Genomic DNA, 57671 nt, shown 5'->3' with positions numbered 1-57671 from the left:
CTCCATTGAGTCCGAATCTCCGAGGAAAAAATGGACTTTCTTCAAAGGGCGATCGCTGGATGCGCCTAGGCCTAGTCCGGTATTTGCTCCACCTGTGCCCGGTGTATGGCATTTGGTGGGAAACCAAGATTCGAACATGGGTGAAGTACTGGCCAACGTGTTGGTGCGATTTGTCCCGCTAATCGCGTCAGGCAAGCTCTCCCTAATAGTTGATCCGACAATTCATTGTTTGCCGGCGTCCTTATTGCTCCTGCCCAATGTCAGTACGTCAGCCCCTACACCAGCAGCGGAGGCAAGCCCTTGGCAACAGAAGGAGACGGAACTTAGAACGATTTATCTGACCTCTACGCCCACCAATTCGTTGCCAGAGACTCTCATATTTAGTCTTTGCCCTTCACTCCCGGAAACGGCGGAACATTGGATCGTATTGGATTCCGAATCCGCCCTTTTTCCTGATCAGCGGTTTGTCCTCCAGAAATTACACCGTTTGAGTTTGATGCGTTTTGATCGAACCATCCAACAGTTCTTGGACTTAGTGCCTTCGATAGATCGCCCGAAACAGCGAGCCTTACCACAGTCAGCTCACCGAATGAGTGTCTCCATCGGTGTCAACGACTCCGGGGATGAGGTATCACTTGATCTAGATGATGACGGACCACATATGTTGATCTGTGGCACCACGGGATCCGGGAAATCGGAAGCGCTTCGTCGCATAGTTGCTGACCTTGCGTACCAATTTTCGCCACAGCAATTAGCCCTTGCCCTCGTTGATTTCAAGGGCGGCGCTGGCCTATCCGTCTTTGAGTCTCTTCCTCACGTTCAGCTTTTCGCCAGTGACTTAGACGAATCCATTGCTCAGCGAATCCTCGAGCAACTTGAGTACGAGGTACGCCGACGAGAAGAAATACTAGCTAACACCGGATGCAGCGATCTTCACGAGTATCAGAAGTGTGATTCGGCACCATTCCCTTTGCCTCGACTCGTCATTATTGTTGACGAGTTTCGAGTCTTCATCGATTCCCTTCCGACTGCTGGACAAAGGATCGATCGTTTGGCTGCCGTAGGGCGAGCGTTAGGAATCCATTTAATCCTCAGCACGCAGCGTCCGGCGGGCGCGCTAACGGGCCAAACTCGCGCCAACATTAATGCCGTCATCGCATTGCGCGTGAACGATCCCAGTGAATCGGTCGAACTTGTCGGATCCACAGCTGCAACGGTGCTAAACCAACCAGGTCTAGCGATTATCAAAAGTGCTTCTAGGCCCACAGAGAAAGTTCAATTTCATCTCGCGGTTGAGCCAGGTCTCGAAGGTGCGGTCTATGAGCGAAATCGGAAGAACATGACTCTGACCAAGTTCAGTACCTTCGATTCTCCCGCAGGGGTCGACAGGTCGGATCCCCTGAAGGATCTATCAAAATCTTTAGGATCGCGTTGGAATTCCGCGCTTCAATGCACGTCGAGTTTTGCACCACCGCTTCCGCATGCCACGGAAGAAATTACAGTTCCAACAATTTGGCCAGGAATGAATGATGGTTCCATCTATTGCGGCGTTCGGGATAACCTCTCCGGCGGCACGCTGGAACCTTTGATCATAAATACCGTGCGGAGGCGGTCTCTGCTAATTTGTGGATTGCCAGAGGCCGGCGCCCGGATGACCCTAAACTTCTTAGCATCGCTGCCCCGAAAAATTTTGTGTTTCGGGCCATCCCCAGTGTCCGAACCAGACCAACATTCAAACCTGAAGGTTGTCACTGGAGAAGACACGTATGCCTTTTTGGATGCTTTGGATTTCTTAGAATCTCTGCCACGAGACCGCGGTCTAATTGTCATGGTTCATTCGTTGGCTCAGCTTCAATCGGTCTTACACCCGCAACATTTTCAACGGTTTGATGAAGCCCTGGGTTCGTTATTACGTTTGGGTGGAACTGAGATCCCATTCATTGTTTGCGCCGTCGACCGTGATCAGAACTGCCTTAAGTCCACGGGCTTATTCACCACGCAATGGTATTTTCCGCTCAATGCCACCGAGTCCCTAAAAATGATCTGGCCCAAATTACCATCATGCTCTGCCTTGATGGGCCGAGGAGTAGTCGTGAATTCAGATCATCCACCTCAGGTTTTCCAATTGGCTCCGGCCCAAGCAAAGGAAAGCGGCAACCGCAGCTGGAACAGCAGATCTTCTACCCTCTCTGAGAACGACTTCGCAGCAGAGAAAGAATCCGAACTTCTGGGGTACAGTCCATTTACTTGGCGGTCCGTTGCACGTCCGCGACAGTCTCGGTTCATCATGATTTGCCCCGACCCCAAGGATCGACTCTCGATCTCACGGTGCCTAGCCGAACGGTGGAATGCAGTTCATAGGTACGGTGTTGAAGAATTACTTGCTTCGCTCGACGACTTCGATGTGGCTCCTGGGGCATGCCCAAGCTTGATTTGTATTTATTTGGACAGCAGCGCCGATACGCGTCTTGCACCAGCTCTTGAAAGGCTTCGGGCGTTAAATATTCAGTCCGTCGTGTTTACCCCAGCGTCAGTCAGACTGGGCTACGAGCTCGGTCTTTCAGCTGCTGGAATCGATGACAGAGAAATTGCAGTCGTTGAGTCTGAACACTCACAAGATATGCAGCCGATGCAGTGGCCAGCATTGCACCGAGAATCAGAAGAGAGACATACTCCCTATTGGCGAGCCGTCATCTCACGCTCCGGCCAGCCAAGGATGATCCTCATTCCGAGAGGATCTCTTGTTGAAGCCGACTAACTTGCTGGCCGGTCTCCGAGGAACGCCGTGGTTTTTGGAGCGAATAGTAGAACCACGCTCACCCCGGCAATCGCGATAGCTGCGAAGGCACCAACCTTCACCATCGCAATATTGGAGCTTAGAAAAGAAACAGCCAGGATAATTTGGAACAACTGCCACACGATGATCGGGGCCCTGGTAAATGCCTTGCCCTTGAAGAAATTCACCGCTACGGATCCTTGCCAAACAGCTGCCACAAGGCACAGCCCCAGCATGAAGATTTGCCCGCCTACGTTGACTACGCCGTCGTTCGAAAGGTTACTTAGGTAGCTAATGGCATATCCCAATACGGCTAGCGCTTCAAGCATTACTAATGTTGCAACGATGACTACGCTGATAGGACGGGGCATATTACTTTGTTGGGGACTCACGAAAACAATCTTCGTTGACGTCTGGCCGGAACTCAAACTGTCACAAATGCACGAACTGTAGCGAATACCACATCAATGGGCACTAGCGGAATTGAATGCCAAATGCCATGTGAGAAAGCACTCAGGCATTCAGCAACATTTCGCTATCATGACTCTTGTTTACTTCCTCGTAACATGAAAACCTTATGTGGTCGGTTAAACGAGGTACCTAATTGGTCCTCACCGAAGATCAGAAGAACCAATCAGTAACCGTTGGGTAATCGGAAGTTAATTTCATTCCTAGTTGGTAGTTGCCTTGCCGTTACCTGATGTTGGATCTTCAGACCCCCTCTCAGATTTCAAGGAGCATCAATAAGCATGGATTGGCGTAGCCGCGCGGCGTGTCTGGAAAAGGATCCCGAACTGTTTTTCCCCGTGGGAAATACTGGTCCGGCCCTATTGCAGATCGAAGAGGCCAAGAGCGTTTGCCGTCGATGCGAAGTAACTGAGACTTGCTTGCAGTGGGCCATTGAGTCCGGCCAAGATGCAGGCGTATGGGGCGGTATGAGCGAAGATGAGCGTCGCGCTTTAAAGCGTCGCGCTGCACGTGCTCGTCGCGCTTCATAAGTATGCGCTCGAGGTAATTCTCGCAACCCGAGACGTCAAACGAAATCCGCCAGAGGTCAACACCACTGGCGGATTTCGACTTTAACCGGCATTTTTCCAGCTCGGCTAGGTAGATTAAAAGTAGTATTCATGTTCGAAAGGATCTGTTAGTGACTTTGGCCTACGTCGCGCGCACAATTCAGGCAGGTGCAGACGGTAAATGAGCTCAGCCCTGACAGACCCACATCTAGGCAAGACGCTCGATGGCCGATACCGGCTCGACCATCTTCTAGCACTTGGCGGAATGTCCCGCATCTACCGCAGCATGGACAAACGATTGCATCGGGCCGTCGTAGTAAAGATCCTGAACGACAATTTCGCTAGCGAACCCACGGTGCGCGAACGCTTTGAATCGGAAGCCGTCATCGCTGCGAATATTACCCATCCAAACGTCGTCTCTATTCGCGATCATAACGTCAGCGACAACCTTGTTTACTTGGTCATGGAGTATGTCCGCGGACGAAACCTCGACCAGGTGATCGCTGAACGTGGGAAATTCACTCCCCGACAAATGCTCAGCGTGCTGGAGCAAATTTGTCGTGGCCTCAGCGCTGCTCATAGCGAAGGCATCATTCACCGGGACATGAAACCAGCCAACGTCCTGGTCGCGGACAGCGGGGAAATTAAGCTCACCGACTTCGGTCTGGCTCGGGCTGCCAGTGCACACACCCAGTCAGCAACGTTGTTGGCCACGCTGTCCCACGTGTCACCGGAACTTGTCTCAGGTGCGGCAGCTGATTCTCGTAGCGATATCTACGCGGTGGGAATCATGATTTATCAGATGCTCACCGGTGCCTTGCCCTATGCTGAGACGAATCCGGCTGCCATGATGAAGCACCATCTGGATTCGCCCATGCCCTTACCTTCACAGGCCGTGGCTGGTCTCGCAGAAGACTTAGATGAGCTGGTTCGCTGGTGTACCGAAAAGGACCCTGAAAAGCGCCCTCAGGACGCCTCTCTCCTGCTGGCAGAAGTTCGCCAGATCCATTCAACCCTCACCGAGGAACAGCTGGATCTTGGTATCGAAACTTTGGGGACGGTCGCAGATCTCATCCCCAAAACCTTCACCCAAATGCCGACCACCTTGCAACAACGGCTCGATGCCATGCAACGCGATCGCGAGCTTGAACGAGAGCAGCAATGGCTCGCGCTCAATTCCACCTCTGGTGAAGGTGACTATGAGGTCGACGAAGCAGACGTCAGCGAATCACCTACTACTGTCATCGCCGCCGACGATGCAACGGAGGTTCTCAACCTACGTGATACTCAGGCGACCATGGCCTTACCGCGAGACACTAACGCGTCTGGTCCAGCGATGTTGAATGCGACAACTGCATATTCACGCGACGATCTGGCCCCTCACGAGCCGGAAGCCAACGATAATACACTTTCTGCGCGTGATTCGAAGAGAGCTCAAAAGCAGGCTAACAAGCGTTGGCGTAAGGAAGCGCAAATTCCGACGCACCGCTTGCGCAAGCCACGCACGGGGACCCAAAAACTTGTCATCACCTTGATGTGGGTTTTGATCGTGGCTTTGGTCGCCTCGGCTGGCTGGTTCTTTGGTCGCGGGCCCGGAACGATCGTACGTATTCCTTCGCTCAATGGCATGCTCCAAGAACGAGCGATCTCGCAAATGGATAGCCAGGGCGTCCCGGTTCGTATTAGCAGTGTCTACGATGACGAAGTCGCAGTCGGCAGGGTGGTTGACTCCCGGCCTAGTTCAGGTGCGAACATCATGAAATTTCAGGGTGTCGAGCTGACGGTTTCACAGGGACCTGAACTCTTCGATGTCCCCCAGACCGCTGGTATGAAGGTGGAAAGCGCCAAAAAGTCACTGGCTAAGGCCGGCTTTGAAAACGTCAGCACAACCGAGGAGTACTCCTCATCGGTCGATAGTGGTTCCGTAATTGGTACTAGTCCTGAGGCTGGGAAGCAGATCCCGAAGAAGAACACCGTCAAGCTCACCGTCTCCAAAGGTCATGCACCTGTACAGGTTCCCTCCGTCATCGGATTAAGCCAAGAGGAGGCTGATGCGAAGCTTCGTGAGGCTGGATTGTCGTTGAAGCTGGGTACTGAAATTCATTCCTCGCAGATAGAGCAGGGACTGGTCGCTGCACAAGATCCAGCCGATGGTACCGCCGAATTCGGAAGTGCCGTCGAAGTCAGCCTCTCTTCGGGACCTGAATATGTGCAGATCCCCTCCGTTGTGGGGCTCAGCGTTCAAGACGCAACCGAAGAATTGGAAGCTGCTGGGTTCCAGGTGAAACTCCACAGCGTCTTTGGAGGGGCGAACGAGAGCGTGCGGTTGCAATCACCACTGAATCAGCAGGCTATTTACGGTAGCGACATTTCCATCTACGCTTTCTAGCTAGCATGACAAAGGCTCGATTCCCTTGCGGGAATCGAGCCTTAGTTTTTTGGGTTTAGCGCTTGCGGCTACGGCTCTGCAGAGCCGATGAAACCAAGAACGCCATCTCCAAGGACTGGCGGTGGTTCAGTCGTGGGTCGCAGACCGACTCGTAGAGCGAGTCGAAGTCTTCCTCACGGATTGGATCGGCGCCACCCAAGCATTCGGCGACGTCGTCGCCGGTCATCTCGACATGCAGGCCGCCTGGGAAGGTGCCCAGGGAATCGTGAACCTCGAAGAAGCCACGAACTTCGTCCATCACTGCGTCGAAGTTGCGGGTCTTGTAACCGTTCTGGCTGGTCACGGTGTTGCCGTGCATTGGATCGGTAACCCACAGGACCTGTGCACCGGAAGCGGTCACCTTTTCGACGAGGTTTGGTAGCTTCTCACGAATGTTCTTCGCACCCATACGGGTGATGAAGGTCAGTCGGCCTGGCTCGCGGTTCGGGTCAAGCTTTTCGATCAGGCGAAGCGCGTCATCGGCTTCCGTGGTCGGGCCAAGCTTCACACCAATAGGGTTACGCACACGCGAGAGGAAATCGATGTGTGCGTGATCCAGCTGGCGGGTACGTTCGCCGATCCACAAGAAGTGGCCGCTGGTGTCATAAGGCAACCCGGTCCGCGAGTCGGTGCGGGTCAGCGCACGCTCGTAGTCCAACAGCAATGCCTCGTGCGAGGCGAAGAACTCGGTGCGCTTGAGCGCTTCGAAGTCCGCGCCGCAGGCATCCATGAAGCGAATGGCTGAGTCAATTTCGCCGGCCAGCTGCTCGTAAGCAGAGTGGGCTGGGTTGGCCATGAATCCGCTGTTCCACGAGTGCACGCTACGCAGGTCGGCGAAGCCACCCTGGGTGAATGCACGGATCAGGTTCAACGTAGCCGAAGAGGTGTTGTAGGCCTGAACCATTCGCTTCGGGTCGTGGGCGCGCGATTCCTCGGTGAATTCGTAGCCGTTGACGATGTCGCCGCGGAATGCCGGCAGTGTAACGCCATCTCGGGTCTCATCATTGGAAGAACGTGGCTTGGCGAATTGGCCAGCCATGCGGCCCATCTTGATGACCGGCATCGAGGAGCCGTAGGTCAGCACGACGGCCATCTGCAAAATGGTGCGTACGCGTGCGGAAATCTTGTCCGCGGTTGCATCAGCAAAGGTCTCGGCACAATCGCCACCCTGCAGGAGGAAAGCGCGACCCTGGGCAGCCTCGGCGAGGCGTTCACGCAGGATGTCTACTTCGCCAGCAAAAACCAGTGGCGGACGCGAACCCAATTCGTTAATGGAAGACTGATAGTCCTTGTGCTCGCGCCACGTTGGCTGCTGGGCAATAGGCAATTCACGCCACAAATCTAGTTGCGGATCAGTGGCCGGGCCGGCTACAGAGGAGCCTGGCAATGGGGTTCGGTTTACTTCGCTCACCTTGATGATTCTACTTCGCGCATCAGCAAAGCACAGCGACGAATGTAACAACGGCGCGTAACACTGTGAGCTCGGCTCTATTTCTGCGCTTTACGTGGCGCGTAAATATCAACGTAGCTCTGCCCCGAGAGCACATTGATAGCTTGGCGAATCTCATCAGCGCAGGCTCGCAGGGCCTGCGGATCGTCATGTTTTCCTGCCAGATGCTCAAAACTCAAGGGCTTGCCGATCTTGATCTGGATTTTGCCTGGACGTGGCAAGCTCTGTCCGATGGGCTGAAGCTTGTCGGTGCCGATCATGGCCACAGGAATCACCGGCGCCCCGGACTCCAAGGCAAGTTTTGCCACTCCGAGTTTGGCCCGGTACAGCCGACCGTCAGGCGAACGAGTTCCTTCGGGGTAGATCCCGAGAATTTTCCCCTCATCCAACGCCTTTTTAGCACTGGCTAGAGACGCGGCAGACTTTTGCCCGCCGGAACGATCCATCGGCAACTGGTTAATGTTGCGGAAGAACCACGCGGTAATCCGCCCCTTGAGTCCTCTCCCATTAAAATAGTCGTCCTTGGCGAGGAAAATGACCGGGCGTTCCAGCATTGCGGGCAAAAACACGGAGTCTGAGACCGAGAGATGGTTTGAGGCCAAGATTCCCGCTCCTGACTGAGGAACATTACTTATGCCTTGCAGATCTACGCGAATGAAGATTTTCATCAGCGGCCGAACAGCAAATCGCTTCAGGAAGTCGTACAGCACGGCGGTATAGTTCCTTTTCCTCGAGGAGCGGCGTTGCAATGGGACGTGGAATGATCTCAGTATTCATGACACTGTCCGCACCCTTCAATTGTGCACTACGCTCGATGGTGTACGTAGAAAATTGGAGTGGTCACCATGAAAAATGATGTAGCGAATAACTTTGAGCAGCAGCCACAATCTGGTTCGGCAGTTTTGCTGATCCACGGTTTCACCGGATCGCCGACCGCGATGGAGCCTTGGGCCAACTATTTGCGCAAGGCTGGCTTCGCAACGGCCGTGCCACAGTTGCCAGGCCATGGAACCAAATGGCAGGACATGATCCCGGTCAGCTACAGCGAATGGCTTCAGGCCACCGAGCAGGCCTTCGACGAGTTGGCTGCCAAGCACGAGTCCGTAGCTGTTGCAGGGCTCTCAATGGGTGGCGCACTGGCCCTTCACCTAGCGACACGGCGCAACGTTTCGGCAGTATCCTTGGTCAACCCTGGGTTGATCGTTGATTCTCCCCTGGCACCGTTCACACCCTGGCTCAAGCATGTAGTGCGCAGCATCTCGCCGATCAGTAATGACATTGCTAAACGTGGAATGGACGAGGGAGCGTATCCGCGTACCCCGATCGCCGCAGTGGCTCAGCTGCATGCGCTGTTTGCTCAGGCTCGCGCCCGCTTAGAACTCGTGACGGCCCCGGTTCAGCTCTTTAGATCCACCGTGGACAATATCGTTTCCGATGCTTCGGTGCGTGCGTTAGTCGATGGTCTCAAGCCAGGGACGCTCGCGGAGCATCACATGCTCTTGCACTCAAAACATGTTGCCACGCTAGATTACGATGCCGAGAAAATTTTCCATGAGTCCGCCCGCTTCTTCTCCGGTGCGGCGCATACTGCCCCTAGCGCTTCGGGTAGTAGTCGATGAATTCTCCCGATGCTACTCCCCCGGCAAGCGAAGATCCGCGCTGGGATGACCTCGTGAAAAACTTTCAACAACTCGACGCACAGGCGCCTCGTGAACCGAGCGCTCAAGAACGCGCCGACCAGCTCAAAAAGCTATTTAACACCGGTCCCGGTGCCGTGAGTGGACCGCGCGATTATGTGCCAGAAGAGTCCGACGAGCCCTTTGTTCCAGATGAGCCAGCAGCACTGGGTTCTGGCGATCCGAAACTCTATCTGGCATGGACTGCGGCAGCTGGTGGCCCTATCGGGCTCTTGCTGTGCGTGTTGTTCTTCCGTTCGGCGCCCGCGTTTGTCGTCATTGGTTTGGCCTTGGCGACCATCGCCGGGATCGCGTACTTGGTGAAACGTCTTCCTACCCAGCGCGATCCGGGAGATGATGGGGCTCAGGTCTGAAGTGAACTTGGAGCGTCAAGATCTGTAGGTTACTGTAAAGTAATATAATGTGATGCGGGTTACCCGACATTGCAATTGGGGTCACACATAGTTCAGGAGATGAATAACAGATGCGCGAATACAGCTCGCCAATTCGCATCCATACGCCTCAGCAGTCAAATATCACCGACCTGTTGTTACGCCACGCTAATTCGGCCGCGAATCCTGCCCTGTTCGCAAAACCTGGCCCCGATTCCACCTGGCAGGATGTCACGGCATCCCAATTCACCGCAGATGCAAAAGCCATCGCCAAGGGATTCATTGCCAACGGCATCAACCCCGGTGAGCGCATCGCACTGATGGCAAAAACCCGTTACGAGTGGTCCTTGGTGGACTTCGCCATCTGGTTCGCCGGATGCGTCACGGTGCCTATCTACGAAACCTCCTCCCCCAGCCAAGTCGCCTGGATCGTCGCGGATTCAGAGGTCAAGGCGGTCGTTCTAGAATCGGCAACCCACGAAGGTGTGGTGCGTCGCGCGGCTCATCAAGAACAACTAGACTCCCTTGATCACATTTGGCAGATCGAAGGTGGCCTTGAGCAGCTGGCTGAAGACGGCAAAAAGATCGACGACGATCAGCTCGAAGCCCGCCGCTCAGCGGTGACGCTCAAGGACATCGCCACAATCATCTACACCTCGGGAACCACCGGCCGTCCCAAAGGTTGCGAACTGACCCACGGTAACTTTGTCGAACTCGCCGAAAACGCTGCTGCCGAACTGCCCCAAGCGGTCTACCCTGGCGCTTCGACGATCATGTTCCTCCCGCTGGCACACGTTTTCGCACGCTTCATCTCGGTGATCAACGTGAGCGCAGGGTGCCGCACCGGGCATACCCCAGATGTCAAAAACTTGCTCGGTGATCTGCAGTCCTTCAAGCCGAATTTTATTCTTGCCGTGCCCCGCGTTTTTGAGAAGGTCTATAACTCCGCGATGCTCAAGGCCGAAGACGGCGGCAAAGACAAGATTTTCCACGCGGGTGTCGATGTGGCCGTCGCTTACTCGAAGGCACAGCAATCTGGGAAGATCCCGCTGACTTTGACCCTCAAGCACAAACTTTTTGATGTACTACTGTTCAAAAAGTTGCGTGAGGCCATGGGCGGAAACATTCGCCATGCAGTCTCCGGCGGCGGGCCCTTGGGTGAGCGTCTCGGCCACTTCTTCAACGGCATTGGGGTCACCGTGCTTGAAGGATATGGCTTGACCGAAACCACCGCACCGATCACCGTCAATACCCTGGAACGCATCAAGATCGGCACCGTCGGCAAACCCCTTCCAGGTAATGCTGTACGGATTGCCGATGATGGCGAAATTCTGGCCAAGGGACTGTGTGTGATGCGTGGTTATCACAATCGTCCAGAACTTCAGGACGAAGCTTTTACCGACGGCTGGTTCCGCACCGGTGACATCGGAGAACTAGATGAGGACGGGTTCTTAAAGATCACCGGCCGCAAGAAGGAAATCATCGTCACTGCGGGCGGTAAAAACGTGATTCCGGCCCTGCTTGAAGACCAGATTCGAGCCGATGCCCTCGTATCTCAGTGCGTGGTCATTGGCGAGGGTCGACCATTCATCGCCGCCCTGGTCACGCTGGATCCTGAAGCTCTTCCGGGATGGCTCGAACGCCACCAGCTGGATAAAAATACCCCGCTGGAAGAACTGACAACGCACCCTAAGGTTCTGGAAACCATTGAAAAGGTCATCGCCAAGGCCAATACTTCGGTGTCTAAGGCCGAATCTATTAGGTCATTCCGCGTAGTGCCCACTGACTTCACCGAGGAAACCGGTCATTTGACTCCCTCGCTGAAGATCAAGCGTGCTGTGGTGCTCAAGGACTACGATCAGCTGATTGAAGAGATCTACTCGGCACCCAAACCCAAAGAGTAATCCAGAACTGCAGTAACCAGCTCCCACGATTCACGAGCCGAAGCGGCCCAGGGCAACCTGAGGCCGCTTTGCTGTGTCCGGGCAAAATAACTGCGTGGCAGCACCACATGGTTAAAGGAGACCGGATTCCCCGCTGGTCGTCCGTCGTCGACGACCGCAAAGATCAGGTTCTCAGCCAGCTGCTGGCGCCCGTTAGCCAATAGCCACTGGACCAGTTCCATCAGTTGGTCTTCGCCATCGGCCCCGGTTTCCCCAATGACCACAAGTACATCGATGCCCTTGAACTTCCCATCCAAAACCGACTGAACCCGTTGTGGGCCAGCGGTGGAAATTTCGGCACGAACGTCAAGCTCGCCAAATTGTTCGGCCAAGTGCTCTGCGATTTCGAAGAAAGGTAAATGGGTGCTGAGCGTAAAAACCAGCACGCCCAGAGAATCGCGCCCGGCAGCGACCTGACTGGCTCGTGCTGCTACTTCGGCCGGCACTGCCCCGGCGGGAGTTTTAGGTGCGCGCATCACGGCTCCTTAGGTATTTCAGTGGTGTGAATCTTTGGTGGGGAGCACAGGGGCTCGCAACCATCGTTGCGAGCCCCGGTGCCCGATCTTTACTGTGCGGCGACTGCTACTTTGGTTCGATCACCAGGAGCAGATCCCCACCCTGGACCTGGCTGGTTCCTTCGAAGGTGATCTGCGTGACGACACCGGAGGCGTTGGCAGTAATACCTGCCTCCATCTTCATCGCCTCGATGGTTGCCACCGACTGTCCAGCCTCGACTAGGTCGCCGACCTTCACATTGACGGTCACGGCTCCCGCGAACGGTGCTGCGACGTGACCGGCATTGTTCGGATCAGCCTTAGGTGCCGACTTGACGGTGGATTCCACCGATTCATCGCGGACCTTGATCTGGCGTGATTGGCCGTTGAGGGTGACCACCACGGTGCGCAGACCCTTTTCGTCGGCATCGGAGACCGAAACCAGCTTGACAAGCAGACGCACACCGGTGCCCAGCGAGATGACATGCTCGAAGCCTGGGGTCAGGCCGTAGAGGTAGTCACGGGTGTGCAGGACCGAGAGATCACCGAAGTTCTCCACCGACTTTTCAAAGTCACGCGTAGGCCCGGCAAAGAGCAATCGGTTCAAGGTAGCGCGGATCGTTGCCGAATCCGAATTCAGCGCCTTGGAGTCTTCAGCCGAGAGGTCCTCAATACGGGGCTTGACGTTACGACCCTGAAGCGCCTTGGTACGGAATGGTTCTGGCCATCCACCTGGAGGGTTGCCCAGTTCACCGGAGAGGAACTGAATGACCGAGTCCGGGATGTCGTAGTTCTGCGGATTTGCCTCAAAGTCGGCTGCTGCCACACCCGAACCTACCAATTGCAAGGCCAAGTCGCCCACAACCTTGGAAGAAGGAGTCACCTTGACCACGTTGCCGAGCATCGCGTTGACCGAAGCGTACATCGACTCGATAGCTTCGAAGCGTTCGCCAAGGCCCAGCGCGACGGCCTGCTGACGCAGGTTGGAGAGCTGCCCGCCCGGGATTTCGTGCTGATATACACGACCAGTTGGCGCTGGCAGTCCCGATTCGAATGGCTTGTACAGTGCGCGCACTGCCTCCCAGTACGGCTCCAGCGAAGCCACGGCCTCCAACGACAATCCCGGATCACGGTCGGTGAATTCCAGCGCTGCGATCAGTGCCGAGGCAGAAGGCTGGGAGGTGGTACCAGCCATGGCTGCACTGGCGACATCCACGGCGTCGACACCAGCATCGATGGCTGCCATCAGGGTAGCGAGCTGACCGCCGGAGGTGTCGTGGGTGTGCAGGTGTACCGGCAGATCGAAGCGTTCACGCAGCGCGGTGACCAGCTTGGTGGCAGCCGCAGGGCGCAGCAGTCCAGCCATGTCCTTGATCGCGATGATGTGTGCACCGGCATCAACGATCTGCTGCGCAAGATTCAGGTAGTAATCCAGCGTGTACAGCTTCTCGTTGGCATCCAGCAGGTTGCCGGTGTAGCACAGTGCTACTTCAGCCACCGCGGTACCGGTTTCACGCACGGCCTTGATCGCCGGAGCCATCTGCGACACGTCGTTCAGGGCATCAAAAATACGGAAGATGTCGATCCCGGCTGCGGCTGCTTCCTTCACAAACGCGTCGGTGACTTCCGTCGGGTACGGGGTGTAGCCCACCGTGTTACGGCCGCGCAACAGCATCTGCAGCGGGATGTTCGGAAGTTCGGCACGCAACAGCTCCAAGCGCTTCCATGGGTCTTCGCCGAGGAATCGCAGGGCTACGTCGTAGGTCGCTCCGCCCCAGACCTCCATGGAGAACAGCTGCGGCACGCTGTGTGCATACGCCGGAGCGGCAGCCAGCAGGTCGCGGGTGCGAACGCGGGTGGCCAGCAAGGACTGGTGCGCGTCGCGGAAGGTGGTGTCGGTGATGCCCACGGCCTTGGAATCGCGCAGCGCCTTGGCGAATCCTTCTGGGCCGAGCTCCAGCAGCTTCTGGCGCCATCCATCGGCCGGCACTGCCGCCTTTGATGGTCCATCAAACGGCGAACGCTCTGGTTCGTCGGACTTATCCCCCGGGAAGGCAGGAAGCTTCTTGCGTGGGTCAATACCCTCGACGCGTTCACCGTTGGGGTGGTTCACGGTGACATGCGCCAGGTAGTTCAGGGCCTTGGTGCCGCGGTCCTGGGACTCATTGCCGGTCAGCAGGTCCGGGCGCGAGTCGATGAAGTCGGTGGCAACGTCACCGACCAGGAACTGCGGGTCGCCCAGCACGTTCTGGATGAACGGGATATTGGTGGCCACACCGCGTATGCGGAATTCTGCCAGCGCACGACGAGCGCGTGCTACTGCAGTCTTGTAGTCGCGGCCGCGGCAGGTGAGCTTGACCAGCATCGAGTCGAAATGCGGGGAGACCTCGGCGCCGGTGTAGATGGTTCCACCATCCAGGCGTACGCCCGAACCACCAGCAGAACGGTACACAGTAATCGTTCCAACATCTGGGCGGAAGCCGTTGGCTGGATCCTCGGTGGTGATTCGGGACTGCAGTGCCCAACCGCGTACCTGGACGCTGTCTTGGCTGATACCCAAATCGGTCAATGACTCACCGGCGGCAATGCGCATTTGCGCCTGCACCAAATCGATGTCGGTGACTTCTTCGGTCACCGTGTGCTCCACCTGAATGCGCGGGTTCATCTCGATGAACACGTGCTGGCCTGCTCGGTCTCCCACGGTGTCCACCAGGAATTCGACGGTTCCGGCGTTTTGGTAGCCCAGGGTCTGGGCGAACTTCACCGCATCGCGGAATAGTGCCTGCCGAATGGATTCGTCCAGGTTCGGAGCTGGAGCGATTTCGACGACCTTTTGGTGACGACGTTGCAAGGAGCAGTCGCGTTCGTGAAGATGAACAATGTTCCCGTGTTCATCGGCAAGGATCTGCACTTCGATGTGACGTGGACGAAGCACTGCCTGCTCAAGGAAAACGGTAGGGTCACCGAAGGCGGTTCCCGCTTCACGCATCGCTGCGCCCATCAGTTCTGGCAGGTCTTCACGCTTATCAACGCGGCGCATACCTCGTCCGCCACCACCGGCCACTGCCTTGACGAAGATCGGGAAACCGATACGGTCAGCCTCGGCGATCAGGAAGTCAACGTCGTCGCTTGGCTCCGAGGATTCCAGTACCGGAATGCCAGCTTCGCGAGCAGTCTTCAGCGCTGCAACCTTGTTACCGGCTAGTTCAAGGACGTCCGCCTTTGGACCAATGAACTTGATGCCTTCAGCGGCAGCAGCGCGGGCCAGATCAGGGTTCTCGGACATGAATCCATAGCCCGGGTAGATTGCATCGGCGCCGGCTTCTTTGGCGACGCGGATGATTTCGTCGATGTCCAGGTATGCGCGGACAGGATGGCCCTCTTCGCCGATCTGGTAAGCCTCGTCGGCCTTCTGGCGGTGAATCGAATTACGATCCTCGTGTGGGTAAACCGCAACGGTCTTTGCGCCTAGCTCGTAGCCAGCGCGGAAAGCACGAATTGCAATCTCACCGCGGTTGGCGACCAAGATTTTTTCAAACATAGTGTCCCTACATCGAATCAGTACAGGTTGATAATGCGCGGGCCGATGAATGAAATTCCTTGGCCCAGCCGAGACATCAACAGCCTGTCGGGTCTGGCAAAGTGACAAGCTTTTGCCACTTCTGTGAAACACACTACATTGACCTTCGCCAGAACGTCCAAACATTTCGCCCTGTGGTCTGACCACAAGAAATATTTGCTGAAGATGATCTTTTAATCACTAAGTTGGTTCCATAACCAAAAACCGACGTTGCAAAGTCGGGGAAATGCGCTCCGGCACACTATGATGATGAGAGACTAAATATTCGGTGGGACGTTAAACTAGCGAACAGTGAAAGGCGTGGTCTGGTCCGTGCACGTAGTGAGCATCAGCAGCCTCAAGGGTGGCGTGGGAAAAACCTCCGTAACGCTCGGCCTGGCTTCAGCAGCACTTGCCGCCGGCATTCCGACTCTCGTCATTGACTTGGATCCCCATGCGGATGCCAGCACTGGCCTTGGAGTTCGAGCCAACGGAAAGCAACCAATTGGGCAGATGCTCAAGAATGCTCGTCGGGCCCGACTAGAAGATCAGGTTGTCGCCAGCGCTTGGCAGTCAAAGGCAGCAGAGAAGAAATCCCGTACGCGTATCCCAGTGTTGGATGTTGCCGTAGGTGACGCCTACACCGGCATCTACGATCGTCCAGACCTGCGCACCAGGGATCTTCGTCGCCTCACCCAAATCCTCAGCCGCACCAGCGGATATCAGCTGGTACTGATCGACTGCCCACCATCGCTGAACGGCCTCACCCGTATGGCGTGGAGCGCTTCAGATCAGTTGCTACTCGTGGCAGAACCAAGTCTCTTCTCCGTGGCAGGTACCGAACGCACCCAGCGTGCCCTTGATCTTTTCCGGCGCGAGTTCGCTCCTTCACTGGGCCCTGTTAAGGTTGTTGCCAATCGCGTTCGCAAGGATTCTGCAGAGCACACTTTCCGCCTGGGTGAAATGCGCCAAATGTTTGGTGACTCCATGGTGAAGCCAGAAATTCCAGAACACCCCGAGTGGCAGCAAATTCAGGGCGCAGCCTATTCGGTTCACCAGTGGCCTTCGAAGGCTACCGCACCGATGCTCAACCAGTTTGATGCGTTGCTCAAGGAAATCATGGCATCCGCTGGCAACTCGAACAGCTAACGCTCGCTGAAACAACAACTACATAGTATTTAGGCCGGGCCACCAATTGGTGGCCCGGCCTAAATACTATGTATGGATCTAGTTAGCTTGACTAGCCGACGTTTCGCGCGGCTTTTGCAGCGCGACGTACAGCGAGCTCATCTTCAGGCATGGCCTGCTGTGCTGAGCTTTCTGAAGGCAACTGCGCTAGGGAACCTTCCACCTCGCGCCAGACGCGGCCTACAGCGATACCGAATACTCCCTGCCCCTTCTGGACAAGGTCGATCACTTCATCAGCGCTCGTGCACTCATACACCGACGCGCCGTCGCTCATCAGGGTAATCTGTGCTAGATCTTCGACTCCACGTTCACGCAGATGCAAAACTGCAGCTCGAATTTGCTGCAAAGAAACACCTGTGTCTAGTAGTCGTTTAACGACTTTGAGAACCAAAATGTCGCGGAAGGAGTACAAACGGTGGCTACCCGAGCCTTGAGCACCACGAACTGCTGGCTCGACTAAGCCGGTGCGTGCCCAATAATCAAGCTGGCGGTAAGTAATACCTGCAGCCTTGCAAACAACCGGGCCACGGTACCCGGCATGCTCGTCCAACTCTGGCAAGTCATCGGTGAAGAGCAGCCCTTGTGTATTGGAATGCTTGATGCCACCGTCGACCCCGTGACGAGGCCCTGTCTGGCGAGACTCCATCCAATTGCTCCTTGCGTATCAGCACGATTCTCAACGAAATATTAGGTGACTAAATTAGAACCGCGCAGATGCGAGTGATGATCACAAAACAGTTCATTTTTAATGTCCCTATGCATTGACGGTACGGCCATCTGGCCTAATGGTCAAAGACCTTCAAGCTTAACTTTAAGCCGTGTCGCGAGGGGCTCTCGAATATCCCAAATGAGAGTCGATAATTCGTTGAATTCAGCAATGCTTCAACTATGAAGAAAAGTCCTCGGGATCAATATTGTCTAAAAATTCACGGAACTCACGTAGCTGCTCCTCGGGAGCCTCTTCTCCGTCGCCGTCCGTTTCAATAGATACGCCAGCTTCTTCCAATACCTGTTCCGCGCACATGATGGGGCATTTGGTTCTGACGGCCAATGCCACTGCATCCGACGATCTTGAATCCACGCGTTTACCGTTGGAGAAAACAAGCTCAGCGACAAAAACTGCATTGTGCACTGAAACTATTTCGATTCTTTCCAGGCTCACGCCAAGCGCTTCAAAAACGTTGATCATCAGATCATGTGTCATGGGGCGAGGTGGGGTGAGGCCCTGCTCAGACATCGCGATGGCCGATGCTTCGGGGGCTCCAATCCACAATGGTAGATAGAGATTCTGCGCTGGGTATTTGAGTAATAGCAGCGGCTGATTCGCAGGCAATTGAATACGAATCCCGGAAAACTCCAGTTCCAGCATGCCGGCCTCCTAGAGTTGTAAAAGCCTGTTGAGTTGTAGCCTAACGATCAAGCTGTGAAATAGCACGCTGCACCAGGGCCTCGTGAATTTCGAGGCACTGACGTGAAATTTCTTGGGCCTCTTCTGCGGCTCTGGCCCGCGCCGAAACTTCTGGCTTCTTTAGGTCATTACCAATGATCGATTCGATCAGGGAGAATTCACGATCTGCCGCGGTACGGAACTGGCGTAGGTGTCTTGGCTCCACACCATGATTAGCCAGTTGCACAGCAGACTTGGTCACCTTGATGCAGTTTGCGTCGAATAGGCCTGCTTGCGCTTCGATGAGACCGAATTTCAGTAGTTCATCTACGAGCTCTTCGCTCGCGCCGCTCAGCCCCTGTAGCTCGGCCAGCGAAACCAGGCGTGCCTTGTTTTCTACCGCCTCGGCCATGTCACTATTGACTAACTGAGGAGCTGCGGGCGCTCCCCCAGGCAAAGCTTCAGGTGCTTCTCCGCGATCAACAGCATCCAAGTGATCCTTGATGACCTTCAATGGCAAGTATTGATCTCGCTGCACCGAAAGGATAAAACGAAGCCGGCTGACATCACTGGCAGTGTACTTACGGTAACCGGCCGAGGTGCGCTGCGGGATGATAAGGCCTTTGTCTTCTAAGAAACGGATCTTAGAGGCAGTGACCCTTGGGAATTCATCTTTCAGCTCCGAGAGCACTTCACCGATATTCAGCGCTGCCTGCCGGACAGTCTCGTGGCGTACGGCCTCGAGTCGTGGGCTACGGGCTGCGTCAAAGATCGGCAAAGGGTCTGCACCTCGGAAGTAAAAAATCTCGGCGGACGGACCGCCGGCGGAAATCTAGAACTCTACCAGTTTAAAGGTTCGGTACGCTCTGATAGAAATTCAGGCGGAACTTACCAATCTGTACTTGGACACCGCTATTGAGCTGAATCTCATCAATTCGGTCACCATTGATGTAGGTACCGTTGAGCGAACCAATATCGCTGAGCAGGAACGTCTCTCCCTTACGGGAGAATTTCGCGTGGCGACGAGATACTGTCACGTCGTCCAAGAAAATATCTGCGTTTGGATGACGGCCGGCGATGCTCTCATCAGTATCCAGCAGAAAGCGTGCACCCTTATTTGGACCCGAGTGAGCGATCAGCAAAGCCGAACCCGATGGCAGGGCACGAACTGCGTTCTTTTCATCTTCACTCAGCGTATAAATCACAGAAGGCTCTGAGGCCTTATTCATTGAAGGAAGAGCAATATTGGTCGTCTCGGAGGCAGACTCGTTGTGCGGGTCAACCGGCCCATGTTCCGACATTTGGGATCCTCCAGAAAATCTTGCTAACAGTTCGTGCGCGACGACCTTATGTTCAACTTTGGCATGGTATGCGATACCAAACTATCTCCAGATTAGCCTACTCACCACCCAAGTGATAACAGTAGTAACGATAATTTCCACTGCTGATTTCTTGACGTTCCTTCTGAACGTGAACGAGCATTGAAGCAATCGTCGTTATTACATTGATCTTCCGCGGTATCCGGTGGCCGAACAAGTGTTGATCAGAATCTCGCAGGTGGACCATGACAGAAATTCTCATTAAGCGCGCTTACGCCGAACCAGAGGAGAGTGACGGCTACCGAATACTGGTAGATCGTTTGTGGCCACGTGGTCTCACCAAAGTTAAACTCAAGATCGATCAGTGGGCCAAGTCGATTGCCCCAAGTTCTGAACTTCGAAAGTCTTGGAACCATGACCCTGATCGTTTTGCGGAATTTGCCCGGTATTACAGAAGCGAGCTAAATCAGAACTCGGCTGTCGACGAGTTTCTGGAGCAACTCGATCAGCTACCAAAGGTCACACTAGTTTTTGCGGCCCGAGATGAACAGGTAAATCATGCACTTATTCTGCGAGATTTTCTGTTGGAACAGTTGAATCACCAGTAGTCGGAACAAAACAGACGCCATCAGTGCAAATCAAGTCCGATTCAACAACCTGTTGAAGGTCAAAACTAAACTCTTGGCTCATACCGTTAGCCTCCCCGGGATAATTATCAGTTGACAGTAATATCAACTCCTTGCGCGCTAGAAATATTCCTCAATCCTTCGTCTCTAGCCCTTGGCGAGGTCCGCCTCTAAGGGAACGAACCTCACCAAGTTCCCTAGAGCGCTAGTTATTCCTGAGGGGTCAAAATCCCGTCAAAGAAACCGGCGAATTCTTCAAATGCATCCAGCGGCAGAACGTTAGCAACATACATATCCGGTCGAACGATGACAATCGCTCCATCACGCGAAATTTGACGCTCCTCAAAAATATTGGAAGAGGAGTCCAAGGTTGTGTAAATCTTCTCGTAATCTACGAGCCCAAATTTTCCGCTGTTCGGGCGGAAGATCTTCGGCGCGTCATTAACGTTGATGGAAGTGTAGTCCTGCTGGTAGATCACCTTCACGTCAAAGAGTGCGTCAAGATCTGCACCCTTCGGCGTAAATCGCCCAATCGGCGAATCCCTGGACTCCAAAAACCACTGAGCTAGGTTCTCAACCTTGCCTGGTGCACCAACTTCTGCTTGATCAGCAAAAACGTAAATTCGGTAACGACCGTCAGCCCGATGGTGGTGTCCTAGGTGCTTTGGGTTAGCGTCGGCGACCCGCATGACTGAAGCAGATTTAAACCGTTTACCGATCGGGTAGCCCGCAGCAAGGCTTTGGTGAGTGTGTTGCGCGGTGAGTATCGATGGAGCATATTCCGTCATAAAACCGGCGGGAAATTCGGCGGTGCGCACATAAAACTCAGCTGCACCCTCCTGGCCCTGCAAGGTTTCCGGAGTTGCTGCCATGATGGAAGACCATTGCTTATCAAAATTAATCAGGTCTTGAGCAATGAGCTTTCGTTCCGCCGAATAGGTCCGCAAGAGACCTGCAGGGGCTAGCCCGGATAGGACGTACCCAAGTTTCCAGGCGAGGTTAAAGCCGTCCTGCATTGATACGTTCATCCCTTGCCCAGCTTTCGCTGAGTGCGTATGACAGGCATCGCCCGTGATAAAGACTCGTGGTTCTTTCTGGTCGCTTTCGTCAAGGAGAACATCATCAAAACGATCGGCCAGACGGTGTCCGACCTCGTACACGCTATGCCAAGCTACGTCCCTCACTTCTAGCGAGTAGGGGTTCAGAATTGCTGTGGCGCGCTCAATAATTTCTTCCAGCGGTGTCTGGCGCACCTTGCCGTTGTCATCTTCAGGCACTTCCCCTAAGTCGACATACAAACGAAAGAGCTGGCCACCTTCACGAGGGATCAACAGAATCGAACCTGCTTGGGAATGGATTGCGCATTTGGTGCGCACATCGGGGAAATCAGTAATCGCCAACGTGTCCATAACTCCCCAGGCGTGATTGGCTTTGTCGCCTGAAAGTTTGGCGCCAATAGAACGACGAACTTTGCTTCGTGCACCATCAGCTCCAACAACATATTTGGCTCGAACCACGCGCTGGATACCTTGATTCTCTTCCCCGCAGCCAAGCAACGTTACTTTCACTGGGTAGTCGTGGCCGTGCTCGACTACGAGCTCCTGAAAGTCCCAACCGAAATCCGGTGCGATGCGAGTTGGCGCGTTATGGGCGTATTCAGCAAAATAATCGATCACGCGTGCTTGATTCACGACCAAATGCGGGAATTCGCTAATGCCCGTTGGATCATCCGCGGTACGGTCGGTGCGAATAATGCGCTCCGGGTTTTGCGGATCTGGATTCCAGAAAGTGGTCTCTTTGATGACGTACGCCTCCGAAGTAATGCGCTCTGCAAATCCAAAGGCCTGGAAAGTCTCTACGGTCCGAGACTGGATGCCATCGGCCTGCCCGATCTCAAGACGCCCGGGACGGCGGTCAATAATTCGAGTATGAACATCTGGGAACTGAGAGAGCTGGGCCGCAGCAATGATGCCAGCCGGCCCCGTTCCGACAATCAGTACATCCATCTCCTCGGGTAGCTCAGTGGGACGGTTGATCCCCGCCCCGGCAACTGGCTGTACTCGTGGATCAGCGGAAACATATCCGTTGTGGTGAAACTGCATTGTTTCATTCCCCAATTCTCTAACAGCGCCATCGAACTTTTTATCATGAGTTCTATAAACGAACACTGTAATCTTTTATCGCACACTGATCATATACAATCCGTGAGCTCCAGCACAAGAAGGTCAGCGGTTCGGTTGCTTCCCTCGCCCCGTAAACACGAAGAAGCCCCAGCCAACCTTCTAAGTTCAAAGGTTTGCTGGGGCGATAGTCACGAAAGTTATTAATAATGAGCCTGCTGGGAGTTGTTAGCGAACAACTTGAACATACCCATCTTGGACCTGCAACCGATGCAGGGGGCCACGCTCCTTAAGTTTTTGTTGCCATCGACGATCATGGCTGACGGTAATGACCGTTCCTGGGTAGTCCTCCAAGGCGCTTTCAAGCTGTTCGACAAGCACCGGTGAAATATGGTTTGTGGGCTCGTCCAGGAACAACACCTGAGCCTCAGAGCTCACGGCGATCGCCAATTCGAGTCGCCGGCATTGTCCGACGGACAATGCCTGCGGATGTCGTTCGAAGTCCTCCGGCATGAACAAGCCCAGCTTGGCCAGCGCTTCGGCGGCATCTTCCAGGTATTGATCTGTTGCCAACGCAAACGCCTCAATCAGGCTCTGCCCGGGCAACTGCCCCAGTTCTTGTCGTAGCCAAGCCCAACGCATCTGCGAGGCTCGCTGGACTTGACCGCTGTCCTCAGCCAATTCACCAGCCAAGAGTTTCAGCAGGGAGGTTTTCCCAGCTCCATTCGGCCCGGTCACCAGCCAGCGTTCGCCAAGATTAATCTCAAACGAGCCTGTTCGAAGTTTCGGAGCCACGTCGCGTTGCGCATTGCGAACCTGGATCAGGGCCCGTGTATTTTCAGCAGCCCCACTACCTGACGGCATAGAAAATTCAAGCTCGGCGGCCGGCTTGGGTACAGGCCGAGCTTCCAATTCTTCGATCCGAGATTTGGCTTGTCGGATTTTCGAAGTGGATCCGTGGCTTCGTTCTCGCGAACGAAAATTGCCGTGCCCAAAGGCAGCCATTTCCATTTTTCGAGGAATCGCAGCTACCCGCGAAGCGTTCTTTTCCACGAGTTTTCGGGAATGCTCCATATCTTCACTCCACGCAGCATAGGCTTCTTCGGCCGAGATACGCTCTTGCTCTTTGGCATGCAGGTAACCATCGTAGCCATTACCGTACCGATTCAGTCTTCCCTCCTGAACTTCAAGAATGGAACGTGCAAAACGCTTGAGAAACATACGGTCGTGGGTGATTAACACTATCGCTCCACGATGCCTGTCGAGGCATCTTTCCAGCCAGGTCAGTGCGGCTTCATCTAGGTCATTGGTCGGCTCATCGAGCAACAATAACTGCGCGCTTGAGCAAAGCACACAAGCAAGGGCCAGACGTGAGCGTTGCCCACCGGAAAGTCGGGATACTTCGCTGTCACGATCCAACTCCCCCAAGCCAAGTTGCTGTAGCGCGCTATCCAGTCGTTGTTTAACGGTGTAGCCATCGGCGGCTTCATAGATATCAGTGACCTGCTGAAGTTGGGCCATGAGGCGTTCAGCTACCGCACCCTGTGCACCAGGGAGTTTTAGACTGATAATCCTCATCAAATTCTCCAGCTCGCGGAAGCGAGCATGATACGAATCAATCACCTGTTGAATAGTCGCAGACGCTGCAAACTGTGGATTCTGGGCCGCAAAGGCTACTGACCCGGGGGCGTTCATCTCGCGCTGGCCGCGATCGGCTGTCAGATTTCCTGCGATGACGCGCATCAAGGTGGACTTGCCCGAACCGTTATCGCCGAGCACCGCCAATCGTTCCTTGGCGGAAATCGTCAGGTCGCAGTCAATCAGTACGTCTCGATCGCCGAAACTGACGCTGATACCACGCATAGCGCAAATGTAGTCTGGGGAATGATCTAAGTTCTGGGACGCTACTTGGCGCCCGTCATGTGGGTGAGTCATGGGATGTTCCTGCCTGTTGCCAGAGACCTGCCACCGTGGGCTCGGCTCGCTGGCGTTCATACGACATCAGATAGATGCCAGAAAGTGATTGGATGCTAGGACGCAAAGTTGCGCGTTAGTTACCGCGCGAAGATCCCAAAAATTATCGTTCCCATCGTTCAAGACTATGTCCCTTATTCGCAAGTGACAAGAATTCAGTCCTCTAGAGCTCGATGGTCCCGCTGATTAATATCGTGGTTGCGCCACCGACCCAGAGTTGAGAGTCCTGTCGATCCAAATGAACTCGCCCCCGTCTTCCGACTTTGGTTCCTTGTCGGTTGATCAGTGGAGCGGTGGTGTATCCAGCATCAATTAACCAGTCGGTGGCAGCGCCGTTGAGGCTTCCTGTCACCGGATCCTCACGGAGTGCACCATCTTCGATGGTCAGTGCACGGAATTCAAATTTTTCTGGCCAACGTTCCTGAGGCAAGGCGCCGATGACTCCGATCTTCCAGCGTCCTGGCCGTTGTGGAATTTTGGGGACAATTTCTAAGACTTGCTCAGAATTTTCGAGCAGCACTGCCGCCCATCCCGGCCCGTTATCCACCCATTGTGAGTCTTTAACCGTGGCCGGATCGATATCCAGGATGCTGACCAGTTCCTTCAACTCGTCGGCCTCAAGATCCCCTGAACGGATGGTTGCTGGCGATGCGAAGGAAAGAACATCGCCATCGATATTGATTGGCACCAGTCCGGCCCCGCACTCCAAGATCAACTGTCGTGGGTTTTGTGGCACGCCACCGGCGTCCAGCCACGCGCGAGCGGTCCCAAGAGCTGGATGCCCAGCAAAACGGTACTCATGTTGCCTGGCAAAAATGCGGAACTGAAAATCCGCTTGCTTGTCGTTTGCCGGTAAGACATAGGTGACTTCGGAGAGGTTGGACCAGAGCGAATAGGCTTGCATCGCTTCAGTTTCAAGGTCTTGCCCGTCGAGCACAACGCCGAGAGGGTTGCCCTTATAGGGTGTACTGCTGAAAACATCGACCTGGTAGAAACGACGCTGCATTCGATGACCTTTCCGAGCCTGTGCAAGACAGCACAAAACCCCGCCGAGATTGCTCTCGACGGGGTTATGCTGATCGGTCGGGCTAGCGGGATTTGAACCCACGGCCTCCTCACCCCCAGTGAGGCGCGCTACCAAGCTGCGCCATAGCCCGATGCCTCCGCAGCCGTTATCCCCAAGTCGTGAGAACCAAGGGTGCCGTCTGCAAAAGCTCCGTTATTACCCTACACCAAGTGAAGGGCTAATTTCGAACTCTAGCGTTTGCGGCTACGGCGTTCGCGGATTCGCATCGATACTTCGATCGGTGTGCCCTCAAAGCCGAAGGTTTCGCGCAGACGACGGGTAATGAATCGGCGGTAGCCAGGATCCAAGAACCCGGTGGTGAAGAGCACGAAGCGTGGCGGACGAGCCGAAGCCTGAGTTCCGAAGAGAATACGTGGCTGCTTACCGCCGCGCACTGGGTGCGGATGAGCTGCGACGAGTTCGCCGAGGAAGGCATTGAGCTTTCCGGTAGGAATACGCTTATCCCACGATTCCAGTGCGGTATTCAGCGCAGGAACCAGCTTGTCCTTGTGCCATCCGGTCTTGGCCGAAATGTTGACGCGTGGCGCCCATTCAATGTGGGCAAGGTCGCGCTCGATTTCCTGGTCCAGGTAGTAGCGGCGATCCTCATCCACCTCGTCCCACTTGTTGTAGACGATGACCAGGGCACGGCCGGCCTCAATAGCCAACTGGATGATCCGCACATCCTGTTCGGAGACGACCTCGTTGGCAGCCAACAAGATGACAGCTACTTCGGCCTTCTCCAAGGCACTCTGCGTACGCAGGGAAGCGTAGTAATCCGAACCCACAGCCATGTGCTGGCGGCGGCGAATACCTGCGGTATCCACAAAACGCCACACATTTCCGCCCAGTTCGATCAGTTCATCCACCGGGTCGCGGGTGGTGCCGGCATAATCGTCGACCACCACGCGCTCGGAACCGGCCAACTTGTTCAGCAGTGAGGACTTACCCACATTTGGGCGTCCGATCAACGCGATACGGCGCGGACCGCCGGAAGGAATCAAACCACCAAAAGCGGAGTGCTCCGGAAGTTTCTCCATGACGGCATCCAAAAGGTCCGCGGTGCCGCGACCGTGCAGGGCAGAAACCGGCCATGGCTGTCCAAAGCCCAAGCCCCAGAGCACCGCCGCTTCGGCTTCCTGGTTGAAGTCATCAACTTTGTTGGCCACCAAGAAGACCGGCTTACCCTTCTTGCGCAGCATCTTCACCACGGCCTCATCGGTTGCGGTGGCACCAACATGCGAATCCACCACAAAGAGGATGGCATCGGCCACGTCGGCGGCGATTTCTGCCTGGTCAGCCACGGAAGCGTGGATACCCTTGGCATCGTGCTCCCAACCACCGGTATCAACGATGGTGAAGGGCCGGCCCATCCACTCAGCCGAGTAGGACACGCGGTCACGCGTCACACCGGGGGTATCTTCCACCACAGCTTCGCGGCGACCCAAAATGCGGTTCACCAGGGTGGACTTGCCCACGTTGGGGCGTCCGATCACGGCGAGTACCGGTGGGATCACCACATCGGCGTCGTCGTCATCAAACTCGTCAAGACCGGCCAGCAGGGCCGAGTCCTCTTCGTCTAGTTCGTAGTCTTCCAGTCCGCTGAGCAGAGCCTGCGCACGAATGGCGGCTTCTTCCTCGCTCAGTTCGGCCAGGCGCTCGGCGATATCGTCGTCTCCAACGGGGATAAATTCCTCGTCGTGGGTGGAGTTGTTCTCGCTCATGATTTTCCCTTCACAGCGATCGTAATCTTCATCGGCTCTCGCCGAGGATGGGCACCAGCTTTAGGCTAGTTTTTCGTTGCAGTGCTAATTGCGTCAAGCACCGCAGCGATGGTTTGTTCAAAATCTAGGTCCGAAGAATCCACGGTCATCACACCATCGGCGGCCTGGGTGAAGTTCACCACGGTGGAGTCCTTCGCATCACGAGCCAGCACCTGAGTGGCCAGCTGTTCATCGTTCTGGCTTCCACCTAACTGCAGACCACGTCGGCGCAGTCGTGCTTCTTCCGAGGCGGTGAGCAGAATACGGGCGTTCGCATCAGGAGCGACCACGGTGGTGATGTCGCGACCTTCGGCAACAATGCGAGCATTGGCCTTGATGATTTCCTGCTGACGACGCACCAGCTCGGCGCGAGCGTCGAGGTTCGTGGCCACGGTGGATACCTGTTCGGAAATGCGTGGTTCACGAATGGCAGCGGTGACATCAACGCCACCGATCTTAACCAACTCGGCATCGGGGTCGACCGAGATCTCCAACTGTGCATCGCGCACAGCCTGGGCAATCGCGGTGGCATCGGATAGGTCGGTTCCATTTGCGAGCACCGAGTAAGTGATGGCACGGTACATCGCACCGGTATCCAGATAGGCGGCACCCAATGCGCGGGCGACGGCCTTGGACACCGAGGACTTGCCGGAGCCGCTTGGTCCGTCAATGGCGATCACAAGCTGGTCGTTATTCAAGGTGCTCACTGGGCTACTTTCCATCCGTTCTTAGTCAAAACGTCGATCAATTCGTCGCGGCGGCCGGGAACCACCGAAACATCCACCATGCCAACTTGGTGGCCTGCAGAGTGTTCCATTCGCAAATCTTCAATATTAATGTCTGCTTCACCGATTTCGGTGAGCAGTTGGGCGATCTGTCCTGGACGGTCATCCACCAGCACGGTGACCAGGGCAAAAGCCTGTGGAGGCGCGCCGTGCTTGCCAGGGATTCGTGCCTTGCCCGCGTTACCTTCGGTCATCAACGTGGACAAATCCAGCAACGCACCGGGTCCCTGCGGGTCGCGCAAGGTGTTGATCAGCCGGTCCAGGTCTTCCTTCATCCCGGTCAAAATCGGCACCAGTGCAGGGGCATTGTGCGAAAAAATCTGGATCCAGAGCTTCTCGTCACTGGCCGCGATACGGGTAGTATCGCGCAGACCGTTGCCGGCCAGTGCCAACTGATGCGCTTCGGCGTTCAGCAGCCGCGAGGCAATCATCGAACTGGCGGCCTGCGGGAAGTGGCTGATCAGCGCGACCGATTCATCGTGCTCGGTGACCGACATGCGATGCATGGTGGCACCCAGGTCGATAGCCAGGGATTCGGCCACCTTCACCCGCGCCGGGTCGGCACCCTCATGGGCGCAAATCACCCACGGCATCGAGGTGAACAGCTCACCACGAGCCGCCGCTGGGCCCGATTTTTCGCGTCCAGCCATCGGGTGCGTACCCACATAGCGGGACGTTTCGCTCTGGCTCAAACGCTGATCAGCCAAGACGGCGCTCAGGATCGAGCCCTTCACGCTAGCAATATCCACCACGGTGGCATTGGGGTAGGCCAGCAAGGCTTCGGCCACCAGCTTGGCGGTGACATCCGGCGGAGCGCCGATCACCACAAGTTCCGGGGCGATGGTGCGCTGCTCTAACAGCACGCCAGCTCCGATATCTTGGGCGACCCCGGCGGCGGTCGGTGAAACATCTGAAAGATAGACCGGCACGCCTTTGGCGCGCAGACCCAAACCCACCGAGGTGCCCAGCAACCCGGTGCCGATGACCAGTACTGGGCCGGCAAGGTGAGATGAGAGCATGGGTTACATCCCCACCATGGCCATCAGGTGTCCGACTTCTTGGTTGCCCAAAGAACGGATCGTGCCCTGCTTCTGATCGCCGAGCTGGATCGGTCCCACGGCCACGCGCACCAGACGCTGAACCGGGTGGCCCACGGCGTCAAACATGCGGCGAACGATGCGGTTGCGGCCCGAGTGCAGGGTCACTTCAACCATCACGTTTTTCGGGGTGGTGGCAATGATCTTCAGGTCATCAACCTTGATCCAGCCATCTTCGAGCTTGATGCCTTCACGCAGCTGGTTGCTCACCGCACGAGGCAGTGGGCCAGGGATCTGCACCAGGTAGGTCTTGGGCACCTCATACTTAGGGTGCTGTAGGCGGTTAGCCAATTCGCCATCGTTAGTCAGGATCAGCAGGCCCTCAGTCTTGTAGTCCAGGCGGCCGACGTGGAACAGGCGCTGGGAGTGGTGCTCGTTCTTGAAGTAGTCGGCAATGGTGCGACGGCCTTCAGGGTCATCCATCGTGCTCATGACGTGCTTCGGCTTGTTGAACACGTAGTAGCGGTTGGCCTGGTTCATCTGGATGCGCATGCCATCAACGTGGATGGAATCCTTGGCAGGGTCCACACGGGTACCAAGTTCTACGACGAGGCTGCCGTTGACCTCAACGCGGCCTTCGAGAATCATCTCTTCGCACACGCGACGTGAAGCCACACCAGCGTTGGCCATGGCCTTCTGCAGACGGATGCCGTCCTGCATTTCGCCGTTGACTTCGCGGGCTGCTTGATTCTCGGCGCGAGCCTGGGCGCGGGCGCGCTGGGTTGGACGCGCATAGTTGGTCGGTACGGAGTTGCCGAAGCGCTCCTTGCCGAAGGCACGCTCGGAGTTTTTACGAGTTGCCGAAGTATTGCGCTTGGCGGAGTTTGATTTGGCCGAGTTCGACTTGGCACCTGGCTTGCCGGAGGCAGACTTGTCGTAAGGCTTCTCGCCGTAAGACTTGCCACCCTGGGCCTTGCCGCCGGTCTGCTTGCCGCGACCAGATGCTGATTTGCCGCCAAAGTTGGAATTGTTGCCGCGTGGTGTGCGGCCGGAGGATGATCCCCTGCTCATGCTTGCCTGTGTCCCTTGCTGTTGCGTTGACCTGCGCGGACCCATCGGTGTGGGGCTTCACGCATTCTTAGTCCGGTGTAGCTGCCTTTTTGGCTGCTACTTAGTCGTCGTAGGTTGCCGAATCGAGCGATTCAAGATCGGCAACCCCAGGAAGATACGGGGATAGCGCAGGCAACTCATCTAGCGAGCCCAATCCCAGTCGTTCCAGGAAGTATTCAGTGGTTTGGTACAGCGTTGCGCCGCCGTCACCAGTTTCTGGATACTCCGTGATCAATCCGCGGGTGAGCAATGTGCGCACCACCGAATCGACGTTCACACCTCGAATCGCCGAAATACGTCCACGCGAAACCGGCTGTCGGTAAGCAATGACAGCCAGTGTTTCCAAGGCGGCCTGCGACAAGCGCGCGCTCTGTCCATCAAGCACAAAGCTGGAGACGAAATCGGCATAATCGCTGCGCGTATAGAAACGCCACCCGGAGGCGACACGACGCAGTTCAAATCCGCGCGGGCGATCCTTACCATCATACTCGGTTGCCAACTTCTCTAGTGTCTGGGCAACCCTGTCCGTAGGCACCTGAAAGATTTCGGCCAAACGTGCCGAACTGACGGGGATATCAGCGACCATCAGCACCGCTTCAAGACCCGATTCTAGGCCTCCTGGCAGCTGATCAATGGGTGCAATCTCACTCATGATTCACCTCACCAGCACTCCCCTCATACTCATCTTGGACCGCGTCGGCATCAAAGGTGGACTCCGAAGCCAGTGCGATGCGCAGTGCTCCGAGCGGATTTTCCTGTTCGAAGCTAATGGCTCGTTGCCGGAACATCTCCAACAATGCCAGAAAACGCACCACGACCACCAGATGCTCTGAAGCATCGGCGATCAAATCGCGGAAGTCCAGCGGGCCTCGTTCTTGAAGCAACGCGGTCATCGACTCGGCTTCTTCGGCGATGGTGACGTTGGCTCCGTGCAGGTGTCCGATCCCTACCTCGGTGATCGGCTCGGGCTTGGGTGCCAAGGCGTTGGCCGCCAGCGCAGCCAGGGCATCGGGCCCAATGGTGAAAATAAGTTCGGGCAGCAAGGAGGCGAATTGCGGTTCTAGGGACACCTCACGGGGGTGGCGAGAGCCTTCGGTCTCATAGCGTTCGCCCAAGAATTCGGCGGCCTGCTTAAACGCCTTGTACTGCAAGAGCCGAGCAAAAAGCAGGTCCCTGGCTTCCAGCAGCTCAAAGTCTTCCTCATCGGCCATTTCACCGCGCGGAAGTAACCTGGCCGCTTTCAAATCCAGCAGTGTGGAGGCGACCACCAGAAATTCGGTGGTCTCATCTAGCACCTTCATCCCGTCATTGCCCTCAGCCATGCTGGCCTGCAGCTGACGCAGATAAGCGATAAATTCGTCGGTGACCTCGGCCAATGCCACCTCGGTGATATCTAGCTCGCGCTGGGTGATCAGGTGCAGCAACACGTCAAAGGGCCCATTAAAATTCTCTAGGGCAAGGCGAAAACCGCCAGCCGATTCCTGTTCAGCGTCTGCTGGTTTGTTGAAATCGTTGGCGGTTTCTTCGGTGAGCGTGGTGCTCATTATGGGGCGCCACCGCGCCAAATCAATTCGCGAGCCAGATTGCGGTAGGCCTCGGCACCCGGGTGATTCGCCGCATAGGTAGTGATCGGTTCGGCGGCCACGTTGGCATCGGCGAACTTGATCGTTCGCTTGATGACCGTTTCAAAGAGCTTGTCGCCGAAGGCTTCATCCAGTCGGGTGATCACTTCGCGGCTGTGCAAGGTGCGGGCGTCGTACATGGTGGCTACGACGCCATCAAGTTCCAGCACCTGATTCAGACGGTCCTTGACCTTGTCAATGGTTTCCATCAGCAGTGCTACCGCGCGCAGGGCGAAGAACTCTGCGGTCAACGGAATGATGACACCGTGGGCCGCGGTCAAAGCGTTGATGGTCAGCAGACCCAGGGATGGCTGGCAGTCGATGAGCACCACATCGTAGTCGTCGATCACGTGGCGCAGCGCGCGTTCGAGGACCTGTTCGCGGGCAACCTCGTTGACCAGCTGTACCTCGGCGGCCGACAAGTCGATGTTCGCCGGCAACAGATCGATGTTTTCCACGTCGGTATGCAAGATCGCATCGGTGATTTTCACCTGTCGGTCCATCAGCACGTTGTACACGGTGATGTCCATTTCGTGCGGGTTGGTTCCAAAACCGGCCGACAGTGCACCCTGTGGGTCGAAGTCCACCAAGAGCACCTTGCGTCCGTATTCGGCGAGCGCGGCGGCCAGGTTGATGGTGGAGGTAGTTTTACCTACGCCACCCTTCTGGTTAACCATGGCAATCACGCGGGCCGGGCCGTGCGATGGCAGTGGTGCAGGCACCGGGAATTCCGTCAACGGTTTACCGGTTGGACCCACCGGGCGGGGCTCTTTGAGCATCCCTGCGCCGCGGTGCTTGTTTCCCTGTTCCTCGCTCACGATGGGTTAACCACACTTCCCGTTGGATCGACCTAAATTCTTCGAGCCTTAAGCTCAATTCAAGGTTATCGGGCGGAGCAAAAGAACTGGGCTTTTTGGGGTTCTACACGGCGAGCCTTTACCTTGAACCTTAACTCAAATGTTGTATGCGAGCTGAACGTGAACCCGCGTTCCCACGGCACCGGTCATTTCGCCGAACCCACCCCAAGCTGATTACTGTGCTTCTTACGCATTTGCTGGTGATTCCCCCTCACGGCTGGTGCCGAGGAACTGGCGGTGTTGCAATGGATGGGCAAGCTCAACACTAGCCTGTCAGGAGTGAGGTCAATGTTTTCTGGCTTGCTTGGGAACTGTACGGTCAGCGACCTGCAACGTGCCGAGTCCTGGTATACGAAGCTTTTTGCTCGAAAACCTGACCGCCGACCGATGGACGGACTGCTCGAATGGCATCTTGGCCCGGGGTTTGGCATCCAAGTCTGGTGCGAACCGCAAAGATCAGGGCACAGCACAGTGGTACTTGAAGTGTCCGACTTGCCAGCGCAGGCTCAACGTCTATTGCAGCTCGGCATCGAACATCAAGGACTTCAACCAGGTGGTGGAGCACAGATTCTTCAGCTGGTAGATCCCGATGGTAACCGCGTCGTTCTCTCTTCCGTGGTGGCCTAAGCCTGTTCGGCGACCCAATCAAAACCTAACGGCAGAAGCTGGGCAATTTTCACGGTGCGCGCCCCAATTGGGGTATCGACGATAACCCGCAGCTGAGGATAGCTATCGGCCATGACTTGCCTGCACCGACCGCAGGGATTCTTGATCCCGCGTCCTTCATTGCCCACCGCCACAATCACCTCAGGCGCGCGGGCACCGGAAGCCCGTGCGGTGGCCAGTGCGACTAATTCAGCACAGGGTCCGCCGGTGAAGTGATAGAGGTTCACCCCTGCGTGCATACTGCCGGTGGCATCAAGGACCGCACTGCCCATGGTGTGTAGACCGTCGCCACCGGGCACCGCATCGGTGGAGGCATCAATGGTTCTTCGCGCAAACTCCACGAGTTCTTGTTCCGCGTCGTTTAGTTCGATCAGGGCGTGCGGGTCGTAAAAACCGTCTAGATCCATATCCCGATCCTAGCTGTGCCGCATCGGATGAACAGGTCGCCCACCAAAAGGGGCACAAAAAATCCGCTACCCGAGGTGGGTAACGGATTTTTCGTTAGCGCTTAGTGTCCTTCAACGCTGGTTTCGTCGAATGGTCGGGCTCCGGAAAGCACCGCCTTGGCCTGGTCCAGGTCAATTTCCTTGGTCCATTTGCCAATCAGCAAGGTGGCGACAGCGTTACCGGTGAAGTTGGTCAGCGCACGAGCCTCGGACATGAACTTATCAATGCCCACGATCACGCCCATGCCTTCCAACAATTCGGGACGGTGCGCCTGCAGACCAGCAGCCAGGGTTGCCAGGCCCGCGCCGGTCACACCGGCAGCACCCTTGGAAGCGATGATCATGAAGACCAACAGGCCGATCTGCTCACCCAAGTTCATCGGCATGCCCATGGCGGTCGAGACGAACAGCGCCGACATGGTCAGGTAGATCGCGGTGCCATCAAGGTTGAAGGAATAACCGGTGGGTACCGTAATGCCGACAACCGGCTTGGAAACGCCAGCGTGTTCCATCTTGGCGATCAAACGTGGCAAGGCCGACTCGGAGGATGAGGTGGAGAAGATCAACAGGTACTCGCGAGCCAGGTACTTGAGCAGCGCGAAGATGTTCAGTCCGGTGACCACACGCAACAGGGAGCCCAGAATGACGATGATGAATAGTGCACAGGTCAGGTAGAAGGCACCCATGAGGATTGCCATCGAGCCAATGGCAGCCCAACCGGTCGCGCCAACCACCGCGGCGATCGCACCAAAAGCACCAATAGGAGCAACCCACATGATCATCATCATGATGCGGAAGACGACCTTCTGAATGTGCTGGATGCCGATCAGGACCGGCTCGCCAGCCTTACCCATGCCCTGCAGGGCAAAACCAACCAGTAGTGCAACGACCAGGGTTGGCAGCACCGGAAGATCACCAGGGATCAGCGACATCAAGAAATCAACTGTGGCGTTCGAATCCGAACCGCTGGCAGCTTCATATGGCTTGAGCTGCAGGCCCTCACCTGGGTGAATCAGGTTACCAACGATCAGGCCGATGGCCAGAGCAAAGGTCGACATGGTCACGAAGTACAGCAATGCCAAACCGCCGACCTTGCCAACGGTCGCAGCCTTGGCCACGGAGCCAATGCCCAAAACAATGGTGCAGAAAATGACTGGAGCGATGATCATCTTGATCAAGGCCACAAAGGCGGTGCCCAGAGGCTTCAGCGACTTGCCAACTTCCGGGGCAATGAGGCCGATCGCTGCGCCGAGAACCACGGCAGCGATCACCATAATGTACAGCCAGTGAGTACGGTCTTTTTTCTTCGTTGTGTCTGCGGCGCTGTTGCCGCCCGGTTTCATGTCTTCGGTGACAGTCATGTCCTTGCCCTACCCTTGAAAAGTGCCAAATACCGCTGTTGGCATCCTTGCCAAGCCGGTATTACGTAGAATCGTTCTGTTCAATGGTGCACTCGGAAGTGATGTGCATCTCTATTGCGTTCATATTGGTCACGCCCAACTACTCAAAGGCTCAGATCTAGAAAGGAGCAGCGCGAGATGACTGACCACTTCACCGATCTGTCCGCGACCCCAGCCGGTCGCAACGATGCCATCCCCGCTCCCCTGACCCGCAATGGCTGGTCCTTTGCGGTGTTGATCTTTGCCGCGCAAATGCTGGTTGTTGTCCTCGTGGTGATCGGCATGGCCGTGTCGACCTATCAGCAGCAAGCTCGAGTCATTCTGGAGGACAAGCAGGCCACGGTCGCGACCATCTCCATCACCTTGGCCAATGACCCCTTCGTTGGCAATGCGCTGGCCGGCGAGAATCCCTCAGCACTGCTCCAGCCCTATACCAACAAGATTTTGGACCGCGGGCAGGGGATAGATTTTATTTCGATCATGACCCCGGACACCGTGCGGGTGACCCATCCCAACCCCGAACGGATCGGGCAAAAATACTCTGGCTCCACCGCCCAAGCCCTATCCGGTCAGACCTACAACGAAGTAGCTTTAGGCACCCTGGGGCTGTCGGTGAGAACCATCGCTCCGGTCTATCACGATGGAAAACTCGTCGGGCTGGTGGCCTCAGGTATTACCCTAGAAAACCTGCAGACCATCTACCGCAGTGAACTTCCACAAATTCTGTTGGTTTCCGCCTTGGCCCTACTGCTGGCCGGATTCACTTCTTGGTCCTTCTCGCGCTACATCAACAAGGCAACCCTCGGATTTGGTCCGCACGGGCTGCGCCGGCTCTACGCCTTTTACTTCTCCGCCTTGCACTCGGTGCGCGAAGGACTGGTCCTGCTGGATCGACGACATCGCATCGTGCTCTACAACCAAGAGGCCGCCAGACTGCTGGACCTACCCGAGCAGGTGCCACCGAACGGCCTAGACCTATCGCAAATCCAGATTCCTGAAACCCTGAGCACGCTGATGCGCACCGGTCGCAGCTGTAAAGACGAAATCCACTTGGGAGCGCGCAGCGTCCTATCCATTTCCCAGGGCCCGGCGCGATTAACCAATGCCGGACTACCCAAACGTGCCGACACTCCGCTGCGGTGGCTCGGCGTGCAACCGCTGACCGGTCAGGTCATGACGCTACGGGATTTGACCGAGGTGCAAGAACTGGCCAGCGAGGTGCAATCACTGAAGACCTTCTCCACCGCCCTGCGAGCGCAAACCCACGAACACGCCAACCGCTTACACACCATCGCCACGCTGATCGAAAACGGGCAAAGCGATCGCGCGTTGGCCTTCGCCGTGGACGATCGTCAGCACTCACAAAAACTGACCGACGCGATCGTCCACTCCATCGACGATGCCTACCTGTCCAGTTTGTTGGTGGCCAAAACCGCCCAGGCTCACGAACGTGGGGTCAAGCTAGATATCACCGCGCAAGGGATCATTCCGGCCGATGCCATCGCCGCCACCGATATGGTCACCATCGTCGGCAACCTCTTAGATAACGCATTAGACGTTTCTGCTGGTACTCAGGAGGCGACCGTGTGGGTCGAAGTCACGGCCCTGCCCGAAGAACTGATCATTTCCGTGGCCGATTCCGGACCCGGGATCGAACCAGAATTTTTAGATCAGCTGCTCCGCTTTGGGGTGAGCACCAAAAAAGGCTCGGCACCGCGCGGACTGGGACTGGCACTGGTCCAGCAGGCGGTGTTGCGACTAGGTGGCACAATGAATGTTGACAATGATGCCGGGGCGATCTTCACCGTGACCCTGCCGCTAGCGAAGGCCAACTAGCCAAGGAGAGCCCATGACAGAACCCCGCCTCACTGCCCCACATGCTGCGTCGGCGAACCAGAAGATCATTGTCTTGGTGGTGGATGACGAACCGGAAACCGCGCTCTCACATGCCAAATACGTCAACCGGGTCGCCGGTTTTCATACCGGGGCGATCGCCAACAATGGCCAAGAAGCGCTCAGCCTGTTGACCCGTGCCCAGCGTTCGGGCTCCCCCTTTGACCTGGTCCTCTTGGATATGACATTGCCCGATCTGCATGGCATCGACGTCGCTAAAAGGATGCGCGGCCTGGGTCTGACCACCGACATCATCGCCATCACCGCCGTGCGCGACCTCGCAGTGGTCCGCTCCGCGGTCGCCACGGGCATCACTCAATACCTGATCAAGCCCTTCACCTTCGCCGCCTTCAGCGAAAAGCTCGAAAACCACCGACGCTTCATGGCCAGCATGCATTCGACCGGCTCCGATACCAGCCAAGCCGCCCTGGATACTGCCTTTTCCGCGTTGCGCACCTCCACCGCGTCAGCATCATTGCCCAAGGGGCTCATTGCCGAAACCCTCACGCAAATCACCGAACACCTAGCCAGCCAGCCCGAACGTCGCCTCTCAGCGACCGAACTTGGAGAAGAACTCGGCATCTCGCGGGTAACCGCCCGACGCTATTTAGAGCACCTCTTCGACGCCAAAAACGTGATCAAACAACCCCGGCATGGCACGCGGGGACGCCCAGAATATGAATACCAGATAGCCCCGCGCGCATAACCCACACATCGCTACGTTCCGGGGCGCAATAACGGAACCAGATCATCGAGTACCGCCACATCCTCAATGGTTGAGGGAACTGTGTATTCTTTACCATCGGCGATTTGGCGCATAGTTTTGCGCAAGATCTTGCCCGAACGGGTCTTTGGCAAGGCCGAAACCACCGTCACTTCACGAAAGTCAGCCACCGCACCAATATGTTGTCTCACTAGGGCAATAATTTCTTTGGCGAGCGCGTCGTGCTCGATGGCTACACCTGATTTCAGCACCACATACCCACTGGCCCGTTGGCCCTTCAGGGCATCGGCCAGCCCAATGACCGCACACTCGGCGACCGCAGGATGACTGGCTAACACCTGCTCCATGGCCCCGGTGGACAACCGGTGCCCGGAGACGTTGATGACATCATCGGTACGACCCATCACAAACAGGTACCCGTCCTCGTCCAGGAACCCCGAGTCTCCGGTCAGATAGCAGCCCTCGATCTGCGATAGATAGGTGTCAATAAACCGCTGATCATTACCCCAGAGCGTGGTCAACGCACCCGGAGGCAGGGGCAGTCGTACAACAATATTCCCTTCTTGCCCCGCCTGCAGTTCTTCACCTAAGGCATCACGAACCTGAACGTCAAAACCGGGCACCGGAGTGGTGGGCGATCCCGCCTTGGCCGGCAACTCTTCTAGCCCCAAAGGATTGGAGGCGATCGGCCACCCAGTTTCGGTTTGCCACCAGTTATCCACCACCGGAACCTGAAATAGCTCGGTGGCAAAGTGGTAGGTATCTGGATCCAAGCGCTCGCCGGCAACAAACAAGGACCGCAAACTGGAAAGATCATGACCGGCGATCAGCTGACCTGCCGGGTCAGCCTTGCGCACTGCGCGCAGGGCCGTGGGTGCGGTAAACATCATGGTGACCTTATGGTCTTCGATAATTCGACCAAAGACTCCGGCATCCGGGGTGCCCACGGGCTTGCCCTCGTAAAGCACCGTGGTAGCGCCGGCGATCAGTGGTGCGTACACAATATAGGAGTGCCCTACCACCCAGCCCACATCGGAGGCGGTGAACATGGTGTCCCCCGGGTGCACGTCGTAGATCGCGTTCATCGAGTATTGCAGCGCGGTCCCGTAACCACCGGTATCGCGCACGACCCCCTTGGGCGCCCCGGTCGTGCCCGAGGTATACAACACGTAGAGCGGGTGGGTGGAGGGCAGCGATACTGCACCGGCCGGGCTGGCCTCGCGCGCCTGCTGATCCCAATCCAACCAGGTGATATTTTGGCCATTGATGGGTTGGTTCTGATACTCGGAGATCTCATGTTCGAACCCGTCGCGGTGAGCAACAATCACATCTTTGACCGCTGGTTGCGCCAACGACAGCGCTTCAGCGACCGCAGGCAGGTATTCGATGCGGCGACTCGGTTCTATGCCGCCGGAGGCTGTAATGATCGCGACCGGTGCACAGTCAGTGATGCGCGCCGCCAACTCTTTAGGGGCAAAACCACCAAAAACCACAGAATGCACGACCCCAAGTCGGGCGCAAGCAAGCATGGCGATGACCGCTTGCGGGATCATGGGCAGGTAAATCAGAACGCGATCTCCCATGGTGATGCCGCGGGCGACCAACACGCCAGCGAAGGTTTCAACTTCACGCAGTAGCTGCGCATAGCTGTATTTATGAACGCTCCCGAGCATCGCGGAATCGTAGATCAGGGCAATATTCTCGCCCCGGCCCGCCGCCACATGCCGGTCCAGTGCATTGTTCGAGAGGTTTAGTTGTCCGTCTGGGAACCATGAATACAGTGGCTTACGGGAATCGTCGATCGCTATAAGTGGTGCGGTATCCCACTGAAGGTCTTTAGCTGCTTCTAGCCAGAAACTAGCTGGGTCGTTGGTGGCCTGGGCGAAGGCCCGACGATATTCCTGTGCCATGGTTCTTTCCTCCTGACGCGGGCGTCATCGCCCGGCACCTGCATGAGTGGGCAAGATTGCCCTCGGCTTTAACACTATGACCCCGATCACAGCATCGCAAGAGCAATGTATACACAAACTGCGAGCAAGTCGGAATTTTTTGCCACTTTCCCCAATTTCGAGAATTCTATGTATACAATTGCAGTATGAGGGCAAGTGACAAGGCTTACGAAAGTCTGCGCACCGACATCGTCGAATGGCGCATAGCTCCGGGCACCGTACTTGCAGAAGTCGAGCAATCAGAACGCCTAGGAGTTTCACGCACACCGGTGCGTGAGGCGCTGGGCCGATTGGTCGCCGACGGCTTGGCAGTACAACAGCGCGGACGAGGCACGGTCGTTTCGGAAGTCAGTGATGACCACGTCGAAGACCTCTTTGTGCTGCGCGTAGCGTTGGAATGCGCCAGCGCCAAAGAAGCTGCTCGCTCAACGCACCGTGAGAGTTTCGCTGAATTAGCCGGACGCTTTGACGCGGCCGCCCACGAAGTGAAGAGCCCAGGATCTCGCGAGGCGTACTACCAGCTGACTCAACTACTGGACGACTCCATCGACGAGGCGGCAAACAACAAGTACCTGTCCAGCGCTCTACGCACGCTACGGGTGAACCTGCAACGGGTGCGCCGCATGGCCAAGGACAATCCGCGCCGCCTCAAAGAATCCGCGCGTGAACACGCTGCCATCGCACGAGCCATCGCTAGCGGAAACCCCGAGGTCGCTTCCGCGGCCACGATCGTGCATCTTCACCAATCTTTAACCCACATCATGGCCCATTCGGCCGGTTCAGAAAGGCAATGAATATGATCAAGCATCCTGTACGCGTTTACCGCTCCGAAGAAAACTTAGCCCGTGAAGACCAACTGGCTCACAAGATCGCCACCGTCGCCGCCGACCCGGTAGAAGTTACCGACGAGGTGCGCGAGATGATCATCAACCGCATTATTGACAATGCCTCGGTAGCCATTGCTTCGCTGAACCGTGGACCAATCATCGCCGCCCGCGCGCAGGCACTGACCCACGGGCCATCGTCCGGTGGCGCTGGCGCTTCTGTTTTTGGCATCACCGACAAAGTCTCCCCAGAGTGGGCTGCTTGGGCCAACGGTGTAGCAGTCCGCGAGCTCGACTACCACGACACCTTCCTTGCTGCCGAGTATTCCCACCCAGGCGACAACATTCCACCGATCCTTGCCGTGGCTCAGCACGCCGGCGCATCGGGCAAGGACCTCATCCGAGGCATTGCCACCGGCTACGAAATCCAGGTGGACCTTGTCAAAGCCATCTGCTTGCACAAGCACAAGATCGATCACGTGGCACACCTCGGCCCATCGGCAGCTGCCGGCATCGGCACCCTACTGGGTCTAGATATCGAAACGATCTTCCAGGCCGTCGGTCAAGGCCTGCACACCACCACCGCGACCCGCCAATCGCGCAAGGGCGAGATCTCCACCTGGAAGGCACATGCTCCAGCTTTCGCCGGCAAGATGGCCGTCGAAGCCGCGGACCGCGCCATGCGCGGACAGACTTCCCCAGTGCCGATCTATGAAGGTGAAGACGGCGTCATCGCCTGGCTGCTCGATGGTCCGGATGCTGCCTATGAGGTGCCACTGCCAGAAGCAGGCGAAGCCAAACGAGCCATCCTGGACACCTACACCAAGGAACACTCCGCCGAATATCAGGCACAGGCTTGGATCGACCTTGCCCGCAAGCTGCACGGCGAACACCCAGAAGCCGCCGATCCAAAGAACGTGAAGTCGGTATTAATCAAGACCAGCCACCACACCCACTACGTCATCGGCTCCGGAGCCAACGACCCACAGAAATACGATCCAACCGCTTCGCGTGAGACCCTGGACCACTCCATCCCGTACATCTTCACGGTCGCCCTGCAGGACGGTGCGTGGCACCACGTGGATTCCTACTCGCCGCAGCGTGCTGGACGCGCCGACACCGTAGAGTTGTGGCACAAGGTCACCACCGAAGAAGACCCAGAGTGGACCCGTCGTTACCACTCGCTCGACATCTCCGAGAAGGCCTTCGGCGGTTCGGTAGAGATTACCCTGAACGATGGCACCATCATCACCGATGAAATCGCCGTGGCCGACGCCCACCCACTGGGCGCTCGCCCCTTCGCCCGCGAACAGTACATCAACAAGTTCCGCACCCTGGCCACCGGTCTGGTGGACGAGGCGGAAATCGACCGTTTCATCGCCGCTGCCGAAAACCTGGAAAACCTTGGCGCTGGCGAACTAGACCAGCTGAATATCGTGGCCGCCGCCGGCGTGATCGATCTGGAAGCCGCTCCGAAGGGCTTGTTCTAAATGCTGTACTCAACAACCACCCCCGCAGCAAAGCGTCAGGCACTACGTGAAATGCTCACTCCCGGGGCTGCCCGCCAGTTCCCCGGCGCCTTCAATCCGCTCTCGGCCAAGCTCATCAGCGAGAAACAGTTCGACGGAATCTATATCTCCGGCGCGGTACTCGCCAATGATCTAGGCCTGCCAGACATCGGTTTGACTTCACTCACCGAGGTGGCCACGCGTGCTGGGCAGATCGCCCGCATGAGTGACCTGCCGGCGATTGTGGATGCCGACACCGGTTTTGGCGAGCCCATGAACGTGGCGCGCACCATCCAGGAGTTGGAATACGCAGGTCTTGCCGGCTGCCACATCGAGGACCAGTTCAATCCGAAACGCTGCGGTCACTTAGATGGCAAGAACGTGGTGGATACCGACACCATGCTCAAGCGCATCGCAGCCGCTGCCGACGCACGTATCGATGAGAACTTCCTGATCATGGCCCGCACTGATATTCGTGCGGTCGAAGGACTGGACTCAGCGATCGACCGCGCCAAGGCCATGGTGGATGCCGGCGCCGATGCGATCTTCCCCGAAGCGATGAAGAACGTCGCCGAGTTTGAGGCAGTATGTAACGCGGTGGATGTTCCAGTTCTGGCGAACATGACGGAGTTCGGCAAGTCTGAACTTTTCAACCGCCAAGAATTGGCCGACGCCGGGGTCGCATTGATCATTTACCCGGTCACCCTGTTGCGTAGCGCCATGGGTGCGGCCGAGCGTGTACTGGATGCCATCAGCGAAGATGGCACCCAACAACGCGAAGTGGATAACATGTTAACTAGATCACGTCTCTATGAGCTCGTGGACTACGAAGCTTACAACCGCTTTGATACCGGAATTTTCAATTTCCAGGTCCCGACCCTGGACATTGATTCCAATAGCGCGAACCTCTAGGAACGCGCCACATCAGCAACACCCCGTGCGCCGGTCGGTATTCCCGGCCGGCGCGCCAGCAAAGCATTAGTTCTCCGGCAATGAAGAGGAGTAAGAATGACTACCACCGAGGAAATCAAAAAAGGCCTGGCAGGCGTCGTCGTTGACTACACCGCCGTCTCCAAGGTCAACCCAGAAACGAACTCACTGTTATATCGCGGATACCCGGTTCAGGACCTGGCCGCCAACAAATCTTTCGAAGAGGTCGCACTCCTGTTGTGGACCGGCGAATTACCCTCCCAAAGTGAACTCACCGAGTTCAGTGCGTTCGAAAGAGCCAATCGAGCTTTGGATCCGCGGGTCAAGGCTGCTATCGATCTGCTCCCCACCGACTGCCATCCGATGGACGTTGGCCGCACCGCAGTTTCGGTCATCGGCGCCAATCATCCTGAAGCGGAGAATTCTTCACCGGAGGCTGAGCTGCTCAAAGCCAAAGAGCTCTTCGCGGCCTTCCCAGCTGTTGTTGCCTACGATCAGCGCCGGCGCCGCGGACTGGACGTTGTTGCACCACGCGAGGATCTGGATTACTCGTCTAACTTCCTCTGGATGACTTTTGGCGAAGAAGCCGCCCCCGAGGTAGTTGATGCATTCCGAGTTTCCATGGTCCTCTACGCGGAACACTCGTTTAACGCTTCGACGTTCACCGCCAGAGTGATCACCTCAACCCTGTCGGATCTTCATTCGGCCGTCACCGGTGCCATTGGTGCACTCAAGGGACCCCTTCATGGCGGGGCCAATGAAGCAGTGATGCATACGTTCACTGAAATTGGCATCAATAAGGACGAGTCCCGTGAAGATGCGGCGAAACGCGCCAAGGCTTGGATGGAAGAAGCCCTGGCTGCGAAAAAGAAGGTCATGGGCTTCGGACACCGAGTGTACAAGCACGGCGATTCCCGTGTGCCGACCATGAAAGCCGCATTGGACCGGATGATCGAGCACTATGGTCGCCACGAAATGTTGGGGCTATACGACGGTTTGGAAGCAGCCATGGATGAGGCGAAGTCGATTAAGCCGAACCTGGACTACCCTGCCGGGCCAACTTATCACCTGATGGGCTTCGATACCGAGATGTTCACCCCGATCTTCATCGCGGCACGTATTACTGGTTGGACTAGCCATATCTTCGAACAGCGCGCGGCTAACGCGCTGATTCGCCCGCTCTCTGCCTACAACGGCTCGGAGCAGCGCGCACTCTAAAAAGTATTTGCGCCTTATAACGGCCGCGGGACACCAAATTCAGCTTTGGCCCCGTGGCCGTTTTGCGTCTTTCTAGATACCGTACGCCTGAGACCGGTAGCGGGGAGTTGCGAGATCCGACCTGCAATTCTATCGTTTAACGATAGAAACACTTCGAGGAACGATAAGGTCTCGTGCTCATGGGAAAATTCAGTATTGTCGGTCTAAAAGTAGTTCTGACCGTAATTTTGGCGGGAACGCTGTTCGTGCAACTCATCATGATCCCGATGATCTTGATCCATGATTCTTCAGGCAACACGGACGACCGGCTTATCCAAGGCTCTTTCCTTAGCTATCTTTTTCTTGCAGGGCTCATCATTGAAACCTGCGTCTTTTGCGTTTGGAAACTGGCGACGAGGGTTAAGCGCGGAACCGTCTTTGATCCCGCATCCTTAGGCTACGTACGGCCAATCATCTTGGCGTTCGCCGTTGGTTCCATCGCCACGTTCGCCCTTGCCGCGATCTTTGCCACGACTACCCAGATCGCTCCGGGCGTTGCGCTTCTGGTTGGCGGAGCCGGATTATTGATGGTTGGTATCAGCATTATCGTCCTTGTTCTGCGACAACTTCTGGAACAAGCAACCATGACCGAAGCCCAAGCAGCAGAGCTTCGCACCGAGCTCGGTGGCGTGATCTAATGGGGATTCTCGTAAATATCGACGTCATGCTAGCCAAACGAAAAATGGGCGTCGGCGAGTTGTCTGAGAAAATCGGCATCACGCCAGCAAATCTGGCGGTACTCAAAAACGGGCGTGCCAAGGCAGTTCGTTTTAGTACGTTAGAAGCACTTTGTCGCGAGCTGCAGTGCCAACCAGGCGATCTGTTAGTCTTCGAGCCGGACTCGGAGCCAGATAGCCCGCATTCTGTCGAAGGCTAATCCCAAGGCTCAAAGGTTATTGACTGCACAGACTCATGATCATCTGCCACAACGATCGTTACGCTGAACCGTTGACCGTCAGCAAGTTGGGGCAACCACAATTTAGAGTCTTGCCACATTTGGTCAGTCGGCAGTTGATCAATTCGAACCCACAGTGGTTCAAGTTCATCACTGGTGCTTTCTTCTCCTGACGCACTGCGGGCGATAAAGGCCATGCAATCCATGTCAGCTGCCGGGAGTGCACTAAACCTGAACTTGATTAGCGCAGTGGCTTCTAGTTCTTGCCGTGAAACTTGCAGGCCGGTTTCTTCGAAGAATTCTCGGGTCGCTGCGTCAATGGTCGACTCCCCCGGCTCCACTTTTCCACCCGGGAGAACGATCTTGCCCTGTCCAAATCCGCGAAGCTTTCGTCCCAGCAGAATTTCTGCATGGCCATCTCGTTGGGCGAGCAATGCAACCAAGGCCACCGGTCGAGGATTACTCACAAAACCTTCGTCGTTCACAGTCATCTAACCCTCGGGTGGGCCAACTGATAAGCCTCGCGCAGCGAGTCTACGGTCACCTTGGTGTAGATCTGCGTCGTCGTCACCGATGCGTGACCGAGCAGTTCTTGGACCACACGAACATCGGCTCCGCCCTCTAATAAGTGGGTCGCGAAGGAATGGCGCAAGGTATGTGGCGAGACTTCCATATTGATACCTGAGCGCTGGGCTGCCTTGCTGATTAACAGCCAGACGGACTGTCGGGACAGTCGACCACCACGTTGGTTGAGGAACAGAGCAGGCGTGCCTTTGCCCTTCACCGCTAGACCTGGGCGAGAGCGTACCAAATAGTCGCTAACGGCTCTTTGCGCATATCCCCCAACAGGAACAATTCGTTCTTTGGAACCTTTACCAAAGAGCCGGACCACTGCATCCTCAGCAAAATGAAGATCGTCCACGTCGAGATCGACGACTTCTGAAATGCGGGCGCCGGTCGCATACAGAAACTCAAGGATCGCGCGATCACGTAATCCAGCAGGAGTTTCAGTACTCACTGAATCGAGCAGCCGTGTCACCTGCGCAATGGAAATCGCTTTTGGCAGGGACTGACCAATCGCAGGTGGCTGAATTTCTCGTGCAGGGTTGGGAGCGCAGATTCCTTCCAGCTCCCAGTATTTGTGCAGTTGCCGGATCGCTACGGCGTGACGAGCTACTGAGCGTGCGCCTAATGGTTTGTGGTTTTCGTCGCCACGTGAAAGGTCCTGTAAGTACCCACTGATGGTGGATTCGGTAATCTGTTGTGGGTCGCTTAGCTGGTAAGCCTGTAAAGCTTCGACGTATCGGGTGAGGTCCCGACGGTACGAAGCAAGGGTATTTTCAGCGAGTCCACGTTCGATGGCTAGATACTGCAAGTACTGCTTGACGGCCCGCCCAAAGGGTTCGCTCATCCTTCGCGCAGGTAGGGATGAACGTCGAATGGTTCGTTGGCGTCACGGAGGTTCGTGTACTTGCTCGCGCGTGCAGCTTGGGCCGCCAACAGTGCGATCATCGCCGTTGGATTGTGAATTTTTCCGGCCAGCACCGCCGCAACAGCTTCTTCGAGCGGAACCCAGGTGCTGATCATTTCCGCCTCTTCTTCGGTGCGTACATGGCGCTGATCTTCAGGAACGAGCTGAGGATCACGTGCGAGGTAGACACGAACGGCTTCCGCGGAAGATCCCGGGCTGAGGAAGACGTCGGTCAGGATAGCCCAGTGGTTGGCGGTTCGATCAGCTTCTTCCCAGAGCTCTCGCTTGGCTGCGTCTAGCGGTTCTTCACCATCGACGTCCAAAAGCCCTGCCGGGATCTCCCATAGACGCATTCCAACCGGATGGCGGTATTGGTTGACCAGTAGGACGCGCTCATTGGCATCCATCACCAAAACGCTGACCGCGCCGGGGTGGCTGATGTAGTCGCGCTGGATGGTTCCACCAGTTTCCGAAAGCTTCACCGAATCGTGAACAACATTCCAGATCCGACCTTCATACACCGTTTCCCGGCTGAGCAGTTCGCGCGGAGAAAATTCGTCAGTAATCGGAGGCATCGGCACCAAGCTCATCCTTTGATAGTAAAAGTTGTCCTTCTTTTCAAGCTTAAACAGCTACGCGCCGGTCAAGAGTGACCGGCGCGCAAGTGCTTGCAGAGAATTCAGTCTGCCGACTTCTTCTAGTTACGCTGTTCCAAGGCAGCCGCGACTAGTCCCGCGAACATTGGGTGTGGACGGGTTGGTCGGCTGGAGAGTTCTGGGTGCGCCTGAGTGGAGACATAGTAAGGGTGTACGTCCTTTGGCAGTTCCACGAACTCGACCAGGCTACCGTCAGGTGAGGTGCCTGAGAAGACCAGTCCGGCTTCCTCAAGCTGAGCACGGTAGGCGTTGTTGACTTCGTAACGGTGACGGTGACGTTCTGCAACATCGGTCGTGCCGTAGGTAGCTGCCAGAACCGAGCCTTCAGCCAATTTGGCATCGTAGAGGCCAAGACGCATGGTTCCACCAAGATCGCCCTTTCCATCAACGATCGCCAGCTGTTCCTCCATGGTCGCGATGACCGGGGTGGTGGTTTCTGGATCGAATTCGGTAGACGAAGCACCTTCAAGGCCTGCTACGTTTCGTGCGTATTCAATGACCATGGACTGCAGACCAAGGCAAAGACCAAGAGTTGGCAACTTGTTTTCGCGAGCGAAACGCAGCGCACCGAGCTTGCCTTCAAGTCCACGAATACCGAAACCACCAGGTACACAAATTGCTTCAGCACCCTCAAGAGCCTTGGCGGCTCCAGCTTCGGTGGCGCAATCATCGGCCGGAACCCAACGGATGTTGACCTTAGCGTTGTTGGCGAAACCACCGGCACGCAGTGCTTCAGTCACCGAAAGGTAAGCATCCGGAAGGTCAATGTACTTACCAACCAAAGCCACGGTCAGTTCAGTGCTTGGGTTATGTACAACCTCTAGCAGGCGATCCCAGGAGGTCCAGTCAACATCGCGGAATTTCAGTTCCAAGGTCTGAACGATATATGCGTCCAAGCCCTGGGAGTGAATAACCTTAGGAATGTCGTAGATGCTTGGAGCATCAGCGCAGTTGATGACCGCTTCGGTGTCAACGTCGCAAGTACGGCCAAGCTTGGCGCGCATTTCCGCTGGAATCGGACGATCCGAACGAATCACGAGGGAGTCTGGCTGAATACCGATGGAACGCAACGCAGCTACAGAGTGCTGGGTTGGCTTGGTCTTCAGTTCGTGGCTAGGGCCGATAAACGGAACCAAGGAGACGTGAACGAAGAAAGCATTCTTGCGTCCGATATCCTGACGGACCTGACGAGCTGCTTCCAAGAACGGTTGCGACTCGATATCGCCGACGGTTCCACCGATTTCGGTGATGATCACATCGGGAGCTGATTTGCCCTTAGCTGGGTCGGTCGCTGCCAAGCGCATACGACGCTTGATCTCATCGGTAATATGCGGAATGACCTGAACGGTATCGCCTAGGTATTCACCACGGCGTTCGCGTTCAAGAACGGTTGAGTAAACCTGACCGGTAGTTACGTTAGCTGTTCCAGGAAGGTTTTCATCCAAGAAACGTTCGTAGTGTCCGATGTCCAGGTCTGTCTCGGCGCCGTCATCAGTTACGAAGACTTCACCGTGCTGGAAAGGGTTCATGGTACCTGGATCGACGTTCAGGTACGGGTCGAGCTTCTGCATGGTCACGGAGAGACCACGAGCTCGAAGTAGATGTCCGAGGCTGGATGCCGTCAATCCCTTACCCAGGGAAGAGGCCACACCACCGGTGACGAAGATATGCTTTGTCGTTTCAGACGACCGAGAATCACGAGTTGAATTACGCTGCACCACGGGATTTCATCCTATCACCAATCCAATATTTCGCATCTTTCTAAAACTCTAGTGCACCGTCACGCGAAGCCCTAGCGTCTTCACGATTTGGGCATTCATCAAGGCTTTTAGCCCGAAGGTTACTTCGCGGTGGTGAGCGATGACACTAGAACCTGAGCTTCGGCGAGCAACTCTTCGGCATGCGCTTGCGCCGTGTCCGATTCTTCTTGACCTGCCAGCATTCGTGCCAGTTCCTTGACCCTCGCCTCTTGATCAAGGCTAATCACGTCGCTTGCGGTGTAACCTGCACCGGACTTCGATTTTGCGTCCGAATTTTTGATGACGCGGATATGACGATCCGCATAAGCAGCCACTTGGGGAAGGTGCGTCACCACAATGACCTGCACATGCCGCGCAAGCATCGCAAGGCGTTCGCCAATGGCTACTGCCGCCTTGCCGCCGACACCCTGGTCGACTTCGTCAAAGACAAAGGTCGGTACTGGATCAACCGCCGCCAGCACTACCTCAATGGCCAACATAACGCGCGAAAGTTCACCACCACTGGCACCCTTGCCCAATGGGCGGGCCGAGGCTCCAGCATGAGGCGAAAGGAGCATTGAGATGGCATCTTGGCCAAAGGCACCTGGCTCCTCCAATTCAAGAACTTCAATAACAAGCTGAGCGTCGGGCATCGCCAGCGCTTTTAATTCGGCCGAGACCCGGGATGAAAGCTTCTTGGCGGCTTTTCGGCGAGATTCCGATAGCTCCGAGGCCAGCGAGGCTACGCGATGTTCAAGCTCAACGACTTCGCTTTCAAGCTCTTCGATCCGTGAATCGTCACCGCCGAGTTGCTCCAGACGGGTACGAGCTTCAGAAGCCCACGTGATCACTTCATCAATACTGGGCGCATATTTGCGCATGAGCTTATTGAGATCCGCCCGGCGCGCCTCAATTTGTGCCAAACGCTCCGGGCCTTCTTCGTCCAGGTCCGCGGCGTAGGCAGCTAGGTCACTGGACAGCTCGGAGGCGAGGATGCCTAACTCGGCTGCTCGTTCGGCAAATGATGAAAGTACCGGATCGTCGCCACTGGCCTGTGCGAGCACTCCCCTAGCGGTTTCCACCAGAGTTGTGATTCCGGGGTTCTCAAAATCTTCGGAGTCGATCACAACCTGTGCTTGCTGGCTGGCCGATCGCAGTGACTCAACATTGCCCAGCTTGATGGACTGCTCGCGCAGGGTTTCATCTTCGCCCGGCTGCGGATCCAGCGAATCGATCTCGTCTAGGGCCAAACGCAAATTTTCGGCTTCCCGTACGCGGTTGCGCGATTCGGTCTTTAGACCCGAGAGTTCTTTGACCGCGGCACGCCACTGTCGATATGAGCGCTGGTAGTTACTCAGTAGGCGGGCCAGCGATTGACCAGCAAAGCGGTCCAAGGCGTCTCGCTGAGCCACTGGTTCTTTGAGGCGAATTTGATCGGACTGGCCGTGCACTGCAACGAGGTCATGCCCCAGTTCGGCCAACAGGCCTACCGGCGCACTACGCCCGCCAATGGTGGCACGTGAACGACCCTGGGCTGATAGGGATCGCGAAAGCAGCAGTTCGCTACATTCACCGGCCGGTTCAATAAAGGCTCCAGCTTGGCTCGCGGCATCAAGAACATGATGGTCTGGTGGCAGGTGCACCACCGCCTCAGCTAAGGCATGTTTGGCCCCATTACGCACGGCACCGGCATCTGCTCTACGCCCCAGTAGCAAGGACAGCGCGGTGATCACCATGGTTTTACCCGCACCGGTCTCACCGGTAACCACCGTGAGCCCCGGACCTAGCGGTAGCGTCGCTTCGGTGATCACTCCGAGGTTGGAGATCTGGATTTCCTGAATCATTGCCTGCTCCCGAATGTCGAGTTCAAGTCGTACCGTGCGAATTTAGTATATGTGTTCTAACCTCATTTTTCGGAACTATGTTCGAGTGTGTGGAAACTTTTTTGAAGAAACGCGGTTATTCCGAACTATCTTCAGGTCGAGCGACCATCGGAATTCCCGGTTCGTCTCGGTGATGAGGCTCGATGCTTTGCAATCCCGGGCCAATCACGGGAAGGGCAGTGGTCGCGGGTCGACGACTATCTTCTTTCGCTGGCCCACGCCAACCGGTGATCGGCAATTCGAACTTATTGACCAGTCGCTCGGAGAACGGGGTGGTGTTCAGGCGCGCCAAATACACTGGATGGTTACTGCGGGTGACCTCCACGCGGGCGCCGGGCGGTAACTCAATAGTGCGTCGCCCATCGCACCACAACACGGCCCCGGCATCGGTACGTGTCAGGATTTCCACGGCCATCACCGAATCAGGAGAAACCACTAGTGGCTTGGCGAAAAGTGCGTGAGCGGAGATCGGCACCATAATCAAGGCCGCCACATCCGGCCATACCACCGGACCACCGGCAGAGAAAGAATAGGCGGTTGATCCAGTGGGAGTTGCCATCACCACGCCGTCACAACCAAAAGTCGAAATAGGGCGGCCGTCAACCTCGATCACCACTTCGATCATGCGCTCACGATTGGCCTTTTCCACCGCAGCTTCGTTTAGAGCCCAAGTTTCAGCAAGACATACGTTATCGAGCCAAACTTTGACCTCGATGGTCATTCGTTCTTCTACGGTATAGGTCTGGTTGACCAGCGCGTCCACGGTTGCCGCCAGCTCACTACGTTCAGCTTCGGCAAGGAAACCTACATGCCCGAGATTCACGCCAACCAGTGGCAGTGGGGCTTCGCGGACCAGTTCGGCGGCACGAAGCACCGATCCGTCTCCCCCGAGCACCACACCCAAATCAACATCGTCGATCTGGCAGTTTTCACCTAGGATTTCGATCGGTGAGATCGCTGTGCCAACCGCTTCGGTCATGGCCTCATGATCTTTGCGACGCATCACCGTAATGGCGCCAGCGGAGATGAGCAGCGAACAGGTTTCTATGGCCGCGGCAATCGCTTCTTGGCGTCCGGTGTGGGTGAAAACTAGGATTCGGCGCAAGGCGGGCGGCCCCTCTCAGGATCGTGAGGTGCAAAATGACCCAGGCGTTCGACCCCGGCTAATGCACGTCACCTCTAAGAATAGTCAACGTTCTCCATGATCACTGGAACATCGCGCCGCTGTGCATCCTTATCCGCCAGCAACCAGAGGAAAAATTCCACGTTACCGTCCTGGCCCGGCAACGGACTTCGTGCCAAACCTTTCAGGCTCAGCCCCGCATCACGCGCGCTCGAAATGACCGCTTCGACCGATGATTGGCGCAAGGCGGGATCGGTGACGACTCCGGTACGGTTCAGGTGATCGCGCCCGACTTCGAACTGTGGCTTAACCATCAGCACCAAGGATCCGCCAGGTTTGGTGGCGCCGGCCAAGGCATCGATCACCAAGCGCAGCGAAATAAAGGACAAATCAGCTACTACCAGGTCGACAACTCCCCCAATATCTTCGGGCGTGAGGTATCGGACGTTGAGCCCTTCATGGACCGAGACACGCGGGTCATTCCGAATTTCGGGCACCAGCTGGCCATGCCCAACATCGACTGCCACTACGTGTTGCGCACCGCGGCGCAGCAAAACATCGGTAAATCCACCGGTCGATGCGCCGGCGTCAAGGCAGCGCAAGCCAGTTGGGTTGATGGTGGTAAAAACATCTAGTGCTCCGGCGAGCTTATGTCCGGCACGCGAGACATATTCTTCGCCTTCGCTGGCCAGAACAACTAGTTGATCGGAGTCCGAAACCTTTTTTGAAACTTTAGCCACCGGCTGCCCAGCTAGCAGTACGCGCCCGGCATCGACGAGTTTGGCGGCTTCGGTTCGTGAGCGGGCCAACCCGCGGGTAACTAGTTCTTGATCGAGCCGTTTCACCGGCCATGCTCCGTCTGGTTAAGTTCTTGCTGCAGGCCTTGAAGCAACTGTTCGTAGATGCCTGCATGTTCGGTGATGTCATGTTCGGCCAGCGAGGACAGTGCCTGTTCCACCTGCGCCTGGTCTATGCCTCGTGGACCGGGCGTTGGTTGTGGGGACTGTGGCATCATGCTTAGCCCCGAACTCGGCGTAGGGTGTCCAGGCCGCGGTCGGTAAAGCGGATCTCGGGTTGTTCATGCCCGCTCTGACGTGGATGCGCCAGCCACCAGGCATGGCATGCTGCACGCCAGGCGTTCAAATCTGACTCACTGCCCGAGACCTCGATGGCACCATCACTGACTTTGGCCACCGCTTCACCTACCTGCACCCCGTAGCCCAAAACCTTGATGGTCGGGTACGGACGATACAGGTCGGCCAACGTATTGATGAGATAGTTTGGACGCTGTTCTACGGGAGCGCCCAGTGCGGTACGCGGCGAGTCCACACCGGTGAGCACCAAAGCGGTGGAGAATCCGGCGCGGAATCCACCGAGGATATCGGTGTCCAGTCGATCGCCGATCACCAGCGGACGATGCGAATCAAGTCGATCCGCGGCCCGCGCAAAAAGATAGGATTCCGGTTTGCCGGCGACCCGTGGCTCAACGCCGGTGGCCAGCGTGACCGCGTTGACCAACGATCCATTACCCGGGGCAATGCCCTCGGCACGTGGAATCGTCAGGTCCGTATTGGTCGCGACCCAGGCAGCACCACGGTTAATGGCGTAACTGGCCTCGGCCAGGTTCTTCCAGGACATATCTGGGTCGAACCCCTGGATCACCGCCGCGGGTTCGTCGGTATGCGATTCAACTACTTCCAACCCGCGTACTGCAATACATTCACGTAAGTAGGGGGAACCCACCACCAATACCTTGGAGCCTGGATTCAGTTCACGCGCGAGCATTTCGGCACCCGCATCTGCTGAACCAAACACCTGTTCTGCGCTGGTCTTGACCCCGAGCTGACGCAAATGCGCCGCCACTGACATCGGCGAACGCCCCGCATTATTGGTAATGAACGCCAAAGTGACATTCACTTCTGCCAGGGTGTTCAGCGACTCCACGGCGTCGTCGATGGCGTTTGGGCCAGCGTAAACAACCCCGTCGAGGTCGGAGAGGACTGCATCAAATCCAGAAATCAGCATTCGGTGGTGGTTCCTACTTCTTTAAGTGATTAGCTGTTACAACCTCAGCTTACTTCGAGGCGTCGTCCTCATCCTGCGCTGGCTCGCCCTCAGCCTCGGATTCAGCGATCTCGGCTAGACCGTCTTCCGCGTCGACACCGTTTTGTTCGGCTTCTTGCTCCTGGTCTTCGTCCTCATCGGATTCGATCAGGTCTTTGGCACGAGGAGCTTCTTCCTCTTCATCCATTTCTGGAGCCAAGTCCATGATGAATGATTCGGTTTCCTGCTCGATGCCCAACGCGCGTTCCGCGACTTCTACCTGTGCGTTCCAGCGCTTGGCGTCTTCGGTACGACCGGCGGCTGAGAGCAGATCGGCATATGCGGTGAACAAACGAGGGCTGAAGGAGAAGGCACGGTTGAAGTTCAGCTGCTCCAATGACTCCAGCTCAGCCAAGGCCTCATTGAGCTTGCCCTGATCGCCATAGGCACCGGCAGCCACGATCTGCATTTCGACCTTCACTGCAGGTTCAAGGTTTGCCGATTCCTCAGCATGCGCCAATTCGATGGCCTTTTCTGGGCGACCCAGGGCACGCAGAGAATCTGCGATCAGTGGCAGGTTGTAATCCGAACCCGAAATACGGCGGTGAGTGCGCAGTTCGCGTAGCGCATCAGCGTACTTGCCGGCGTGATAGGCAGCAATACCCACAGCTTCGCGGACAACAGCCACACGACCACCACGACGCGATGCGGCTAAGGTGTGCTCGTAGGCAAGTTCTGGATCTTCCTCAAGCAGGCGACCGGCCATCACCAGGTGCTTTGCAACCCAACTTGCGGAGCGTTCTTCCAGGTAACGCAGCTGAGCACGAGCGACGCGATCCAGTTCCTTACCGGTGACGTCTTCATCGATATCTGGGGACTGCGAACGATCGGCGCGGTTTGAGATGCGCAGATCACCTGGGTTGTGAGGGCGTGCCTCTCCTGCGCGGGGATCTTCGAAACGCTTTCCGCGCGCTGGGCGATCGCCCTTGGAACGATCATCCTTACGGAAGTTGCCGCGATCATCATTACGCTTGAAGCCACCACGGTTATCATCGCGACGATCGTCATTGCGCTTGAAACCGCCACGGTTGTCATCACGACGGTCGTTACGGAAATTGCCACGATCGTCATTGCGCTTGAAACCGCCACGGTTGTCATCACGACGGTCGTTACGGAAATTGCCACGATCGTCATTGCGCTTGAAGCTACCACGGTTGTCATCACGACGGTCGTTACGGAAGTTACCACGATCGTCATTGCGCTTGAACCCACCGCGGTTGTCATCGCGGCGATCATTGCGGAAAGTGCCACGGTCGTCATTGCGCTTGAACCCGCCACGGTTATCGTCGCGGTCTTGGCGGAAGCCGCCACGGTTGTCATCACGACGGTCGTTACGGAAGTTACCACGATCGTCATTGCGCTTGAACCCACCGCGGTTGTCATCGCGACGGTCATTGCGGAAGTTACCACGGTCGTCATTGCGCTTGAACCCGCCACGGTTATCGTCGCGGTCTTGGCGGAAGCCACCACGGTTGTCATCGCGGCGATCATTACGGAAGTTGCCACGATCATCGTTACGCTTGAACCCACCGCGGTTGTCATCGCGACGGTCATTACGGAAGTTACCGCGGTCGTCATTGCGCTTGAACCCGCCACGGTTGTCATCGCGGTCTTGGCGGAAGCCACCACGGTTTTCATCATTGCGCTTAAAGCCACCGCGGTTGTCATCGCGACGGTCATTGCGGAAGTTACCGCGATCATCATTGCGCTTGAAGCCACCACGCTCATCGTTGCGCTTAAAGTCGCCCCGATCGTCGCGACGCTTAAAGCCATCGCGGGAATTGTTGCGGTTTGAATCTGAGTTCCGGAAGTCGCCTCGTCCATTGTCTGAACTACGGCGGAAATCGTTAGACATTTAATGTCTCCTTCAGCGGCAATCTCAATACCGCAACCTTCGTGATCGCTTGCGCAATGCACTTCACTATTAACAAATAAGCGTGCTCCAACGGCACGTGTAACTGGTCTTAATTCTACGGGAGTAAAGACATATACCATAGAGGAAAGAGCCCAATGTGGTAAGACACTCAATAATGTCGGGCCGCAGGCATACTCTTCGAGCGATCAGAGATCACTAAAGCATTCCTGCCTGTGCTACGGCAAGCATACGTAAACTGGTCGGCCGTGTGGTTAAACAGGTGAGGCCCTGAACACCATAGTGTCCAGGGCCTCAAACCATATTCTTTAGGTTAAGTCCGGCGGTGACCTACTCTCCCACACCCTCACGAGTGCAGTACCATCGGCGCAATGGGCCTTAGCTTCCGGGTTCGGTATGGGACCGGGCGTTTCCCCCACGCTATGACCGCCGTAACAATCACGAAGCACACAAACCATTACTCTTGGTCATGTTTCCGGTGTTAAAACTTATCTCATGTTTTTATGGTTCGAGGTTGTTGTCTCGTAACCGCATAGTGAACGCGAACAGCATACTAACTTTGCTAGCAAATTATTGTTTTATAGTTGTGTTGAAAGTCATCGGCCTATTAGTACAGGTCAGCTACACAAGTCTTCAGTCCTTGCTTCCACATCCTGCCTATCAACCCAGTGGTCTAGCTGGGGGCCTCACACACAATAGTGCATGGAAATCTCATCTCGAAGCAGGCTTCCCGCTTAGATGCTTTCAGCGGTTATCCCTTCCCAACGTAGCTAATCAGCGATGCACTTGGCAGTACAACTGACACACCAGAGGTTAGTCCGTCCCGGTCCTCTCGTACTAAGGACAGCCCTTCTCAAATTTCCAACGCGCGCAGCGGATAGGGACCGAACTGTCTCACGACGTTCTAAACCCAGCTCGCGTACCGCTTTAATGGGCGAACAGCCCAACCCTTGGGACCTACTCCAGCCCCAGGATGCGACGAGCCGACATCGAGGTGCCAAACCATGCCGTCGATATGGACTCTTGGGCAAGATCAGCCTGTTATCCCCGAGGTACCTTTTATCCGTTGAGCGACGGCCCTTCCACGAGGTGCCGCCGGATCACTAGTCCCGACTTTCGTCCCTGCTCGAGCTGTCACTCTCACAGTCAAGCTCCCTTGTGCACTTACACTCAACACCTGATTGCCAACCAGGCTGAGGGAACCTTTGGGCGCCTCCGTTACATTTTAGGAGGCAACCGCCCCAGTTAAACTACCCATCAGGCACTGTCCCTGAACCAGATCATGGTCCGAAGTTAGGTGACCGATACAGCCAGAGTGGTATTTCAACGATGACTCCACCTGAACTAGCGTCCAAGCTTCAAAGTCTCCCACCTATCCTACACAAGCTGCACCGAACACCAATACCAAACTATAGTAAAGGTCTCGGGGTCTTTCCGTCCTGCTGCGCGTAACGAGCATCTTTACTCGTACTGCAATTTCGCCGAGTTCATGGTTGAGACAGCGGGGAAGTCGTTACTCCATTCGTGCAGGTCGGAACTTACCCGACAAGGAATTTCGCTACCTTAGGATGGTTATAGTTACCACCGCCGTTTACTGGGGCTTAAATTCTCAGCTTCGCATTACTGCTAACCAGTCCTCTTAACCTTCCAGCACCGGGCAGGAGTCAGTCCGTATACATCGTCTTGCGACTTCGCACGGACCTGTGTTTTTAGTAAACAGTCGCTTCCCCCTGGTCTCTGCGG

Annotated in this window: 49 protein-coding genes, 1 tRNA gene and 2 rRNA genes (2 of these 52 cut by a window edge); 17 read left to right on the top strand and 35 right to left on the bottom strand. The window is 56.2% G+C overall.

The features are described 5' to 3' along the window. Nucleotides 1–2758 carry the 3' portion of an FtsK/SpoIIIE domain-containing protein gene (locus QMQ05_RS05580; protein ID WP_345473680.1) on the top strand. 929 nt of this gene lie to the left of the window's left edge, so 2758 of the gene's 3687 nt are visible here — the last part of the coding sequence; its start codon lies beyond the left edge, outside the window; it ends in the stop codon at nucleotides 2756–2758. Here QMQ05_RS05580 and QMQ05_RS05575 read toward each other — a convergent pair. Further along, nucleotides 2755–3168, bottom strand: coding sequence for a hypothetical protein (locus QMQ05_RS05575; RefSeq protein ID WP_345473678.1), 414 nt, complete (start codon nucleotides 3166–3168; stop codon nucleotides 2755–2757). The two genes, QMQ05_RS05580 and QMQ05_RS05575, sit on opposite strands and share 4 nt — an antisense overlap. 357 nt (nucleotides 3169–3525) lie before the next feature. Between QMQ05_RS05575 and QMQ05_RS05570 the strand changes: the two genes are divergently transcribed. Continuing rightward, nucleotides 3526–3774 carry a WhiB family transcriptional regulator gene (locus QMQ05_RS05570; RefSeq protein ID WP_013348560.1) on the top strand — a complete coding sequence of 83 codons (249 nt, stop codon included), beginning with the start codon at nucleotides 3526–3528 and terminating at the stop codon, nucleotides 3772–3774. Nucleotides 3775–3973: 199 nt separating this feature from the next. Further along, the gene (locus QMQ05_RS05565) at nucleotides 3974–6181 is read left to right on the top strand and encodes a Stk1 family PASTA domain-containing Ser/Thr kinase (protein WP_345473676.1); all 2208 of its coding nucleotides are present in this window, start codon (nucleotides 3974–3976) and stop codon (nucleotides 6179–6181) included. A 55-nt stretch (nucleotides 6182–6236) separates the two neighbouring features. On the opposite strand, the gene QMQ05_RS05560 is transcribed toward QMQ05_RS05565, so the two are convergent. Continuing rightward, complete coding sequence (locus tag QMQ05_RS05560) at nucleotides 6237–7631, bottom strand: class II 3-deoxy-7-phosphoheptulonate synthase (protein WP_058256850.1); 1395 nt, start codon at nucleotides 7629–7631, stop codon at nucleotides 6237–6239. Nucleotides 7632–7708: 77 nt separating this feature from the next. Continuing rightward, complete coding sequence (locus QMQ05_RS05555; protein WP_345474648.1) at nucleotides 7709–8338, bottom strand: lysophospholipid acyltransferase family protein; 630 nt, start codon at nucleotides 8336–8338, stop codon at nucleotides 7709–7711. A 177-nt stretch (nucleotides 8339–8515) separates the two neighbouring features. Between QMQ05_RS05555 and QMQ05_RS05550 the strand changes: the two genes are divergently transcribed. From QMQ05_RS05550 to QMQ05_RS05540, 3 genes are all read left to right on the top strand, one after another. After that, a complete protein-coding gene (locus QMQ05_RS05550; RefSeq protein WP_345473675.1) occupies nucleotides 8516–9289 on the top strand; it encodes an alpha/beta hydrolase in 774 nt (257 codons plus the stop codon). Continuing rightward, the gene (locus QMQ05_RS05545) at nucleotides 9286–9720 is read left to right on the top strand and encodes a hypothetical protein (protein WP_345473674.1); all 435 of its coding nucleotides are present in this window, start codon (nucleotides 9286–9288) and stop codon (nucleotides 9718–9720) included. The genes QMQ05_RS05550 and QMQ05_RS05545 overlap by 4 nt, the downstream gene beginning before the upstream one ends. Nucleotides 9721–9830: 110 nt before the next feature. Then, nucleotides 9831–11642, top strand: coding sequence for an AMP-dependent synthetase/ligase (locus QMQ05_RS05540; protein WP_334122598.1), 1812 nt, complete (start codon nucleotides 9831–9833; stop codon nucleotides 11640–11642). Here QMQ05_RS05540 and QMQ05_RS05535 read toward each other — a convergent pair. Then, entirely contained in the window at nucleotides 11615–12157 is a 543-nt protein-coding gene (locus QMQ05_RS05535) for a hypothetical protein (RefSeq protein ID WP_345473672.1), read from the bottom strand. The two genes, QMQ05_RS05540 and QMQ05_RS05535, sit on opposite strands and share 28 nt — an antisense overlap. A gap of 106 nt (nucleotides 12158–12263) precedes the next feature. Next, on the bottom strand, nucleotides 12264–15716 hold the full coding sequence (locus QMQ05_RS05530) for a pyruvate carboxylase (protein ID WP_345473670.1): 3453 nt from the start codon (nucleotides 15714–15716) through the stop codon (nucleotides 12264–12266). A gap of 351 nt (nucleotides 15717–16067) precedes the next feature. On the opposite strand from QMQ05_RS05530, the gene QMQ05_RS05525 reads away from it, so the two are divergent. Then, entirely contained in the window at nucleotides 16068–16883 is an 816-nt protein-coding gene (locus tag QMQ05_RS05525) for a ParA family protein (protein WP_334122601.1), read from the top strand. A 91-nt stretch (nucleotides 16884–16974) separates the two neighbouring features. Here the strand turns inward: QMQ05_RS05525 and QMQ05_RS05520 are convergent, their stop codons facing one another. The 4 genes from QMQ05_RS05520 to QMQ05_RS05505 all read right to left on the bottom strand — a co-directional run bounded on the left by QMQ05_RS05520 (nucleotide 16975) and on the right by QMQ05_RS05505 (nucleotide 19610). Then, nucleotides 16975–17568: a MerR family transcriptional regulator gene (locus QMQ05_RS05520; RefSeq protein WP_058256844.1), complete on the bottom strand. Its 594-nt coding sequence runs from the start codon at nucleotides 17566–17568 to the stop codon at nucleotides 16975–16977. Between the two features lie 240 nt (nucleotides 17569–17808). Further along, a complete protein-coding gene (locus tag QMQ05_RS05515) occupies nucleotides 17809–18291 on the bottom strand; it encodes a bifunctional nuclease family protein (protein ID WP_334122603.1) in 483 nt (160 codons plus the stop codon). 40 nt (nucleotides 18292–18331) lie between these two features. Then, a complete protein-coding gene (gene ftsR, locus QMQ05_RS05510) occupies nucleotides 18332–19087 on the bottom strand; it encodes a transcriptional regulator FtsR (protein WP_345473665.1) in 756 nt (251 codons plus the stop codon). Between the two features lie 70 nt (nucleotides 19088–19157). Continuing rightward, nucleotides 19158–19610, bottom strand: a complete 453-nt coding sequence (locus QMQ05_RS05505) for an FHA domain-containing protein (protein WP_345473664.1) — start codon at nucleotides 19608–19610, stop codon at nucleotides 19158–19160. 263 nt (nucleotides 19611–19873) lie between these two features. On the opposite strand from QMQ05_RS05505, the gene QMQ05_RS05500 reads away from it, so the two are divergent. Beyond that, entirely contained in the window at nucleotides 19874–20236 is a 363-nt protein-coding gene (locus QMQ05_RS05500; RefSeq protein WP_345473662.1) for a DUF488 domain-containing protein, read from the top strand. Nucleotides 20237–20463: 227 nt separating this feature from the next. Here the strand turns inward: QMQ05_RS05500 and QMQ05_RS05495 are convergent, their stop codons facing one another. The 11 genes from QMQ05_RS05495 to QMQ05_RS05445 all read right to left on the bottom strand — a co-directional run bounded on the left by QMQ05_RS05495 (nucleotide 20464) and on the right by QMQ05_RS05445 (nucleotide 32549). Then, nucleotides 20464–22356, bottom strand: coding sequence for an FAD-binding monooxygenase (locus QMQ05_RS05495; protein WP_345473660.1), 1893 nt, complete (start codon nucleotides 22354–22356; stop codon nucleotides 20464–20466). A gap of 246 nt (nucleotides 22357–22602) precedes the next feature. Beyond that, nucleotides 22603–24309 (bottom strand): ribosomal protection-like ABC-F family protein, encoded by a 1707-nt coding sequence (gene abc-f, locus QMQ05_RS05490; protein ID WP_345473658.1) that lies wholly within the window; start codon nucleotides 24307–24309, stop codon nucleotides 22603–22605. Nucleotides 24310–24511: 202 nt separating this feature from the next. Next, on the bottom strand, nucleotides 24512–25354 hold the full coding sequence (locus QMQ05_RS05485; protein ID WP_345473656.1) for a PhzF family phenazine biosynthesis protein: 843 nt from the start codon (nucleotides 25352–25354) through the stop codon (nucleotides 24512–24514). Nucleotides 25355–25431: 77 nt separating this feature from the next. Then, nucleotides 25432–25505, bottom strand: a tRNA-Pro gene (locus QMQ05_RS05480). 100 nt (nucleotides 25506–25605) lie between these two features. Continuing rightward, complete coding sequence (gene der / locus QMQ05_RS05475; protein ID WP_058256838.1) at nucleotides 25606–27138, bottom strand: ribosome biogenesis GTPase Der; 1533 nt, start codon at nucleotides 27136–27138, stop codon at nucleotides 25606–25608. A gap of 65 nt (nucleotides 27139–27203) precedes the next feature. Continuing rightward, nucleotides 27204–27899: a (d)CMP kinase gene (gene cmk / locus QMQ05_RS05470; RefSeq protein WP_345473652.1), complete on the bottom strand. Its 696-nt coding sequence runs from the start codon at nucleotides 27897–27899 to the stop codon at nucleotides 27204–27206. Next, nucleotides 27881–28981, bottom strand: a complete 1101-nt coding sequence (locus QMQ05_RS05465) for a prephenate dehydrogenase (RefSeq protein ID WP_345473650.1) — start codon at nucleotides 28979–28981, stop codon at nucleotides 27881–27883. The genes cmk and QMQ05_RS05465 overlap by 19 nt, the downstream gene beginning before the upstream one ends. A gap of 3 nt (nucleotides 28982–28984) precedes the next feature. Then, nucleotides 28985–30070, bottom strand: coding sequence for a pseudouridine synthase (locus QMQ05_RS05460; RefSeq protein WP_345473648.1), 1086 nt, complete (start codon nucleotides 30068–30070; stop codon nucleotides 28985–28987). A 100-nt stretch (nucleotides 30071–30170) separates the two neighbouring features. Beyond that, nucleotides 30171–30761: an SMC-Scp complex subunit ScpB gene (scpB, locus tag QMQ05_RS05455; protein ID WP_334122614.1), complete on the bottom strand. Its 591-nt coding sequence runs from the start codon at nucleotides 30759–30761 to the stop codon at nucleotides 30171–30173. Then, nucleotides 30754–31653: a segregation and condensation protein A gene (locus QMQ05_RS05450; protein ID WP_345473646.1), complete on the bottom strand. Its 900-nt coding sequence runs from the start codon at nucleotides 31651–31653 to the stop codon at nucleotides 30754–30756. The genes scpB and QMQ05_RS05450 overlap by 8 nt, the downstream gene beginning before the upstream one ends. After that, nucleotides 31653–32549, bottom strand: coding sequence for a ParA family protein (locus QMQ05_RS05445; protein WP_434063175.1), 897 nt, complete (start codon nucleotides 32547–32549; stop codon nucleotides 31653–31655). The genes QMQ05_RS05450 and QMQ05_RS05445 overlap by 1 nt, the downstream gene beginning before the upstream one ends. Before the next feature lie 522 nt (nucleotides 32550–33071). On the opposite strand from QMQ05_RS05445, the gene QMQ05_RS05440 reads away from it, so the two are divergent. Further along, entirely contained in the window at nucleotides 33072–33215 is a 144-nt protein-coding gene (locus tag QMQ05_RS05440; RefSeq protein WP_345473644.1) for a hypothetical protein, read from the top strand. Here the strand turns inward: QMQ05_RS05440 and QMQ05_RS05435 are convergent. Together QMQ05_RS05435 and QMQ05_RS05430 are read right to left on the bottom strand one after the other, a co-directional pair. Continuing rightward, complete coding sequence (locus QMQ05_RS05435) at nucleotides 33212–33661, bottom strand: cytidine deaminase family protein (protein ID WP_345473642.1); 450 nt, start codon at nucleotides 33659–33661, stop codon at nucleotides 33212–33214. The genes QMQ05_RS05440 and QMQ05_RS05435 overlap by 4 nt on opposite strands. A gap of 101 nt (nucleotides 33662–33762) precedes the next feature. Continuing rightward, nucleotides 33763–35061, bottom strand: a complete 1299-nt coding sequence (locus QMQ05_RS05430) for a cation:dicarboxylate symporter family transporter (protein ID WP_345473640.1) — start codon at nucleotides 35059–35061, stop codon at nucleotides 33763–33765. A gap of 177 nt (nucleotides 35062–35238) precedes the next feature. On the opposite strand from QMQ05_RS05430, the gene QMQ05_RS05425 reads away from it, so the two are divergent. Both QMQ05_RS05425 and QMQ05_RS05420 read left to right on the top strand, forming a co-directional pair. Then, complete coding sequence (locus QMQ05_RS05425; protein ID WP_345473639.1) at nucleotides 35239–36936, top strand: sensor histidine kinase; 1698 nt, start codon at nucleotides 35239–35241, stop codon at nucleotides 36934–36936. A 13-nt stretch (nucleotides 36937–36949) separates the two neighbouring features. After that, entirely contained in the window at nucleotides 36950–37699 is a 750-nt protein-coding gene (locus QMQ05_RS05420) for a response regulator (protein WP_345473638.1), read from the top strand. 11 nt (nucleotides 37700–37710) lie between these two features. Here QMQ05_RS05420 and QMQ05_RS05415 read toward each other — a convergent pair whose 3' ends face one another. Continuing rightward, nucleotides 37711–39627: an AMP-binding protein gene (locus QMQ05_RS05415; protein ID WP_345473637.1), complete on the bottom strand. Its 1917-nt coding sequence runs from the start codon at nucleotides 39625–39627 to the stop codon at nucleotides 37711–37713. 185 nt (nucleotides 39628–39812) lie between these two features. On the opposite strand from QMQ05_RS05415, the gene QMQ05_RS05410 reads away from it, so the two are divergent. The 6 genes from QMQ05_RS05410 (at nucleotide 39813) to QMQ05_RS05385 (ending at nucleotide 45062) form a co-directional block, all read left to right on the top strand. Further along, nucleotides 39813–40460, top strand: coding sequence for a GntR family transcriptional regulator (locus QMQ05_RS05410; RefSeq protein WP_345473635.1), 648 nt, complete (start codon nucleotides 39813–39815; stop codon nucleotides 40458–40460). Between the two features lie 2 nt (nucleotides 40461–40462). After that, the gene (locus QMQ05_RS05405; RefSeq protein WP_345473633.1) at nucleotides 40463–41980 is read left to right on the top strand and encodes an MmgE/PrpD family protein; all 1518 of its coding nucleotides are present in this window, start codon (nucleotides 40463–40465) and stop codon (nucleotides 41978–41980) included. After that, on the top strand, nucleotides 41981–42910 hold the full coding sequence (gene prpB, locus QMQ05_RS05400) for a methylisocitrate lyase (RefSeq protein WP_345473631.1): 930 nt from the start codon (nucleotides 41981–41983) through the stop codon (nucleotides 42908–42910). It begins immediately after the preceding gene. 96 nt (nucleotides 42911–43006) lie between these two features. Continuing rightward, nucleotides 43007–44146 carry a bifunctional 2-methylcitrate synthase/citrate synthase gene (locus QMQ05_RS05395; protein WP_345473629.1) on the top strand — a complete coding sequence of 380 codons (1140 nt, stop codon included), beginning with the start codon at nucleotides 43007–43009 and terminating at the stop codon, nucleotides 44144–44146. 179 nt (nucleotides 44147–44325) lie between these two features. Further along, nucleotides 44326–44823 carry a DUF2975 domain-containing protein gene (locus QMQ05_RS05390; RefSeq protein ID WP_345473627.1) on the top strand — a complete coding sequence of 166 codons (498 nt, stop codon included), beginning with the start codon at nucleotides 44326–44328 and terminating at the stop codon, nucleotides 44821–44823. Continuing rightward, entirely contained in the window at nucleotides 44823–45062 is a 240-nt protein-coding gene (locus tag QMQ05_RS05385) for a helix-turn-helix domain-containing protein (protein ID WP_345473625.1), read from the top strand. The genes QMQ05_RS05390 and QMQ05_RS05385 overlap by 1 nt, the downstream gene beginning before the upstream one ends. Here the strand turns inward: QMQ05_RS05385 and QMQ05_RS05380 are convergent. The 12 genes from QMQ05_RS05380 to QMQ05_RS05325 all read right to left on the bottom strand — a co-directional run. After that, the gene (locus QMQ05_RS05380) at nucleotides 45059–45571 is read right to left on the bottom strand and encodes an 8-oxo-dGTP diphosphatase (RefSeq protein ID WP_345473623.1); all 513 of its coding nucleotides are present in this window, start codon (nucleotides 45569–45571) and stop codon (nucleotides 45059–45061) included. The two genes, QMQ05_RS05385 and QMQ05_RS05380, sit on opposite strands and share 4 nt — an antisense overlap. Next, the gene (gene xerD / locus QMQ05_RS05375; protein WP_345473621.1) at nucleotides 45568–46491 is read right to left on the bottom strand and encodes a site-specific tyrosine recombinase XerD; all 924 of its coding nucleotides are present in this window, start codon (nucleotides 46489–46491) and stop codon (nucleotides 45568–45570) included. The genes QMQ05_RS05380 and xerD overlap by 4 nt, the downstream gene beginning before the upstream one ends. Then, nucleotides 46488–47126 (bottom strand): NUDIX hydrolase, encoded by a 639-nt coding sequence (locus tag QMQ05_RS05370; RefSeq protein ID WP_345473619.1) that lies wholly within the window; start codon nucleotides 47124–47126, stop codon nucleotides 46488–46490. The genes xerD and QMQ05_RS05370 overlap by 4 nt, the downstream gene beginning before the upstream one ends. A gap of 122 nt (nucleotides 47127–47248) precedes the next feature. After that, a complete protein-coding gene (locus QMQ05_RS05365) occupies nucleotides 47249–48928 on the bottom strand; it encodes a CTP synthase (RefSeq protein WP_345473617.1) in 1680 nt (559 codons plus the stop codon). Nucleotides 48929–49047: 119 nt separating this feature from the next. Next, nucleotides 49048–50790: a DNA repair protein RecN gene (recN, locus tag QMQ05_RS05360; RefSeq protein ID WP_345473614.1), complete on the bottom strand. Its 1743-nt coding sequence runs from the start codon at nucleotides 50788–50790 to the stop codon at nucleotides 49048–49050. Nucleotides 50791–50905: 115 nt separating this feature from the next. Next, entirely contained in the window at nucleotides 50906–51934 is a 1029-nt protein-coding gene (locus QMQ05_RS05355; protein WP_345473612.1) for an NAD kinase, read from the bottom strand. A 74-nt stretch (nucleotides 51935–52008) separates the two neighbouring features. Next, on the bottom strand, nucleotides 52009–52797 hold the full coding sequence (locus QMQ05_RS05350; protein ID WP_345473610.1) for a TlyA family RNA methyltransferase: 789 nt from the start codon (nucleotides 52795–52797) through the stop codon (nucleotides 52009–52011). Further along, nucleotides 52794–52967 carry a hypothetical protein gene (locus tag QMQ05_RS05345; RefSeq protein WP_157377180.1) on the bottom strand — a complete coding sequence of 58 codons (174 nt, stop codon included), beginning with the start codon at nucleotides 52965–52967 and terminating at the stop codon, nucleotides 52794–52796. Before QMQ05_RS05345 ends, QMQ05_RS05350 begins: the two co-directional genes overlap by 4 nt. A 2-nt stretch (nucleotides 52968–52969) precedes the next feature. Next, nucleotides 52970–53977: an HAD-IIA family hydrolase gene (locus QMQ05_RS05340; protein ID WP_058256815.1), complete on the bottom strand. Its 1008-nt coding sequence runs from the start codon at nucleotides 53975–53977 to the stop codon at nucleotides 52970–52972. Nucleotides 53978–54026: 49 nt separating this feature from the next. Then, nucleotides 54027–55910, bottom strand: coding sequence for a hypothetical protein (locus QMQ05_RS05335; protein ID WP_345473604.1), 1884 nt, complete (start codon nucleotides 55908–55910; stop codon nucleotides 54027–54029). 335 nt (nucleotides 55911–56245) lie between these two features. Continuing rightward, nucleotides 56246–56362: ribosomal RNA gene (gene rrf, locus QMQ05_RS05330) — 5S ribosomal RNA — on the bottom strand. Between the two features lie 152 nt (nucleotides 56363–56514). Beyond that, a 23S ribosomal RNA gene (locus QMQ05_RS05325) occupies nucleotides 56515–57671 on the bottom strand (it continues 1969 nt past the right edge of the window).

Origin of the sequence: Glutamicibacter sp. B1 (genome assembly GCF_039602135.1) — a bacterium.
In the GTDB taxonomy this organism is placed as follows: Bacteria; Actinomycetota; Actinomycetes; order Actinomycetales; family Micrococcaceae; genus Glutamicibacter; species Glutamicibacter ectropisis.
The sequence above is the reverse complement of the archived record's forward strand: the minus strand, read 5'-3'. Positions and strand labels throughout refer to the sequence as shown.

Coding starts and splice junctions, on each gene's coding strand:
- QMQ05_RS05550 (WP_345473675.1), top strand. CDS start 8,516: ATGAAAAATGATGTAGCGAATAACTTTGAGCAGCAGCCACAATCTGGT.
- QMQ05_RS05570 (WP_013348560.1), top strand. CDS start 3,526: ATGGATTGGCGTAGCCGCGCGGCGTGTCTGGAAAAGGATCCCGAACTG.
- QMQ05_RS05530 (WP_345473670.1), bottom strand. CDS start 15,716: ATGTTTGAAAAAATCTTGGTCGCCAACCGCGGTGAGATTGCAATTCGT.
- QMQ05_RS05395 (WP_345473629.1), top strand. CDS start 43,007: ATGACTACCACCGAGGAAATCAAAAAAGGCCTGGCAGGCGTCGTCGTT.
- QMQ05_RS05430 (WP_345473640.1), bottom strand. CDS start 35,061: ATGACTGTCACCGAAGACATGAAACCGGGCGGCAACAGCGCCGCAGAC.
- QMQ05_RS05390 (WP_345473627.1), top strand. CDS start 44,326: ATGGGAAAATTCAGTATTGTCGGTCTAAAAGTAGTTCTGACCGTAATT.
- QMQ05_RS05420 (WP_345473638.1), top strand. CDS start 36,950: ATGACAGAACCCCGCCTCACTGCCCCACATGCTGCGTCGGCGAACCAG.
- der (WP_058256838.1), bottom strand. CDS start 27,138: ATGAGCGAGAACAACTCCACCCACGACGAGGAATTTATCCCCGTTGGA.
- QMQ05_RS05540 (WP_334122598.1), top strand. CDS start 9,831: ATGCGCGAATACAGCTCGCCAATTCGCATCCATACGCCTCAGCAGTCA.
- abc-f (WP_345473658.1), bottom strand. CDS start 24,309: ATGACTCACCCACATGACGGGCGCCAAGTAGCGTCCCAGAACTTAGAT.
- QMQ05_RS05370 (WP_345473619.1), bottom strand. CDS start 47,126: ATGCCTCCGATTACTGACGAATTTTCTCCGCGCGAACTGCTCAGCCGG.
- QMQ05_RS05495 (WP_345473660.1), bottom strand. CDS start 22,356: ATGCAGTTTCACCACAACGGATATGTTTCCGCTGATCCACGAGTACAG.
- QMQ05_RS05545 (WP_345473674.1), top strand. CDS start 9,286: ATGAATTCTCCCGATGCTACTCCCCCGGCAAGCGAAGATCCGCGCTGG.
- prpB (WP_345473631.1), top strand. CDS start 41,981: ATGCTGTACTCAACAACCACCCCCGCAGCAAAGCGTCAGGCACTACGT.
- QMQ05_RS05460 (WP_345473648.1), bottom strand. CDS start 30,070: ATGAGCAGGGGATCATCCTCCGGCCGCACACCACGCGGCAACAATTCC.
- QMQ05_RS05335 (WP_345473604.1), bottom strand. CDS start 55,910: ATGTCTAACGATTTCCGCCGTAGTTCAGACAATGGACGAGGCGACTTC.
- QMQ05_RS05515 (WP_334122603.1), bottom strand. CDS start 18,291: ATGCTGGAACTGGAGTTTTCCGGGATTCGTATTCAATTGCCTGCGAAT.
- QMQ05_RS05380 (WP_345473623.1), bottom strand. CDS start 45,571: ATGACTGTGAACGACGAAGGTTTTGTGAGTAATCCTCGACCGGTGGCC.
- QMQ05_RS05415 (WP_345473637.1), bottom strand. CDS start 39,627: ATGGCACAGGAATATCGTCGGGCCTTCGCCCAGGCCACCAACGACCCA.
- scpB (WP_334122614.1), bottom strand. CDS start 30,761: ATGAGTGAGATTGCACCCATTGATCAGCTGCCAGGAGGCCTAGAATCG.
- QMQ05_RS05340 (WP_058256815.1), bottom strand. CDS start 53,977: ATGCTGATTTCTGGATTTGATGCAGTCCTCTCCGACCTCGACGGGGTT.
- QMQ05_RS05405 (WP_345473633.1), top strand. CDS start 40,463: ATGATCAAGCATCCTGTACGCGTTTACCGCTCCGAAGAAAACTTAGCC.
- recN (WP_345473614.1), bottom strand. CDS start 50,790: ATGATTCAGGAAATCCAGATCTCCAACCTCGGAGTGATCACCGAAGCG.
- QMQ05_RS05505 (WP_345473664.1), bottom strand. CDS start 19,610: ATGTCGGAACATGGGCCGGTTGACCCGCACAACGAGTCTGCCTCCGAG.
- QMQ05_RS05425 (WP_345473639.1), top strand. CDS start 35,239: ATGACTGACCACTTCACCGATCTGTCCGCGACCCCAGCCGGTCGCAAC.
- QMQ05_RS05535 (WP_345473672.1), bottom strand. CDS start 12,157: ATGCGCGCACCTAAAACTCCCGCCGGGGCAGTGCCGGCCGAAGTAGCA.
- QMQ05_RS05345 (WP_157377180.1), bottom strand. CDS start 52,967: ATGATGCCACAGTCCCCACAACCAACGCCCGGTCCACGAGGCATAGAC.
- QMQ05_RS05565 (WP_345473676.1), top strand. CDS start 3,974: ATGAGCTCAGCCCTGACAGACCCACATCTAGGCAAGACGCTCGATGGC.
- QMQ05_RS05410 (WP_345473635.1), top strand. CDS start 39,813: ATGAGGGCAAGTGACAAGGCTTACGAAAGTCTGCGCACCGACATCGTC.
- QMQ05_RS05555 (WP_345474648.1), bottom strand. CDS start 8,338: ATGAAAATCTTCATTCGCGTAGATCTGCAAGGCATAAGTAATGTTCCT.
- QMQ05_RS05520 (WP_058256844.1), bottom strand. CDS start 17,568: ATGGAGTCTCGCCAGACAGGGCCTCGTCACGGGGTCGACGGTGGCATC.
- QMQ05_RS05500 (WP_345473662.1), top strand. CDS start 19,874: ATGACAGAAATTCTCATTAAGCGCGCTTACGCCGAACCAGAGGAGAGT.
- QMQ05_RS05435 (WP_345473642.1), bottom strand. CDS start 33,661: ATGGATCTAGACGGTTTTTACGACCCGCACGCCCTGATCGAACTAAAC.
- xerD (WP_345473621.1), bottom strand. CDS start 46,491: ATGAGCGAACCCTTTGGGCGGGCCGTCAAGCAGTACTTGCAGTATCTA.
- QMQ05_RS05450 (WP_345473646.1), bottom strand. CDS start 31,653: ATGAGCACCACGCTCACCGAAGAAACCGCCAACGATTTCAACAAACCA.
- QMQ05_RS05465 (WP_345473650.1), bottom strand. CDS start 28,981: ATGCTCTCATCTCACCTTGCCGGCCCAGTACTGGTCATCGGCACCGGG.
- QMQ05_RS05485 (WP_345473656.1), bottom strand. CDS start 25,354: ATGCAGCGTCGTTTCTACCAGGTCGATGTTTTCAGCAGTACACCCTAT.
- cmk (WP_345473652.1), bottom strand. CDS start 27,899: ATGGAAAGTAGCCCAGTGAGCACCTTGAATAACGACCAGCTTGTGATC.
- QMQ05_RS05385 (WP_345473625.1), top strand. CDS start 44,823: ATGGGGATTCTCGTAAATATCGACGTCATGCTAGCCAAACGAAAAATG.